Consider the following 49340-nt stretch of genomic DNA (forward strand, 5'->3'; position numbering starts at 1 on the left):
ACCTACGGTGGTATGGCGCGGCACGGTGGTGGCGCGTTCTCGGGTAAGGACCCGTCGAAGGTGGACCGGTCGGCGGCTTATGCGACTCGGTGGGTGGCCAAGAACGCGGTGGCCGCGGGCTTGGCGAACCGGATCGAGGTGCAGACGGCGTACGCGATCGGTAAGGCGGCTCCGGTGGGGCTGTTCGTGGAGACGTTCGGCACCGAGAACGTGGATCCGGTCAAGATTCAGGCCGCGATCAACGAGGTGTTCGATCTGCGTCCGGCGGCGATCATCCGGGATCTGGATCTGCTGCGGCCGATCTACGCGCCGACGGCGGCCTACGGGCACTTCGGGCGTACGGATGTGGACCTGCCCTGGGAACGCACCGAGCGGGCCGAAGCGCTCCGCTCGTTGGCTGATCGGTGAGCGCTCGGCCCGGAACGGTGCTCTCCTCACCGACCCCGGCCGGGAGGAATTCCCGCTTGACTCGCTCCGGTCACCGGTTCAGCCGGTGAAGATCCGCGAGCAGCGCGACTTCCGAACCGCTGGGAGAAGCGGTGCTCGCGGTCCCACTCGCACCGCAGACGGCGTTGACCTGCAGCGTGCCGAGCCGTCGGTCGATCGCGTGGATCAGCGGCAGGCCGTTCTCGTCGAGCCGCTGGTACTTGGTCAGGTTCAGTCCGTAGCTGAGCTGCCGCTTCCCGTCCGCACTGTGCAGCGACAGTGTGGACATGCCCGGCACCGTGCCCTCGTGGCCCCACATCGCTCCGCACGCGGGCGTTTCGAACCGCATCAGCCCCAGGCCGTACCGCAGGGTCGGACTGTTCGGAACCGCCACTGTCTCACGCATCTCCGCGAGTAGTGACTCGTCCAGCAGTTCACCACCCAGCAGCGCGTCGTAGAACCGGTTCAGATCGGTGGGCGTCGAGATCAGTGCTCCGGCCGCACGCAGCGCCGTGGGACTGTAGACGCTGTACTCGCCACGCCGCTCCGGCTGGTGGTACAGCGCTTCGTACGCCTTGCTGTTCGGTCCCGGGATGAACGGGTTGAGGCGGGGAAAGTAGGTGTCCCGCAGCCCGAGGGGGCGAATGATTTCGCGGGTGATGTAGCGCTCCGGCGATTGTCCGGTCACCTCGCGCAGCAGTTCACCGGCGATGATGTAGTTCGTGTTGGAGTAGGCCCAGCCCTGCCCCGGCTCGTTGGTGGCGGGTTGCTCCAGTCCGGCCGTGATCAGTTCTTCCGGGCTGTGGTAGCGGAACCTGTTCCGCTCCAGATCGGCCAGCGACCCTCGGGTGAGTGAGCTGAAGACCACCGGAAAGTAGTCCGTGATACCGCTGGTGTGGTTCAGCAGCATTCGAACCGTGATCCGTTCACCCCGCTCTCCCGGGACGAGTTCGGGCAGATACCGCCCGATCGGGGCGTCCAGCTCCACTCGCCCCACCGAGACCTGCCGCAGTACTGCGGTGGCGGTGAACGTTTTCGTGACGCTGCCGACCCGATGGCCGAAACCGGCTTCCAAGGGGCGATCGGTGTGGGTGTCGGCCACTCCCGCCGCACCGGTCCAGCTCCGCCCCTTCCTACTAACCGCCGCCTGGATACCGGGCATACCGGCCTCGTGCACGGCTTCGAGGTTTTCCCCGAGTCTCGCCGAACCCGCCTCGGCGGCCTTGTGCTGCGAGCTGATCGGGGCCGTGGCCGCCACCGCGGTGACACTGCCCGGCAGTGCCACCATAGCGGCCAGCCCCACCGCGGTCAGTCCGCGTCGGAGTCCGCTTGTTCCGTTCATAACGCTCCTCATCCGTGGGAGATCGTTCCCGATTGAAACCGATCTCCCACCAGTTCCGCAGCGTTATCGCCGAATCACGTCGCGGGAATCAGGGGTTCTTGGCTTGGGGCTGCTGTGGCGGAACCTCGCGCACGACTCTCGCTGCGGGTGCCCCGACATCGGGTAGCGACCTACACAACGTCGGGGCCGTCCTCACGAGAGTCGCACGCGAGAACCCGCGGCGGTGCCGATTGCGTAAGTGGTCGGGGTTCGCCCCGCGGGGGTGGTGAGGTTCGCCACCGAGCCGAAGTGTCCCGGCGATTTCGTGGGAAATTGCTGGCAATTTCGTGGGAAATTGACAGAGCTGCGGCCACGCAGCCGTCGTGGACCGTCAATTTCTCGCGAAATCGCCGCCGCCGAGACCGCCGTCGGGAAGCGACTTTGAGCGAGGCGCCGACTCACGGGCCGGCTCCGCGACCATGCTGTACACGCGACCAGTAACCCGATCGAGAGGTTTCGCCACCCGCGCCCGCGTCGGGCGTCCCGACGGAGTCCTGCTTTCCTAGGCGAAGCCCTGCTGCCGCCATGCTTCGTACACCGCCACGGCCGCCGAGTTGGCCAGGTTCATCGAGCGGATTCCCGGCACCATCGGGATGCGTACCCGGCTCGTCTCGGGTTCGGACGGCAGCACCCCCTCGGGCAGACCGACCGATTCGGGGCCGAACAGCAGCACGTCGTCGGGACGGTAGTCGATCGTCTCGTACGATCGCTCGGCCTGGACGGTGAACGCGATGATCCTCCTCGGCCGGATCGCCCGCCACGCGGATTCCAGGTCAGGATGCACTCGCAGCACCGCCTTGTCGTGATAGTCCAACCCGGCGCGTTTCAGATCCGCGTCGGTGACCCGGAACCCCAGCGGTTCGATCAGGTGCAGTGCGCTGCCCGTGCCCGCGACCATTCGGATCGCGTTCCCGGTGTTTCCGGGAATCTCGGGGTGGTAGAAGACGACGTGGAACACTCGGCTTCCTTTCGGCCCGTCAGCGGGGTGAACCGTGGGAGGTGGCGCACGGACGTCGACCGAAACGTCCGAACCGGCGCGACCGTTCGCCCGTCAATACTAGAAGTGCTCCGGTGGCGGGATTCGTTCGGTGCTCGAGGTTCGGGTGTGCCGGCCCGAAACATCGCCGTGTGTGCCGAACAGCACGTGCCGAAAACCGATAGAGTGGCTTGTCGGTCGGTAGCGGCGCCCCGCGACGGGCGCGTGTCGGGAGGTGGACGTGTCGGCAACCGGGGGTGAACGCGCCCGATCCAAGGGCGGTTCCGGTTCCGGGGCCCGTGATCGGTCCACCGAGCCCGCCGTCGAACTTCCGGTCGCCCGGGTGCTCGTCGACGTGTCGCCGCATCATCTCGATCGGCCGTTCGACTACCTCGTGCCGAGTCGTTTCGACGCCGACGCCGTGCCGGGTTGCCGGGTACGCGTGCGGTTCAACGGCCGGTTGCTGGACGGTTTCCTGTTGGAACGGGTCGCCGAGTCGGACTACGCGGGCAGGTTGGCCTGGCTGCAGCGGGTCGTCTCGTCCGAGCCGGTGCTGGTCGGGGAGCTGCTCGAACTGGTCCGCGCGGTCGCCCGGCGCTATGCGGGCACCCTGAACGACGTGGCGCGGTTGGCCGTACCACCGCGACACGCCAGGGTGGAGAACGAAGCCGTCGCGGCCAGGCCGAGTGAGTCACCGCCGCCGCCCGACTGTGCCGCCTGGTCCCGGTACGGTCACGGCGCTGCGTTCCTTCGGGCGGTACGGGAGGGAAAACCAGCTCGTGCCGTGTGGCAATCACTGCCCGATGAGGACTGGTCGAACAGACTGGCGGAACTCGCCGCCGCGGCGGCTTCCGAACGGCGCTCGGCGATCCTGGTGGTGCCCGACCACCGCGATCTGGCTCGGCTGACGAAGTCCTGTGCCGCGTTGCTGGGTGACCGGCGCGTGGTCTCGCTGTCCTCCGGACTGGGGCAGGCCGAGCGCTACCGCCGCTGGCTGGCCGTGCGGCGCGGTGACGTGCGGATCGTGGTGGGCACCCGCGCGGCGATGTTCGCACCGGTGGTGCCCCCGTTGGGTCTGGTGGTCGTCTGGGACGACGGCGACGACCAGCATCTCTACCCGACCGCGCCCTATCCGCACGTCCGGGACGTGTTGACCCATCGCGCCCACTCGGCAGGGGCCGCGCTGCTGATCGGCGGCTTAGCGCGCACGGCGGAGGCGGAGATGCTGGTCGAGTCGGGCTGGGCGGGCGAGATAGTAGCGGGGCGGACCGAGGTGCGTTCCGCCGCGCCCCGGGTGACCGCCATCGGCGAGGACGACGCGCAACTCGCCAGGGACCCCACCATCCGCTCCGCGCGGCTTCCCTCGATCGCCTTCCAGGCCGCCAGGCAGGCGTTGCGGGACGGCACCCCGGTGCTGGTGCAGGTCCCGCGGCGGGGATACATGCCCGCGCTGGGCTGTGCCAGGTGCGGTGAACGAGCCACGTGCCGGAAGTGCGCCGGCCCGCTGGCGGTTCCCGTCGGGACGGGCGATACCGCGCGACCGCCCTCCTGCCGTTGGTGCGGCGCGATCGAGCACGCTTTTCGGTGTGTGAACTGCGGAACCGACCGGATGCGCGCCATCGTGATCGGTGCGGCCCGTACCGCGGAGGAGCTGGGGAAGGCTTTCGGTGGGGTGACCGTGCGGACCTCGGGTGGTAACGAGGTGCTGGATCGTGTTCCCGAGGCTCCCGCGTTGGTGGTCGCCACCCCCGGAGTCGAGCCGGTGGCGGCGGGTGGCTACGGCGCGGCGTTGCTGCTGGACGCGCGAGCCATGCTGTCCCGTCCCGAGCTGCGAGCGGGTGAACAGGCACTTCGCCGTTGGTTCGCCGCCGCGACCCTGGTACGTCCCTCGGACAGCGGCGGACGTGTGGTGGTACTGGCCGAATCCGAGCTCCCGCCGGTGCAGGCCCTGGTGCGCTGGGACCCTTCCTGGTACGCGGCACGGGAACTCGCCGGGCGCGCCGAACTCGGTTATCCGCCCGCCAAGCGGGTGGCCTCCGTGGACGGTTCTCCGGAAGCGGTCAACGAGCTGCTCGACGGTGTCGAGCTGCCCGGCAGCGGCGAGATCCTGGGACCGGTTCCGTTGGGTGAGGTCGACGCGGAGGGGGAGTCCGAACGCGAGCGGGCCCTGCTGCGGGTCGATCGGGCGCACGGCAGGCTGCTGGCCGACGCGCTGTACGAGGCGCAGGTGAGACGAGGACGCGGGGGCAGTGGCCCCGTACGTGTGCAGTTGGATCCGCTCGAACCGATCTGACGTGGGGTTTCGGTGGTCTGGTGGTGGGCTGGATCGTGATCGCTTCACTCGCGTGGTTGGTAGCTCTCGGCGCGCTCGGCGTACCGCTTCGACGGTTTCCGGGAGCTGTCCGAGGGGTAGGAGATCACGTCGGGATCACCGTCGGAGGTGTAGCGTGCGGAGGGGTTGGCCGCGAGTTTGTCCAACCACACCGTCGAGCCGAACTTCGCGGAGTCACCGCTGCCGCCCTGCGAGCGGATCCGGGGAACGTTGAGCGGGTCGAAACGCCGCGTGAACGGTGCCGGGGCGGGCCTGGCGCCGACCAGCAGCACCGCGTCGTGCTCGTACCGGACGCCTTCGGACTCACCGGAGCGGGCCAGTTCTTCCCGGTCGGGATGTACCCCGTGCGGTAACGCGATGGTGCTGACCTCCGCGTCGGGCGTCGCCTCGGTGATTCGCCGCCGCAGTCCGGCGATCTGGTGCCGCACCTCGGACGGTGACTCCGAGGAGAGCGTGGGGTGATCCAGCGTGTGGTTGCCCAACTCGAAACCGTGTTCGTGCAACCAGCGCAGGCTCTGGGCGACGTCGTTGCCGCCGAAGGGCGGAGTGGTGATGTAGAACGAGGCGGTGGCTCGGAAACCCGGGTGCTGTGCGGCCACTTCGCGCATGATGGCCACGGCGGTGTTCGCCGCGGGTTCTCCCGAGGAGTCGAGCCGGAACTGGCTGGTCGAGGCGTCGTCGAAGGTCAGCACGACCGGATGGGTGCCCGCCGGTGTGTCGATCCGGCCCGTGGCGTAGTCGGCCGTGGTGATCGGAACGTAGTTCTCCTCGGCCAGCCGCCGTAGCTCGGCCCGGAACGCTTCGGGGGTGCGGTCGTAGACGCTCTTCGGGTCGGGCGTGATCCGGTGATACATCAGGATGGGGATCTTCCCCAGCTCGTTGGCTCCCACCTCGGCGGGCGGGGGCGGCTTCGAGCTGGGCGCCGCACTCGACGACGCGGCCGGTGTGGACGCGGTGGTTTCGCCGTCCGTGCCGGACGAAGCTTGCGAGGAGTCACCGGAGGCGCAGCCGCTCGCGGCCAGCAGTCCGAGCGCGACGGTCGAGACGAGCAGCGCACGCAGTCGGTTGGACACCAGATGTCTGGATGACAAGCCCATGCCGTTTAATTCCCTCGTAAGTGCCATAGATTTCACACTGTAGAGAAAGGCAGGCCGGTTTTGGTTACTCCATGCCGGTCATTGCTCGAACCGGTATTACCTGCCACCGTGAATCACGACGTTTTGCCGCGATCTGCGAGCGGCACCGCGTCGGCCTACCGTGGTGGATCAGATGAGGTGACACGATGGTTGATCCGACGCCAGAAGACAGCGAAGAGACCGAGAACTCCGACGCCGGGAACCACGACGAGGATCCGCGATCCGACTCCGCCAAGGGTCGTGGCAGGCGGGCGTCCTGGATGAAGATCGCACTGAGCGTGGGCGGGCTGCTGCTCGTGGTCGGCGGTATCTGGATGGCGAACCTGCTCACCATGCAACGGCCCGAAGTGCGTGGACTGCCCGACCATCCGCTCACCCCGGCGGCGGTCGCCGACGGTGCGATCCGGGTGGAAACCGAGTCCCCGGACGAGATCAAGGCCGATGTGGACGGAAAATCCGTCTCAGTCCGAGCGCGGGACGGTGCGGCTGTGCTGCGGCCGGGTGAGTTGACCGAGGGGCCCCACCGGTTACGGGTGGAAGTCCCTTCCGGAGCGCTGCCCTGGAGCAGGACGCTGCGCGAGAACTTCGAAGTGGACGCCACTCCTCCCGAGATCCTGGTGCCGGAGAAGTTCAGCAGTGAGTCCTTTTCGGATCCGGTTGCCGTTTCCGGTAAGGCGATTGATGCCTCTCGGGTCACTGTTGCCGGGGAACGGGTCTCACTCGACGGTTCCGGAAAATTCAGTCGCGAACTCGGCGACGCCGCGTCGAGCGTGACCGTGAAAGCGACCGACCGGGCGGGCAACACCTCCTCGACAGAGGTCAGGATCGAGGTGGACCACCCCGGTATGCGTGCGGTGCACATGACCGGTCTGGCCTGGTCCAGCGACCAACTCCGCGAGCCGGTGCTGCGCATGGCCCGCCAGGGGCTCATCGACACCGTGGAGCTGGACATAAAGGACGAGAGCGGGGAGATCCAGTACGACTCCGAGGTGCCGCTGGCCGAGCGGATCGGCGCCGACAAGGGGTACTTCGACGCCCGCGAGGCCATAGATCGGCTGCACGGCATGGGCGTGCGAGTGGTCGGCAGGCTGGTGGCCTTCAAAGACCCCGTCCTCGCCGAGTCCGCCTGGAAGTCCGGCAATCGCGACCGGGTGGTCCGCACCGCGGCGGGCGGCCCCTACAACGGTGGCTACGGTGATTACTCGTTCACCAATTTCGCGAATCCCGCGGTGCGCGACTACAATATCGACATCGCCGTCGAAGCGGCACGGCTCGGATTCGACGACATTCTTTACGATTACGTGCGCAGGCCGGACGGCGATCGTGGTGGAATGCGTTTCGCCGGGTTGGAGAAAACGCCCTCGGAAAGCATCGCCGGATTCCTGCGAGAGTCCCGCCAACGGCTGCGCGAACACGATGCCTACCTCGGTGCCTCGGTGTTCGGCATTACCGTGACCAGGCCGGAGTCGGTGGGACAGAACATTCCGAAGATCGCGGAACACGTCGATTACGTGTCCCCGATGATCTATCCATCGCACTGGGGTCCGGGTGAGTACGATGTCGCCGATCCCAACAACGAACCCTACAAAATCGTGAACCGCTCGCTGCGGGACTGGCTCGGCACCACGGAGGGAACCGGATCCCAGGTGATTCCCTGGTTGCAGGACTTCAGCCTCGGGGTGCACTACGGTCCCGGCAAGGTGTCGGCCCAGATCGATGCCACCAAGAACAACGACATCGATTCCTTCCTGCTGTGGTCGCCGACCTGTGACTACACCGCGGCGGCCCTTTCGGCCGGTCCCTGAATCGGGTTTCCGCTCGGGCTGTCCACGGCCGTCGCCGTGGCGAGGTCGTGCCCGTCCGGGCGTGCCGAGGGCCGAGCACGGCTCCGGAAGCGCCCGGACGGTTCGGTCCCGTCGAACTCGACGGGTGGTCGTTAGACTGAACCCGGCACCCCACGACCCTGGAGAGCACGTGTGAGCGTCCGGCCGATCCGGCTGTTCGGGGACCCCGTGCTGCGCGGTGGCTCCGCCGAGGTCGTCGACTTCGACAGCGGGCTGCGTGCGCTCGTGCGCGATCTCTGGGACACGATGGAGAGCCACGGTGGTGCCGGGCTGGCCGCCCCGCAACTGGGCGAACCGGTTCGGGTGTTCGCCTATCACTGCGCCGGTTACGCCGGGCATCTGGTGAACCCCTCGCTGCGTCCGCTCGACGAGCAGCCGCGAGTGGGGCCCGAGGGGTGTCTGTCCGTCCCGGAGGTCGATCGGTTGTGCCCGCGGTACCGCACCGTGCTCGTTCGGGGGTGGAACATGCACGGCGAACCCGTCGAAGTCATCGGTTCGGACCTGCTGGCGCGTTGTCTGCAGCACGAGATCGATCATCTCGACGGGTTGGTCTTCCTCGATCGGCTCGACGAAAGTTCCGGCGGTCCGGCCCGACACGAACCGGCCCAGCACGATCAGGCTCGGAACGAGCGGGGAGACCGTTCGTCCGATCGCGTCCGGCCTGCGACGGAGCAGGACCCCTACTCGTCCTTCGGAGGAGCACACTAGACATGCGCGTGGTATTCGCGGGCACTCCAGAACCAGCCGTGCCCGCACTTCGTCGACTGCTCGACTCGCGGCACGAGGTCGTGGCGGTGGTAACCAGGCCCGACGCTCCCGCCGGACGCGGGCGCAGGCTGGTCCCCTCACCGGTGCGCGAGTGCGCCGAGCAGCACGGTATCGAGGTGCTGACACCCTCGCGGGCCTCGGATCCGGATTTCCTGCGGCGGTTGTCCGAACTGGAGCCCGACTGCTGCCCGGTGGTGGCCTACGGAGCGCTGCTGCGGCAGGAGGCACTCGACATCCCTCGGCACGGCTGGATCAACCTGCACTTCTCGCTGCTGCCCGCCTGGCGCGGCGCGGCGCCGGTGCCCGCCTCGATCAGGTACGGCGACGACGTCACCGGTGCCAGCACGTTCCGGATCGTGCCCGAGCTCGATGCCGGACCGGTGTTCGGCGTGGTCACCGAGGGGGTCGGTTCCGACGACACCGCCGGTTCGCTGCTCGACAGGTTGGCCGTGTCCGGCGCCGAGCTGCTCGTGGCGACCCTCGACGCCGTCGAGGACGGGAACGCGCACGCCGAGCCGCAACCGACCGACGGGATCACCTACGCCCCCAAGATCACCTCAGAACAGGCCAAGGTCGATTTCGGGATGCCCGCCCAGGCCGTGGAGCGGGTGATCCGCTCGGTTACCCCCGAACCGGGTGCCTGGGCATGGCTGGCGGAGCACCGGCTCAAACTGGGACCGGTTACCGTGGTCGGGGCCGACTCCCCGGAACTGCGTGCGCTGCGACCGGGCGAGCTCCTCGTAGAGCGCAAGCGAGTGCTGGTGGGCACAGCCACCGATCCCGTCCGGCTCGGTGAGGTGCAGGCCATCGGCAAGAAGCGCATGCCCGCCACCGACTGGGCACGCGGTGTGCATATCGAACAAGGAACCGTGCTGAAGTGAACCGCAAGCGTCCTGGCGCCAACTCCCGTCCGAAGAACTCCCGGCCGCCGAACCGGCGCGCCGAGCGTGCGAAACCGCCGACCGACGATCCCGCCCGCACGGCGGCGCTGGAGACACTGCGTGCCGTGCGGGAACGCGACGCCTACGCCAACCTCGTGCTGCCCGGGCTGTTGCGGCAGTACCGGGTCAGCGGCAGGGACGCGGGACTGGCCACCGAACTCGCCTACGGCTCGGCCAGGGCGCGGGGACTGCTGGACGCGGTCATCGCCGAGTGCAGCGATCGTGCGCTGGACGAAGTGGACCCGCTGTTGCTGGACGCCCTTCGGCTCGGCACCTACCAGATGCTGCGTACCCGTATCCCCGGTCACGCGGCCGTCGCGTCGACGGTCGACCTGGTGCGCGGCAATCGTGGTTCCAGACTGGCCGGTTTCGCCAACGCGGTGCTGCGCCGGGTCGGGGAGCGCACGGAGTCGGAGTGGGTCGAACTGCTGGCTCCGGACGTGGAGTCCGATCCCGTGGGCCACACGGCGTTCCGCAACGCCCATCCCCGCTGGATCGCGCAGGCATTCGCCGAGGTGCTGGACGACACCGGTGCGGAACTCGACGCCGCGTTGGCCGCCGACGACGCCCGACCGGCCGTGCACCTGACGGCGCGCCCCGGTGAGATCAGCGCGGACGAGCTGGCCGCGATCACCGGCGGTGATCCCGCGCCCTACTCGCCCTACGGTGTCCATCTCGAAGCCGGTGCGGGCGACCCCGGGGAACTGGAGCCCGTCCAGGAGGGCTTCGCCGCGGTGCAGGACGAGGGCAGCCAGCTCGCGACGTTGGCGTTGACCGGTGTCGAACTGGACGGCCGGGACACCCGGTGGCTGGATCTGTGTGCCGGTCCCGGTGGCAAGGCGAACTTGCTCGGGGCGCTGGTCACCCTGGACGGTGGATCGCTCGACGCCGTCGAGCAGGCCGAGCACCGTGCCGAACTCGTCAGATCGGCCACGCGGGGGCTGTCGGTGAACGTGCGCGTCGCTGATGGGCGTGATCCCGGCCTGTCCGGGACCTACGACCGGGTTCTGGTGGACGCGCCCTGCACCGGGCTGGGGGCGCTGCGGCGCAGGCCCGAGGCACGTTGGCGCAGACAGCCCGAGGACGTCGCCGATCTCGTGCGGTTGCAGCGCGAACTGCTGTCCTCCGCTGTGCGCCTTACCAGGTCCGGTGGGGTGGTGGCCTACGTCGTCTGCTCCCCGCATCCGGCGGAGACGACCGGTGTTGTCTCCGAGGTGGTCGCCGAAACCGGTGTGCGACAACTGGACGCCAGACCGTTCTTTCCCGAGGTCCCCTCGTTGGGCGACGGGCCGTCCGTGCAGCTGTGGCCGCACCGGCACGGCACGGACGCGATGTTCTGCGCGCTGTTGCGGGTCTGACCGCGTCTCGTTCTCGCAGCCGAGCAACCGCTACGGAAGGTGGTTATGTCCTCCAGTCCCGTCGAAGTCACCCGAACAGGTGCGTCCACGTTCACCGCGAGCAACGGTCGCGGCGGCACGGTCGAGATCGCGGCCGGGGGTATGCCGGACGCGTTCACGCCGGGGGAGCTGTTGTTGGCCGCCATCGCCGGGTGCGCCCAACTCACCGGGCAGAACCTGCTGGTGCGGCGACTCGGTGACGACGCGCCGATCACCGCCCGGGCGGAGCGCACGGTCGACGAACAGGATCCCGAGACCTTCGAGTCGGTGGGGGTTTCCTTCGAGGTGGATCTGTCGGCGATCACCGACGAGGCCGAGCGGACGAAACTGGTCGAAGCCGTGCGACGCGCCATCGGACGTCACTGCACGGTCAGCCGCAGTGTCGAGCGCGGTACTCCGATAACCTTCACGTTGCCGAGCTGACCAGTCGCTTGCCTGACCAGTCGCCGGGCTGATCCGCCGGCGTCCGGCCGTCGATCGCTCCACCGGCCGGATACGGTTGGTGCGCCGGTGTGGTCCCGGCGGGACGACGTTCTTACCCGGGTGCGGAGCGGAAGACGGGCGATGGAGTCAGTGACGAGGTTGGAAGAGTACCGGAGCTGGTTGGCCGCCGCCGTGGAGCAGGCCCGTGCGGGCGAGGCGGCGGGTGGCGTACCGATCGGTGCGGTGTTGGTCGGCGAGCGAGGCGACATCCTGGGGCGCGGCCACAACCGGCGGGTGCAGGACGGTGACCCTACCGCCCACGCGGAGACCACGGCTTTTCGAGCGGCGGGCAGGCACCGGGGGTACGGCGCGACGACTATGGTGACGACCCTCTCGCCGTGCTGGTTCTGCAGTGGGCTGGTGCGGCAGTTCGGGATCGGCCGGGTCGTCATCGGCGAGGCACGCAACTTCTACGGCGGGCACGAGTGGTTGGCCGAGTGCGGCGTCGAGGTCATCCTGCTCGACGACGGCGAGTGCGTGCGCATGATGGCCGATTTCATCGAACGGTCCCCTCGGCTGTGGTACGAGGACGTGGGCAGCTGAGGTCCCACCGAACCCCTCCCGGCCCGGCGATTTCGCGAGAAATTGACGGCCCCTCGAGGTGTACGTGGCTCCGGCCCCGCCTCCGGCGCGGCGATTTCGCGAGAAATTGACGCTCGGACGCCGCGACGCCGAACCCGAACAAGGCAATCCGCATCCACCCGGCGGAACCGTTCGTGGGCTCCCTGCCTTAGATTGTGGGCCGTTTGTTCCGCGGTTTCCGGACGATACGGGAGGAAAACGGGGTGCGGCAGCGAGCCGACGAGACCGAGACCGGGTTACGCAGGGATCTCAGCAGCCGACAGGTCGGGATGATCGCCGTTGGGGGAGCGATCGGTACCGGACTGTTCCTCGGCTCCGGGCTGGCGATCTCCATCGCCGGTCCTGCCGTACTGCTCGCCTACGTGGTGGCCGCGCTGGCCGCGCTGGCGCTGGCCTACGCGCTGGCCGAGATGATGGTGGTACATCCCGAGGCCGGTGGTTTCGGAGCCATCGCGCACCGCTACCTCGGCGGAATGGCCGGATTCGTGCAGCGGTGGATCTACTGGGCCGCGCAGGTGGTCAACATCGGCAGCGAGGTCGTCGCTGCCGGGATCTACTTCCGGTTCTGGTACCCGGAAGTGCCGCTGTGGCTGCCGGTCGTCGCCTTCTCCGTGATCATGCTCGTGGTCAACGCGGCGGCCGTGCGCTACTTCGGCGAGTTCGAGTACTGGTTCGCCATGATCAAGGTGGTCACGATCGTGGTGTTCATCCTGCTCGGCGCCGTCTACATCGTTTTCGGCCTGCCGGGCGAGCCCGCGACCGGTGTGGGCGCGCTCACCGCGCACGGTGGTTTCCTGCCCAACGGCATCGGTGCGGTGTGGCTGGCATTGACCGTGGTCACCTTCTCCTACCTGGGGACCGAGGCCGTCTCGGTGACCGCCTCCGAATCGCGCGATCCCACCCGCGACGTCCCCCGCGCCGCCCGGGGCATGGTGCTGCGGCTCGCGCTGTTCTACGTGCTCGGCATGCTCGTGATCGTGTCCATCCTGCCGTGGAACAGCGCCTCCGGCGGTGACGAGCTGACGCAGAGCCCGTTCGTGCGACTGTTCGAGATAGCCGGGGTTCCCGCCGCGGCGGGCGTGATGAACTTCGTCATCCTCACGGCCGCGCTGTCGGCGATGAACACGAATCTCTACGTCACCGCCCGCATGACCTACTCGCTGGCCCGCGACGGCTACGCGCCCCGCTGGTTCGCCGGGCTCAGTAGCCAGGGCACACCCCGTCGGGCGCTGCTGCTCTCGGCGGTCGGGCTGGCGCTGGCCGCCGCGGTGTCGGCGTTCGCGCCGAGTTCGGCGTTTCCGGTGCTGCTGGGAATCGCACTGTTCGGCGCGCTGCTGACCTGGCTGATCATCTTCGCCAGCCAGCTCGCCTTCCGTCGTAAACGTGCCGCGGCAGGCCTGCCGAGTTCCCCGGTGCGACTGCCCGGAGCCCCGCTCACCACCGTGCTCGCCATGCTCTTCGTGCTCGCGGTGCTGCTGACGACACCGTTCACCGCCCAGTTCGGCATGGCCTGGAAGGCCGGACTGCCCTTCGTGGCGTCGCTGCTGCTGGCCTATTGGTTGATCAGGCGCCGGGAGAGTCGCCGAACCACCGAACAACGCGTGGACGTCTGAATCCCGCCCGGGGACTCGCTCGGCTCGCTCGGGCCGAGCGCCCCGGCCCGGAACACCGGATCGCGAACGGACTTCGTGACCCCGGTGGTGTGACGCGGTGGTTCAGACCGAGCCGCTGTGGTCGCGCGGGGTGAACGAGATCGCGGGCAGTGTCCGCGCCAGTTCCGCGCGGCCCTCCTCGCTCAGCAGCGGCCAACCGGTCACCCTCGCCAGCACCCGCGCCACGTGGGGATGTCTGCGCACGTAACCGGCCAGCAGGTCGGCGGTTTCGGACTCGTCGAGCACGCGCTGCCGCGGGTACCGGTAGTGCTGTCTGCCGACCCGGATCTCCACGGCGGGTGAGCTGGTGATGTTGCGGTACCACTGGGACTTGTCACCCCAGCCGGAGACCACCACCACCTCACCGGAGTCCGGTTGGTGCCGCACCACTTCGAGCACGGTCTCCCGCAGTACGCCGGTGTCGCGACCGCGGTGGACCAGGTACAGGAACCGGTGGCCGAGCAGCCAGCCTAGATCCCTGCGGTACAACCGGACGGGGGCGCGCAGCACCCCGCGCAGCAGCCCTCCGGGGCAGTGTTTCGTGATCGGCACTTCCCGCCTCCGTCCGTTCGGTTTCGCTCGTCGGGAGCGCTCCGCGGTGACTCGGAGAACAGCGCGGTCACCCGGACACTACGTGACTTTCCGGTTCGCGGCCGGTGTCTTCCACCGGGGAGCACCGCCCTCGCCTCACCCGAGGGCTATCATCCGATTGTGTCGAACCAGCCCATGATCGCGCCGTCTATCCTGTCCGCGGATTTCGCAAGGCTCTCCGAGGAGATGGCCGCTGTCGGCGGCCCCGGTCGTGGGGCCGACTGGCTGCACGTCGACGTTATGGACGCACACTTCGTTCCCAACCTCACACTCGGCCTGCCGGTTGTCGAGTCGCTGTTGCGCAGTACTGACACCCCGCTCGACTGCCACCTCATGATCGACGCCCCCGATCGTTGGGCACCCGGTTACGCCGAGGCCGGTGCGCACAACGTCACCGTGCACGCCGAAGCCGCCGAGGACCCGGTGGCGCTGGCCAAGAACCTTCGTGCCGCCGGTGCCAACGCCGGGCTGTCCGTCAAACCCGACACCCCGCTGGAGTCCTACACCGACGTGCTCAAACACTACGACACCTTGCTGGTGATGTCGGTGGAACCGGGATTCGGCGGCCAGAAGTTCATCGAGCGGGTACTCGAGAAGGTCCGCGCGGCGCGCCGCATGGTCGACACCGGCCACCTCAATCTGCTCGTCGAGATAGACGGCGGCATCAACAGCGACACGATCGAACAGGCGGCCGAGGCGGGCGTGGACTGCTTCGTGGCCGGTTCGGCCGTATACGGGGCCGAGGATCCCGTCCGCGCGGTCGAGGGACTGCGTGCCCGGGCGCTGGACGCATCCGCGCACGGTTCCGCATGAACGGTTCGGACTGGTCCCGTGACCCGGTGGTCCTCGACGCCATGCGTCGGGCCGCCGAACTCGGGCAACGCGTACTCGGCAGCACCAGCCCCAACCCCGCGGTGGGCTGCGTGGTGCTGGACCGCCACGGGCACGTCGCCGGCACCGGGGCGACTCGCCCCGCTGGTCGGGAGCACGCCGAGGCCCTGGCGCTGCGAGAGGCCGGTGAGGCCGCCGTGGGTGGCACGGCCGTGGTCACGCTGGAGCCGTGTGCCCACACCGGCAGGACCGGGGCCTGCGCGGTGGCGCTGCGGGAAGCGGGCGTAGCCAGGGTGGCCTACGCGGTGGCCGACCCCAACCCGGCCGCTTCCGGTGGTGCCGCCCTGCTCCGCGAGGCCGGAGTGGACGTCGTCGGCGGCATCGACGAGCAGGAGGTCGCCACCGGGGCGCTGCGCCCCTGGCTGCACGCCACGCGAACCGGCCTTCCCCACGTGACCTGGAAGTACGCCGCGAGCCTCGACGGTCGTTCGGCCGCTTCCGACGGCACGAGCCAGTGGATAAGCTCCGAGCCCTCACGCGCCGAGGTGCACCGCATCCGGGCACACCGCGACGCCGTGCTCGTCGGTACCGGCACCGTGTTGGCCGATGATCCCCGGCTGACCGCCAGGGACGAGCGTGGTGCCCCGCTGCCGGAACAACCGCTGCGGGTGGTCGTGGGTGATCGCGATCTCCCGGAGTCGGCCAAGGTGTTCGACGACTCCGCTCCCACGATCCGGCTCGCCGGTGGCGATCCGGATCGCGTGCTGCGTTCGCTGGCCGAGCGGGGAGTGACCGCGGTACTGCTGGAGGGAGGTCCGACCCTGGCGGGGGCGTTCCTGGAGGCCGGACGGATCGACCTCGTGGAGGCCTTCGTGGCGCCGGCCCTGCTCGGTTCGGGCAGCGCCGCGCTCGGCGACGCGGGAGTGGCGAGTATCTCGCAGGCGTGGCGCTTTCACTTCGAACGGGTCAGGATGTGCGGGCGGGACGTGTGGATCAGCGCTGTTCCGTCCGAGGGCTAAAGTGGGGGCAGCGACCGCGGTTCGCTACGTCGTACGGGTAATGACTTCTCGCTCGGAACACGTTGGGTACGGTTACCTCGCGGGAAAACTCCCGACCGACGTCCCCCGAACGGCCGATTGGAACGCCCAAAGGAGGGTGCCACGTGTTCACCGGGATCGTGGAGGAACTCGGGGAGCTCGTCGCGGTCGAGCGATCCTCCGACGGCGCCCGACTCTCGCTGGCAGCCTCGGTGGTTACCGGTGACTCCTCGCCGGGCGATTCCATCGCCGTCAACGGAGTCTGCCTGACCGTGGTTCGGCTGACCGAGGACGGATTCGACGTCGACGTCGTCGACGAGACCCTGCGCTGTTCCACCCTGGGGGAGCTCGTCGCGGGCGACCGCGTGAACCTGGAACGTGCCATGGCGCTCGGCGACCGGCTCGGCGGGCACATCGTGCAGGGGCACGTCGACGACACCGCGACCCTCCTCGCGGCCGACGCCGACGGTCGCACCGAGTTCTCACTCCCGCCCCACCTGGCGCACTACCTGGTGGAGAAGGGCTCCATCACCGTGGACGGGATCTCGTTGACGGTGGCCGGTCTCACCGAGGACGGTTTCAGCGTGGCCCTGATCCCCACCACCCGGGAAGTGACCACACTGGGGCTGCGCTCACCCGGCGATCGGGTCAACATCGAAGTCGACGCGCTCGCCAAACACGTGGAGCGGCTGATGGCCCCACAACTCGACCGGCTCACCCGCACGGGAACACCGCGTGCGGCGGACAATGGTGACAGTAGGGAGCAGGCGCGGTGAGTTCGAAGGATTCCGTCCCGGACGGCCCCCCGGACAGCAGGGACGCCGAGCAGGTCGGCAACACGACTTTCGCCGATATCGAGCGGGCACTGGCCGACATCGCCGCGGGCAGGCCGGTGGTCGTGGTCGACGACGAGGACCGGGAGAACGAGGGTGACCTGATCTTCGCCGCGGAGCTGGCCAGCCCGGAGCTGCTCGCGTTCATGGTCCGCTACACCTCGGGATACGTCTGCGCCGCGCTGACCGGCGAGGACTGCGACCGCCTCAACCTGCCCCCGATGTACCACGCCAACCAGGACCTGCACGGTACCGCCTACACCGTCACCGTGGACGCCGCCTCCGGCGTGGGCACCGGCATATCGGCCTCCGACCGCGCCCACACCATCAACGTGCTGGCCGCGCCCGACTCCACGGCTGAGGACCTCAACCGGCCGGGGCACGTGGTGCCGCTGCGTGCTCGTGAGGGCGGGGTGCTGCGCCGCTCCGGCCACACCGAGGCCGCCGTCGACCTCGCACGACTGGCCGGGCTGCGGCCCGCCGGAGTGCTCTGCGAGATCGTCAGCGAAAAAGCCGAGGGGGAGATGGCCCAACGCGACGAGCTGGAGGTCTTCGCCGCCGATCACGAACTCGCGCTGATCACCATCGCCGACCTCATCGCCTACCGCAGGCGGTTCGAGAAGCAGGTGCAGCTGGTCGCCGAGGCACGCATCCCCACCGCGCACGGCACTTTCCGGACCTTCGGCTACGACAGCCTGCTGGACGGGATCGAGCACCTGGCGCTGGTGTACGGCGACATCGGCGACGGCGAGGACCTGCTGGTGCGCGTGCACTCCGAGTGCCTGACCGGTGACGTGCTCGGTTCGCTGCGCTGCGACTGCGGCCCGCAGCTCGACGCCGCGCTGGCCAGGGTGGCCGAGGCGGGCCGGGGCGTGGTGCTCTACATGCGCGGCCACGAGGGCAGGGGCATCGGCCTGATGCACAAGCTGCAGGCGTACCAGCTGCAGGACGCGGGAGCCGACACCGTCGACGCGAACCTGGCGCTGGGCATGGCCGTGGACGGCCGTGACTACGGGCAGGGGGCCCAGATCCTGGCCGATCTCGGTGTCCGATCGATGCGGCTGCTGACCAACAATCCTGACAAGCGGGTCGGGCTGGAAAGCTACGGACTGCGTATCGTTGGCCGCGAGCCGCTTCCCATCCGCCCCAACGCTGAGAACTTGCGCTACCTGCGCACCAAGCGGGACAGGATGGGACACGAACTGCAGTACCTGGACGACGGGGAGGACTCCTCGATCGGTGGCGGCTCGGAGGTGACGGCATGAGCGGGGAAGGACGCCCGCAGGTCTCGGTGCCGCACGCGCCCGACCTGCGAGTGGCGATCGTGGCCATTCGCTGGCACGCGGACATCGCCGAGCAGATGTTGCGACGTGCCCTGCAGGCGGCCGAACAGGCCGGCACCGCGGAGCCGAGAGTGGTTCGGGTGCCGGGCTCGATGGAACTTCCGGTGGTCTGCCAGCAGCTCACCCACGCCTACGACGCCGTGGTGGCGCTCGGAGTGGTGATTCGCGGTGGAACTCCGCACTTCGACTACGTTTGTGAGTCGGTGACCTCGGGGCTGACCCGGGTCACCCTGGACGAGTCCACCGCCGTCGGAAACGGTGTGCTGACAGTGGACAGTCGTGAGCAGGCGACGCTGCGCGCCGGGTTCGACGATTCGATCGAGGACAAGGGGTTCGAGGCCACCGCGGCCGCGCTGGAGACCGCGCTGGTGCTGCGTGGTCTCCGCGGCGACTACAGCAGCGAGCGAGGCTTCCTGTGAGCGCCTCGACCGGTACCGACGGTTTCGTGCAGGTGCGCCCCAAGCGGGTGCGCAACGTGGCCGTGCCCGCGGCTGTCGTGGTGTTCGTGGTCTGCGGGGTGGCCGCGGTGATGCTGCGCAGAACCTCGAACGGGTTGCTGCTGACGGTCTCCGACCAGGTGGCCATGGTCGGCATCGGCGCGGTGCTGGCCGGGCTCGTCCTGCTGTCGATCCGGCCGCGGCTGCGTGCCGACGAGAACGGCGTGGAAGTGCGCAACTCGATCCTGACCCGCCGTTACTCCTGGTCCGATGTGCGGGGAGTGAGCTTTCCCGAAGGGGCCAACTGCGCGCGGCTGGAACTGCCCGACGACGAGTACGAGCCCATCTCGGCCATCCAGTCCTTCGACGGTGAGCACGCGGTCCGCGCGATGCGAGACCTCCGTGCCCTGCGGCGCGAGATCGGCCACATCGATGGGTGATTACTCCCCGTCCGGCCCGTAGGGGGTCGGGTGGCGGAACCTCTGGCACGGCTCTCGCTGTGGGTGCCCCGACATCGGGTAGTCACTACACAACGTCGGGGGCGTCCTCGCGAGAGCCGCACGGGAGAACCCGCGGCGGTGCCGATTGCGAGGGTGGTATCGGCGCTGTCGCGCCGAGGAACGGTGCGCGGCTCGGCATTGTCGGAGCCGCGGCACACCGACAACATGAGCGGGAAATCCCTGTGCACCCACCGCGTGTGCCGCCGCTCGCCGATGCGCGAGAATGAGCACGGTGACATCGAATCGGTCATCGCGCACACGGTGAGGGGAGAGATCGTGAGCTTGGCTCAGGAGCGCAACCTGCGGTTGGTCCGTGCCGACGAGACGGCGGGGCCGCACGTCCGGCTCGGGGACATCCGACTCCGCAACCGGTTGGTGACCTCTTCGAGCATACTCGGCTACGGCGTGGCCAATTCCAAGCTCATCCCCTACGGCATGAGCCCCGTCTCGCAGTTCGTGCCGCTGGACCGGTTCGGCGCCATAACCACCCGCACGGTCACCGTCGAGCCCCGCGAGGGCCACTTCACCACCCGCGACGTCTGGCCGCTGCGGGAACTGCCCGGCCTGCTGAAGCGCTACGGCAGGGCGCTGCAGCGGGTCGACGGCGGTTGGCTCAACGCCTTCGGCTGGTGCAACGTGGGCATCGACTCCTACTTGCGGGACTACTACCCGCGCACTCGCGGGCAGAACACGATCATCTCGGTCGGGGGATTCTCCACCGAGGAGTTCACCACGTTGGTGGACAAGATCAACGATGCCGTCCCGGCGGGCGACATCGCGGCGGTGGAGTTCAACGTCTCCTGCCACAACGTCAACTTCGACTTCAACGCGATCATCGAATCCGTGCTCGCCGAGGCGGTGCCACGCAGCAACCACCCCGTGATCCTCAAGCTCTCACCGGACTACGACTACCTGCAGCACGCCCGGCTGGCCGCGCGGCACGGCGTGTCGGCGTTGACCGCCATCAACACCGTCAAGGGGCTGCGGCTGGATCCGGAGACCGGGAATCCGCTGCTGGCCAACGGTTTCGGCGGGCTCTCCGGGCGGGCGATCAAACCGGTCGGACTTCGGGTGGTCTCGGAGCTGCGCGATGCCGGTGTGACCCTGCCGATCATCGCCACCGGCGGCATCCGCAGCTTCGACGACTGCCGGGAGTACTTCTGGGCCGGTGCCGACGCGGTGAGCCTCGGCAGTGCCGGCTGGTTCGCCAGCTACCCGGGCTACGCGCTGTCCCCGCTGTACGCGCTGCGCATCAGGGCGCTGCTGCGGCGGATCGAGAACTACCGGCCCCCGAGGCGGTGAGTTCCGGGAACCGAGGAGCTCGGGGTGGGGCGTGCGCCACGGCGCGAAGTGCCCCGCCGTCCCTTCAGCACTTGATGTCGGTTCCCGACCACCGCTCGTCGTAGACGATGTGTATCTCCTGGTCGTACCGGCCGATTTCCGGCCACCGGATCTCGTTGCAGTAGTGCTTCCTCGGGTTCCACGAGTGCGATCCGGGGCCGTTCTCGGCGATGTCGAGGAAGTACGTGCTCAGCTCCCGGAAAAGCGGGGCGTTCCCGGTCAGCAGTAGCGTTTCCGCGTGCACGTGCTGCCGCAGTGAGTATCGCTTTATCCAGTGGAATTCGAAGGGCTCACTCCCGAATTCCGGAGCATCGCCCGCCGGGAGCTCGGCCGTCTCCGGTCTGCCGTCGTCCAGCCGGGAACGTACCTCCTTCCAGCGCGAAGGGCGGAACCGCAGGCTGTGATGCAGCAACAGCAGGTCCAGCGGCCTTTCCGCTGTGCTGTGCGGACACTCCTCCCGCCGGAAGCATTCCGGCTCGCACCTCGCCGAGGCCGGTGATCGGCTGTTTCGCAGCGGGATGTGCACCAGAGATCGCGGTGATCGCGCGGCCAGCAGCCACGCCACCCCGATCCGGTGGGCGGCGCGGGCGTCGAGCCGGATGTCGTACTCCGATGCCGCGGTACTGCACTGACTCAGCACCACGTTCGGCGGCGTGGGTCTGGGTCGGATCACCCGGTAGGAGTGCTTGCCGAGCCGCGCTCGGTGCACCGTGATCGGAAGTCGCATCCCGCGAATTCTTCCCTCGATCACGCGCCGTTGTCGCCCCGATTTTGGTGGGCACTCCCTCGGCGGAACCTCTCGCGGCCTTCGAACGCCCCGGCGATTTCGTGAGAAATCGCCGCGCCCTGTCGACGCGGGCCGAACTCCAACCACTCCCGCAGTCGGCACCGCCGCGGGTTCTCTCGTGGTGCTCTCGCGAGGAAGACCCGACGTGGCGTAGTACCTACTCGATGTCGGGTCTCCCCGCAGCGAGAGCCCGCGAGAGGTTCCGCCACCCAAACCACCTACGCAAACAGAGTTCGCGCCTCCCAACAACGACCGGCTTGGTCAAGAGGGTGGTGAGCGCACGTAGGCTGGGGGAGTGGCCGATCCGTCCACCTACCGACCAGCTCCCGGAACCATCCCGGACTCCCCGGGTGTGTACCGCTTCCACGACGGCGATGGCCGTGTGATCTACGTCGGCAAGGCGAAGAGCCTGCGCAGCAGGCTCTCCTCCTACTTCGCCGATCTCTCCGCGCTGCATCCGCGCACCCGCCAGATGGTGACCACCGCCACCGGGGTGCACTGGACCGTGGTCAACACCGAGGTGGAGGCGCTGCAGCTGGAGTACTCCTGGATCAAGGAGTTCGACCCCCGCTTCAACGTCCGCTACCGCGACGACAAGTCCTACCCGGTGTTGGCGGTCACGCTGCACGAGGAGTTCCCCCGGCTGCACGTCTACCGCGGCCCTCGGCGCAAGGGTGTGCGTTACTTCGGGCCCTACGCGCACGCCTGGGCGATCCGCGACACCCTCGACACGCTGCTGCGGGTGTTTCCCGCCCGCACCTGCTCCAACAACGTGTTCAAGCGCCACGCCCAGATGGGCAGGCCCTGCCTGCTCGGCTACATCGACAAGTGCTCGGCCCCCTGCGTGGGCAGGGTGGAGGCCGACGAGCACCGCCGCATCGTGGAAGAGTTCTGCGACTTCCTGACCGGCCGCACCGACGCGATCACGCGCAGGCTGCGGGAGCGGATGGAGCAGGCCTCCGAACAGCTGGACTTCGAGCGTGCCGCGAGGCTGCGCGACGACCTGGAGGCGTTGCGCCGCGCGATGGAGAAGCAGGCCGTGGTGCTCGGTGACGGCACCGACGCCGACGTGGCGGCCTTCGCCGAGGACGAGCTCGCCGCCGCGGTGCAGGTGTTCCACGTGCGTGGCGGTCGGGTGCGCGGCCAGCGCGGCTGGGTCATCGACAAGGCGGAGCGCACCGAGACTCCCGAGTTGGTCGAACAGTTCCTCACTCAGTTCTACGGCGAGCAGGCCGCGCTGGCCGATCAGGCGGACGCGGGCGGCACCCCGGTGCCCCGCGAGGTGCTGGTCCCCGAGCTGCCGGAGGATTCCGAGGCGGTGGCGCAGTGGCTCGGGAGGTTGCGGGGCAGCAAGGTCGGACTGCGTGTCCCGCAGCGGGGTGACAAGCGAACGTTGCTGGAGACGGTGCGCGCCAACGCGCAGGAGGCGTTCAAGCAGTACAAGTTGCGCAGGGCTGGTGACATCAACGCCCGATCGGCCGCGTTGCAGGAGTTGCAGGAGTCGCTCGGGCTGGACAGCGCGCCGCTGCGGATCGAGTGCGTGGACGTCAGCCACGTGCAGGGCAGCGATGTGGTCGCCTCACTGGTCGTCTTCGAGGACGGGGTGGCGCGCAAGTCCGAGTACCGTCGGTTCTCCGTGCGGGGTGGCGGAGACGGCGGGGACACCGCCGCCATGGCCGAGGTGGTTCGACGCAGGTTCAACCGGTACCTGCGCGAGACCGGCGCCGAACAGTCCGAGCGGGTACCTGCCTCTTCGGGGGAGGCAGGCGATGCGGGCGCTGTCGCCGCGGCGGGCACCGTCGTGGACGCGGGCACCGTCGCGGGTGGGGTGAGCGACGGTGCCGAGGTCGGTGACGGCACCGGTGGGAGCGACGGCACGGGGGCGAGCGTGGTGCTCGATTCCGCCGGGAGCGAGCAGCCCCCGGGAGTGGATCCCGAGACCGGCAGGCCCCGCAAGTTCGCCTACCCGCCCAACCTGCTGGTGGTCGACGGTGGGGCGCCGCAGGTCAACGCCGCCGCCGATGAGCTGGCCGAGCTCGGTATCACCGATGTCGCCGTCATCGGACTGGCCAAACGCCTGGAGGAGGTCTGGCTGCCCGCCGAACCGGAACCGCTGGTCCTCTCCCGCACCAGCGAGGCGCTCTACCTGCTGCAGCGGGTCCGGGACGAGGCGCACCGGTTCGCGGTCGCCTACCACCGCAAGCAGCGCTCCAAGCGGATGACCGACTCCGAGCTGGACGCCGTGCCGGGGTTGGGGCAGGTCAAGAAGAAGGCGTTGCTCAAGCACTTCGGCTCGCTGCGCAAGATCCGGGCTGCCACGATCGAGGAGATCAGCGCCGTACCGGGTTTCGGCAGGCGAACGGCCGAGGCGGTGCACGGCGCGTTGTCCGGTGCGGCGGGGACCGGAGCCGCGTCGGACGCGGCGGGGTCGGATGCGGCGGAGTCGAACACGGCGGGAGCGGATGTAGCGGGATCGGATGTATCGGGGGCCGAAACCGCGGCGAACGAAGCCACCGGAACCGGGTCCACGGGGAAGGTGGACGAGCCGTCGGATCTCGACGGCTCACAGGGAAGGAACATTTCCAGCACCGTCGCGGAACCGACGGACGGCGTCCGGAGATCCGAATCGGACGCCACGAGGGACGGCGACGGTACCGCAGGGGGTTGAACAGTGACCGAAGAACACGGCGGCATCGAGGTGGCGGTCGTCAGCGGCTTGTCCGGGGCGGGCCGCAGCACCGCCGCGAAGTGCCTGGAGGATCTGGGCTGGTTCGTGGTGGACAACCTGCCACCCGAACTGATCTCGACCATGGTCGAACTCGGTGCGCGTTCCAGCGACGCCATAACCCGGGTGGCCGTGGTCATGGATGTCCGCAGCCGGGCGTTCACCGAGGATCTCGGTTCGGTGATCAAGGATCTCGACGCGCGGGGCTACAAGCCGAAAGTGCTGTTCCTCGAAGCCACCGACGAGGTGCTGGTCCGCCGGTTCGAACAGGTCCGGCGTGGTCATCCGCTGCAGGGGCAGGGCAGACTCGCCGACGGCATCGCCGCCGAGCGTTCGCTGCTGTCCAAGCTCCGTGCCGAGGCCGATCTCGTGCTGGACACCACGGGGTTGTCGGTGCACCAGCTGCGGACCAAGATCGAGGACGCGTTCGGCACCGAGGCGGGGACCAGAACGCAGGTGACCGTGCTGTCCTTCGGTTACAAGTACGGCCTGCCGATGGACGCCGATCTGGTCATGGACTGCCGGTTCCTGCCCAACCCGTTCTGGATACCCGAGTTGCGCGAGTTCAACGGCAACGACGACGAGGTGCGCAACTACGTGCTGGGGCAGGAAGGGGCTGAGGAGTTCCTCGACAACTACCAGCGGTTGTTGCGGCTGGTGGGGACCGGCTACCAGCGCGAGGGCAAGCGTTACCTGACCCTGGCGATGGGCTGCACCGGTGGCAAGCACCGCAGCGTGGTGCTCACCGAGGAGCTGGCCCGACGACTTTCCGAGGACGACGGGATGACCGTCAAGACGGTACATCGTGATCTGGGACGCGAGTGAGCGTCTCACCGCGGTCGCCTCCCGGTTGCCCGACCCGGTCGGGGTCGGGGACGTTTCGGGGATCACGTCCCGGGCGATGAGCACGCCACACCTTGCCGTTTCGGGTGTAGTTGTCTCGTGTGTCGCTCTCTCGTATATCACCCGATCGTGATCCGCAGTGAAGCGCTCGGCGTGGCCCGCGAACCCGGTCCACCACCGGGTTCCCGATCGGATTCGTCCGACGGTGTGAAGGGAGCAGCGTGGAGACCATTGATACGACCACGTGGCCGGACCGGCCGCGAGCCGTCGCCCTCGGGGGCGGACGGGGGCTGCAGGTGAGCCTCGCCGCGTTGCGGCGGATAACCACCGACATCACGGCCGTGGTGACCGTCGCCGACGACGGTGGTTCCTCGGGCAGGTTGCGTCGCGAGCTCGGCATGCTGCCACCGGGTGATCTCCGCAAGGCGCTCTCGGCGCTGGCGGCCGACTCCGGGACGGGTCACACCTGGGCGCGGCTGTTCGAGCACCGCTTCGGTGGCAACGGCGCGCTGGCGGGGCACGCGGTCGGCAATCTGCTGTTCGCGGGGTTGTTGGATGTGCTGGGCGATCCGATAGCCGTGCTGGACGAGGCGTGCCGATTGCTGGATGTCCAGGGGCGCGTGCTGCCGATGTCCGCGGAGCCGCTGGACATGGAGGCGGATGTCACCGGGCTGGACGAGGATCCCGCCGCGGTGCGCACGATCCGGGGGCAGGTGGCCATCGCCAGTACTCCGGGCCGAGTTCGCCGGGTTCGGCTCAACGCGGTCAACGGGCAGCCGTACGAACCGCGTGCCGCTCCCGAGGCGGTTCGTGCGGTGCTGGACGCCGACGTGGTGCTGCTGGGACCCGGTTCCTGGTTCACCAGCGTGCTGCCGCACCTGCTGGTTCCCGAGCTGCGCGACGCCTTGGTCAACACTTCTGCTCAGCGGATCGTGGTACTCAATCTTGTCCCGCAACCGGGTGAAACAGCGGACTTCTCACCGGAACAACATCTGGACGTGATCTCCGAACACGAGCCAAAACTGCGGGTAGACGCGGTATTGGCCGATTCGGAAGCGGTACCGACGCCCGATCGGCTTCGTGCTGCGGCAACCGGACTTGGTGCGCAGACTTTGCTTGATCGAGTCGCTGCCGCACCCGGTTCGGCGAAACACGAACCGGATGCTCTCGCGGCGAGTCTGAAAGCCGCACTGGAGAGGAGGACGGACCGGTGGCTATGACCGCGGCGGTCAAAGACGAACTGAGCAGGTTGCCGACGACCAAGGCGTGCTGCCGCAGAGCCGAGGTGTCCTCGCTGCTGCGTTTCGCGGGCGGGCTGCACCTCGTCGGCGGGCGTGTGGTGGTGGAGGCCGAACTCGACTCCGGCTCCACCGCGCGCAGGTTGCGGCGCGAGCTGCACGAGCTCTACGGCTATCACTCCGATGTGCACGTGATCACCTCCGGTGGACTCCGCAAGGGAACCCGCTACGTGGTGCGTGTCGTACGCGACGGTGAAGGACTGGCCCGGCAGACCGGGTTGCTCGACCCGCGTGGCCGCCCGGTGCGGGGACTGCCCTCGCACGTGGTCTCGGGCGGCGTGTGCGACGCGGAGTCCGCCTGGCGGGGTGCGTTCCTGGCGCACGGCTCGCTGACCGAACCCGGCCGCTCCTCGGCGATGGAGGTCACCTGCCCCGGTCCGGAGGCCGCGTTGGCACTGGTCGGGGCGGCCCGTCGACTCGAGGTCCAGGCGCGCTCCCGCGAGGTGCGCGGCACCGACCGGGTCGTGGTCCGCGACGGCGACGCCATCGGGGCGCTGCTCACCCGGCTCGGCGCGCACAACAGCGTGATGACCTGGGAGGAGCGGCGAGTGCGCCGCGAGGTGCGCGCCACGGCCAACCGACTGGCCAATTTCGACGACGCCAACCTGCGGCGTTCCGCGCGTGCCGCCGTGGCCTCGGCCGCGCGGGTGGAACGCGGCCTGGAGCTGCTCGGCAGCTCCGTTCCGGAACACCTGCTGGTGGCGGGCAGGCTCCGGCTCGCGCACCGGCAGGCGTCGTTGGAGGAGCTCGGTCAGCTCGCCGATCCGCCGATGACCAAGGACGCCGTGGCCGGTCGGATCCGGCGACTGCTGGCGATGGCCGACAAACGGGCCAGGGAGCTGAACCTGCCCGACACCGAGTCGGCGGTGACCACCGAACTTTTGGAGTCCGGTGTGGATGGAATGCTCCGCGAGGAACAGCACGACTGACCGCAGTCGTTCGAATCCGTCCGCTCCGAGAGTGCCGAGCACGGTGCTAACTCGGCCGAGGCGGCAAGTGGGGTAGGGGTGCTGCGAGACCGGAGAGCTACCGACAAGAGAGCTACCGACAGGAGAGCGGCACCGAAGAGCTCGTCGATCGACTCCCGCGGCCGGTGGATCCTCTATTCGCCGGCCGCGATTCGCCGGACTTCGGTTTCGCCCGCGCGAAGTCACGTCGTATGATGCTTTCGGGTGAGTATCGGTGGTGCGGGTGCTTTCCGGTACGGCTTTTCGTCACCCGTGGAAGTGATTTTCCACCGATGTTTGTGAATCGTTACAGTCGTGTTTCCCATCGGTTCCGTCCGGATCGGCCCGTCCCGCGGAGTGGGAAATTCGATGTCGGGCGGCCGTTCGTCCCGGGGTGACTTCGCGGCCCGTCGGCCCGCGAGTCGATGAGTGGCGCGGCGACGCCGTGGTGTGGCGTCTCCCGAGTTCGTAACCGGGGCGAGTCGGGCGATAGGGTCGATGACGAGTCCATATGACCGCCACCTGCCGACGACTCGGCAGGGTAAGTCGCGAGGAGAGATCGGCGTGACCGTTCGCGTAGGTATCAATGGCTTCGGCCGGATCGGACGCAACTTCTGGCGTGCGGCAGTTGCCAGCAAGCACGATATCGAGGTCGTGGCCGCCAATGACCTGGGCGACGTCGCAACCATGGCGCACCTGCTCAAGTACGACAGCGTGCTCGGCCAGGTCCCCGAAGAGGTCACCGTGACCGACGAGGGGATCAAGGTCGGCAACAAGAGCATCAAGATCCTCGCCGAGAAGGATCCGGGCAAGCTGCCGTGGGGAGACCTCGGTGTCGACGTCGTGGTCGAGTCCACCGGACTGTTCACCCAGGCCGAGCAGGCCCGCAAGCACGTGGACGAGGGCGGCGCGAAGAAGGTCATCGTCTCGGCCCCGGCCAAGGGCGAGGACCTCACCGTCGTGCTCGGTGTGAACGACGACTCCTACGACGGCACCCAGACCGTGCTGTCCAACGCCTCGTGCACCACCAACTGCCTGGCCCCGATGGCGAAGGTCCTCAACGACAGCTTCGGCATCGAGCAGGGCATGATGACCACGGTGCACGCCTACACCGCCGACCAGAACCTGCAGGACGGTCCGCACAAGGACCTGCGCAGGGCGCGTGCGGCGGCCGTCAACGTGATCCCCACCAGCACCGGTGCGGCCAAGGCGATCGGCCTGGTGCTGCCCGAGCTCAACGGCAAGCTCGACGGTTACGCCATGCGCGTGCCGGTCCCGACCGGTTCGGTCACCGACCTGACCGCCAGCCTCAAGACCAACCCCACCGAGGAGCAGGTCAACGAGGCGTTCAAGGCGGCGGCCGCCGACGGCCAGCTCAAGGGCATCCTCCGGTACAGCGAGGACCCGATCGTGTCCAGCGACATCGAGGGCGACCCCGCCTCGACGATCTTCGACGCCCCGCTGACCAAGGTCATCGGCAACGAGGTCAAGATCGTCGGCTGGTACGACAACGAGTGGGGCTACTCCAACCGTCTGGTCGATCTGGCCGACCTCGTGGGTTCCAAGCTCTCCTGATCTCCATCGGCCCCCGGGCGACGCCGCCCGGGGGCCGAATTGTCCCATCACCCCTTGTGACCCCTCACATCTTGTGATTCCCGGCGAGGAGCAACAGGCTTGAAGAATCTCGACGACTTGCTCGGCGAGGGGGTTCGGGGCAGGTACGTCCTGGTGCGTGCCGACCTGAACGTCCCGCTGGACGGCGAAACCATCACCGACGACGGCCGGGTTCGGGCCGCCCTGCCGACGATCGAGAAGTTGACCGGCGCGGGCGCCCGCGTGGTGCTCACCGCGCATCTCGGCAGGCCGGACGGCGCTCCGGATTCCCGCTACACGCTCGCCCCGGTGGCGCGCAGGCTCGGTGAGCTGCTGGGCTCCGAGGTCGCCCTGGCCGAGGACGTGGTCGGTACCTCGGCGCACCAGGTGGTCGGCGGACTGGCCGACGGCGGCGTCGCGGTACTGCAGAACGTGCGCTTCGACCCGCGTGAGACCAGCAAGGACGACGCCGAGCGCGGTCAACTCGCCGACGCGCTGGTCGAGCTGGTCGGAACCGGCGCCGCCTTCGTCTCGGACGGTTTCGGAGTGGTGCACCGCAAGCAGGCCTCGGTCTACGACCTCGCCACCAGGCTGCCCGCCTACGCCGGTGGGCTGGTGCTCAGCGAGGTCGAGGTGCTGCGCACCCTGACCGGCGACCCGCGCAGGCCCTACGTGGTGGTGCTCGGCGGCTCCAAGGTCTCCGACAAACTCGGCGTCATCAACGCACTGCTGCCCAAGGTGGACCAGCTGGTCATCGGCGGCGGCATGGCCTACACCTTCCTCGCCGCCATGGGCAACTCGGTGGGTGACTCGCTGCTGCAGCAGGACCAGATCGCCACGACGAAGCAGCTGCTCGACGAGCACGGTGACAAGCTGGTGCTGCCGCTCGACATCGTGGCCGCCGACCGGTTCGCAGCCGACGCGAACACGCAGGTCGTGCCGTCCGACGCCATCCCGCAGGGCTGGCAGGGCCTGGACATCGGCCCGCGCACCGTGGAGCGCTATGCCGAGATCCTCGGCTCGGCCGCGACGGTGTTCTGGAACGGTCCCGCCGGTGTGTTCGAGTTCCCCGCCTTCGCCGAGGGAACCAGGGGCGTCGCGCGCGCCATCGCCGACTCCGACGCGTTCAGCGTCGTGGGTGGCGGCGACTCCGCCGCCGCGGTTCGCACGCTCGGGCTGGACGAGCAGCGGTTTTCGCACATCTCCACCGGTGGTGGGGCTTCGCTGGAGTTCCTGGAGGGCAAGGACCTGCCGGGAGTGGCCGTACTGGAGGACAGGGCATGAGCAAGTCCAGGCAGCCGCTGCTGGCGGGCAACTGGAAGATGAACCTCAACCACCTCGAAGCGATCGCGCTGGTGCAGAAGATCGCCTTCGCCCTGCCGGAGAAGTACTTCGACAAGGTCGAGGTGGCCGTGATCCCGCCGTTCACCGATCTGCGCAGCGTGCAGACCCTGATCGACGGTGACAAGCTGCTGCTGCGGCACGGTGCGCAGGACGTTTCGCAGCACGACTCCGGTGCCTACACCGGTGACGTGTCGGCCCCCATGCTGGCCAAGCTCGGCTGCGACTACGTCGTCGTCGGCCACTCGGAGCGCCGCGAGCACCACGGCGAGACCGACGAGCTGATCAACCGCAAGGTCCGCGCCGTCCTCAAGCACGAGATGTCGCCCATCCTGTGCGTCGGTGAGGGCTCCGAGGTGCGCGAGGCGGGCGACCACGTCTCGTACTGCACGAACCAGCTCATCGAGGGGCTCAAGGGGCTCAAGCAGGAGCAGGTGCGGCGCGCGGTGATCGCCTACGAGCCGGTCTGGGCGATCGGCACCGGCAAGGTGGCCACCGCCGAGGACGCCCAGGAGGTCTGCGGGGCGCTGCGGGCCGCGCTGACCGACAAGTACGGCGCCGAGATCGCCGAGGAGGTGCGCGTGCTCTACGGCGGTTCGGTCAAGTCCAGCAACATCGCCGATCTGGTCGGCCGGGACGACGTGGACGGCGCGCTGGTCGGCGGTGCCAGCCTCAACGGTGACGAGTTCGCGAAGATGAGCGCGTTGGCCGCCGGTGGGCCGCTACCCTGAACCCGTTCCCGTGGAAATTCGTCCGGTCGGTTTTCGTGCGGGCTCGCTTGGCGGAACCTCCCGCTGGCTCTCGCTCCGGGAGGCCCGACATCGGGTAGTAACTACACAACGTCGGGCCTTCCTCGCGAGAGCGCGACGCGGGAGAACCCGCGGCGGTGCTGGTTGCGAGAGCGGTTGTTCGACAGCTGGAATGCCGAGGAACCGGTGGAATGCCGAGCCGGCGGATGTAAATCGAGAGCCTACGATGCCAACGGTGGTCCACGACGGCGAGTCGGTTCGGTAGGCTTGTCACGAACCGTGGTGCGAACGAGGACGTTATGACACTTTTGTTGCAGATCATGGTCCTGCTGACCAGCATCCTGCTGGTGCTGCTCGTGCTGCTGCACCGGGCCAAGGGCGGCGGGCTCTCCTCGCTGTTCGGCGGCGGGATGCAGTCGAGTCTGGCCGGGTCCAGCGTCGCGGAGAAGAACCTGGACAGGATGACGTTGTTCGTCATCGCGCTGTGGGTGATCTCCATAATCGGCACCGGCTTGCTGATCAAGATGGGTGCCTCCTGACGAGCACGCGCGGTCGGGGTGTGGCCCCGGCCGCGTACTCGTGCGGTCTCGGTCCACACGATGTCTGCCCGAACGACGGTGAGACGGTGGTTGGAAGCGGATGACTGGTGGTAACGCGATACGCGGCATGCGCATCGGGTCGAGCCCGAGCGGTGCCGAGATCGAGCGCGGTGAGTCGGCTCCCCGGCAGCGGGTCGCCTACTGGTGTGACAAGGAGCACCTGACCGAGCCCTCGTTCGCGATGGACGCGCGGGTGCCGGACACGTGGGAGTGCTCGCACTGCGGGCTGCCGGCCGGGCGGGACCGGGAGAACCCACCGCCGCCGAAGCGCAATGAGCCGTACAAGAGCCATCTCGCCTACGTCAAGGAACGGCGCAGCGACGAGGACGGCATGGAACTGCTCGACGAGGCGCTGCGCAAGCTGCGGCAGCAACGCGGTCGCCCCGAGGAGTGAGCCGACGGCGTCCCGCCGTCACCACTTCCTGTTGATTCTTTCCGCCGCGGTTCAGGTGTCGCCACGGGGCCGCTTCCGGGGCCCGGCTCCCTTGGTGATGCCGTCGATGAGCCAACGACCTTCGTGTCGGGACGGGTTCAGCCGGTAGGTTCGCGCTCGCGCAGCGTCTCGCGCGCTTCGACGAGCGCGAAGCCGAGCAGGTTCAGTCCCGGCCACCTTTCCGGATCGCCCGCCGCCGGGTCGTCGGCGGCCAGGCCGATGCCCCACACCCTGTCGCGCGGGCTGGCCTCGACCAGCACCCGATCGCCGGTGTCGCGCAGGAAGCGGCGCGGTTCCTCGTGCTGGGCGAACTTCGCCACGTTGCCCGCCACCACGGCGGCGAACCGTTCCCGCTCCCACTCTTGTTGGTCGAAGCCGCGCACCTCGCGGCCCAGTGCTTTCGCACGGTGCGGGTGCTCGGCGGCCAGGATTCGCTCAGCCGTCTCTTCGTCGCCGAACAACCGCGCCTTGCGCCACATCATGTAGTGCTCGGCGGTGGCGAAGACGTGCTCGTGCGCGGCGAACGGCGCGGGCCACCACTGACTCAGGCACCCGCGTCCCGGACTGCCGTCCCGCTCCGGACGATGTCCCCAGAAGAACACGAACTTCGTCCGCACGCCCAGCCGCATCCGCTCGATCAGCTCGGCGACGTCGCGCGGGCGACGCGCCGAGTCGGTCGCTGCGTCGTTGTGCTCGTGCGTGGCGGGCTCGTTGATGGACACGTGGATGATGCTACTTTCCTTCGTCGTCTTCGGTAGAGCTCTTTTCGTCCGCCGAGCGCCCCCGGTTCGGTGGTTTTCGGGACGATGGCGGCTCTTCCGGGGCTTCACTGAACTCGTTTGCCTGGAAGAGCCGCTTGTTCCGCCGAACCTCGACCCCCGTGAATCGGGTGTTCGCAGACGTTCGTGTGCGGAACGCGTCGTGCTTGTCCGAAGTCACACCTTGCCCGTGAAGTAGACCGTGTCCGCGGCGAACATGTTCGGTTGCACGCTGACCTGCAGTTCGCCCGGTTCCTCGGAGATGGTGAAGACCATGGTGTAGGTGACGTCGCCGCCCGGTGGCAGTTGGGTGTTCGGGAGCTGGTCACCGGCGGCGTAGTTTTGCTGGGCGACCTTGCCGGCGTGCTGTGCGGTGATGCTCACCGAAGCGACGTTGTACTCGGCGTTGCCGTTGTTGACCACGTGGACGTCGAACTGGACGTATCGCTTGCCCGCATCCGGCTGCAGGAACTGGTTGCTCTCGGTGTAGGGGCTGGGTTTCGAGACGGAGATCGTTTCCCCACCGCTCCAGGTGTGCTTGTCGCCGAACCCGAGTTTCTCGGATGAGTCGGACGAGCCCGACTCCGTTGATTCGGCCTGGGGCGATCCGGACTGCCCGGCGGACGAACCGTTCGAGGTCGGGGCGGGCTGAATGGATATCTCTGTCTCGCTGTTGGCGGTGCCCGCGGCTTCCCCACCGCTTTCGATGGTGCTGACCAGCGCTGCCTGGATCACCACGGTGATCACGATCGCCAGTACGCCCAGCCCGGTGCCGATTCCGGCCATCACTTTCCTGGTGCCGAACAGGGCGATGGCGCCCAGAACCACACCTACGAAAGCGGCTACGGCGGTCAGGTTATTGATGATGGGAATTATCGAGCCGCATGCGCCGATGATTCCCAGTATCAGGCTCGCCAGTGCGAGTCCGCTGAATTTACCGTTTCGTTGTTGCGGTGGTACCGGTGTGTAAGTCATTTGGTTTTCCTTTCGTCCGTTGCGGATCGTCCGTCCGAGATGGCGGCGATTTCTCGCGAAATCGCCGCGCCCTTGGGGTGAGGTGGCCTTGTGCTCGTCGATTTCTCGCGAAATCGTCGTCGCACCGACACCGCCGTCGAGGCGGAACCATGCGACTGAGCAGCGTGGTATCCCAGGTGCGTGAGTCGGATGACGTTGCCGCTTGGTGGTCCTTCGGCGCGTCAGCGCCGAAACGACCACTCACGCAGCCCGCACCGCTGCGGGTTCTCTCGTGGTGCTCTCGCGAGGACGGCCCCGACGTTGTGTAGTAACTACCCGATGTCGGGGCACCCGCAGCGAGAGCCCGCGAGAGGTTCCGCCAAGTGAGTCCCGCGCCAACCGGAACCGAGAAACTCTGGTTATCGGCCGCGGATCCTTCGTCCGTACTGGCTCTCGGGGTGCACGATGGCGTCGGCCACGCGGCCCCCGGCGTCCTTGGCGCCGCCCGCGAAGTTCAGCGTGCCCTTGGCGTTGGCGCTGGCCGCCACCCCGTGCCAGTAACTGGCTTCGCGTTCCCAGCGCACCGTGGACAGCAGCTGGAGCAGCTCGTCCTCGGTGAGCGTGCCGCCGGTGGTGGCCCAGCCGGTCGCCTGGTGTGCCGCGATGCCGATGCCCGCCAGCACCGCCGGGGCGGACACGGCCGAGCGCGCGAGGAAGTGCTCCCGCAGCGTCGAGATGACCGTCGACAGCAGCGGCACGAGCCTGCGGGTGGCCTGTTCGGCGGTGACTCCCTCGGGTAGTTCCTCGTCCCGCAGGGTCGATCCCGAACGAGTGAGCCCCGCCCGGCCGAACAGCGTGCACACCACCAGCACGCGCAGCGCCGAGAGGGTGACGACCTCGGGCGAGGAAGCCTTGAGCTGCCTGCCACGGGTCTCGACGAACTTGCCGAACGGCACGGACTCGCCGTCGCGTTCGATCCGCACGGCGTCGATCACCAGGTGGGCCAGCCGGGTGCCGAAGTCGCGCTGGTCCATCGACATGGCCAGGTTCTTGGCGACCGTGATGCCCTCGACGTTGCGGTCGTAGAAGATCTGCCGCGCCTCTTTGACATCCAGGCCCCAGAACAGTTCGAAGGGCACCCGTATCCGGGTCAGCGCGTCGATGGTGAGTCCGTAGCGCTCGGGTGAGTCGTAGAGCTCGTGCCAGGCGGCGACCTGCGTCTCGCCGTCGATGGCCACCACGGGCGAGCCGGGGGCGATGGACACCGTTCGCATGCCGGTTCCCGCGACGAGTTCCTCGCCGATCGAGGCGAGCTGCGAACCCAGCCAGAGCGTGACCGGGGGTGTCGACCACGCGGCCCCCAGGTCGCCTTTCACCCCGGCTGCCATGTACCCGGCGTAGGAGGCGACGTTGCGGCCCTTGCTGGTGGACCGCAGCATCCGCTGCACCAGCCCGCGCACTTCGGCGTGCCTGCGCAGCGTGCCGGAGGCGTGTTTGAGCGCCTGCTGGTTCTCCTGCGATTTGGGGGAGGGGACCAGCTGCAGCAGGGTGGGCAGGCCGAGCGCGCCGATCACCGCTTCCGGGCGGAACGGCGTGACGTGCAGCCGGATGCCCTCCGTTTCGCTGGTGGGCATGGGGATGGACATGGTTTTCCTTTCTCGTGGAGCGGGTCTGGCCTCTCTCGTGGAACAGCTCTGGGTGGTGCGATCGCCTGACAACCGGCCGCGTTGAAAGCGTGATCATAAAAGCACAAGCTGAAAGCACTGTCAAACGTGTTTACAGATTTGATCGATGTTGTAGGCTGTTTACGGCTCGGATCCCGGAACAGGACAGGACCTCGCGATGCCCCAATCAGCCGCGCGGCTGACCGCTGCCGAGATCTCCCGCATCGCGGGGGTGACGCGGGCGACGGTCAGCAACTGGCGCCGACGCCACCCGGACTTTCCGGCGCCGGTTGGTGGGACCGACAGCAGCCCCGCCTATGACGCCGAACAGGTGCGGAGCTGGTTGTCGGAGCGGGGCCAGCTCCCGCAGCGAACGCCACGGGAGGAACTGCGCGCCACGCTGCGCACGGCCGGGGACGAGATCGGCGGCCCGGTCGTCCGATTGCTGCCGCTGCTGTCGGCGCTGGCCGGGCTCGATGACTCCGAACGCGCCCTGATCGCGGGTTCGCCCGAACCGCGACAACGGGAGCTGCTGGACCGGGCGATGACCGAAAACCTCACCGAGAGTTCGGGGGTGCGCGGGCCGCTTCCGAACGAGGTCCCGGCGACGGTGCTGCGCTCGCTGCTGGAGTGCGTGGCCGCCGACGGCGTGCTCGCCGCACTGGACGTGCTCACCGAGCTGATCACCGAGGAACCGGAGACCGGTACCACCCCGACCCCTCGACCGTTGGCCGAACTGATGGTCTCGTTATTGGCTCCCGGCGAGGAGCGGTTCCCGAAGTCCGTTTTCGACCCGGCCTGCGGCGGGGGCGGGTTGCTGCTGGCCGCTGCCGAAGCCGGTGCCGCCGAGGTGTCCGGCCAGGACGTACACGACCCGCAAGTGGCGTTGAGCTCGGTTCGGCTCGACCTGGCCACCTCGGCCGAACGGATGATCCGCGCGGGGGACAGCCTCCGCGCGGATGCCTTCCCTCGGCTGCGTGCCGGGGGAGTGGTCTGCGGTCCGCCGTACGGCGTGCGGGACTGGGGTCACGAGGACGTCGCCTACGACCCCCGCTGGGTCTACGGGCTGCCGCCGAAGTCGGAGTCCGAACTGGCCTGGGTGCAGCACTGCCTGGCCCATCTCGAACCGGGTGGCCGGGCGGTGCTGCTGCTGCCTCCCGGTGTGGCGGAGCGGGCCTCCGGGAGGCGGATCCGTTCCCAGCTGGTGCGTTCCGGCGCGCTGCGGGCGGTGATCGGGTTGCCGCCGGGCGCGGCGGTGCCCTCGCACCTCGGACTGCACCTTTGGCTGCTGGCCGCGCCCGACCCCGAGCACCGCGAGGTCGCCCCCGTGCTGTTCCTGCAGCCACCGGCCGAGGAAACGGCGTTGCCCCCGGACTCCTCGGGCGAGCAGCGCGCCTCGGGACGTGCCGCGTTGTCCTGGGAGGCGCTGCGGGAGCGGGTGTTGCCCGCGTGGCGCGACTTCCTGGCCGACCCGGAGGGTTTCGAGGCCGTACCGGGAGTCGCCTGCGCCCGCCCGGCCGTGGACGTGCTCGACGAGAACGTCGATCTCACGCCGCGACGCCAGGTGCACACCGGTGCCGGGGCGGTCGACCCGGCGCGCAGGCACGAGCGGGTGCTGCGGTCGTGGCAGCGGCTGCACCGCGCCGGTTCGGAACTGCTCGACTCGCTCGACGTTCCGGAGTGGTGTTCCGCCGGTTCGGAGCCGGTCGCCTGGCAGTCGGCCACTGTGGCCGATCTGCTGCGGGGCGGGGCGCTGGAGCTGCACCGGATCTCGACCTCCGGGGCGGCGGAGGAGACCGCCGGTGCCGAAGTGGTGTGGCGGGTGCTCACCTCCGCCGACGTCTGGGAGCACGCTGCGCCTTCCGGCTCGACCGGGCAGCCGCCCTCGGAGACGGTGGAGATCGCTGAGGGCGACGTGCTCCTGCCGGACACGCTCAAGGGGCTCCGGCGGGTACCGGTGCGCGTGGCAACGGCCGAGGACGCGGGTGCCCTGCTGGGGCGGCAGCTGTATCTGCTGCGGCCGGATCCGGAACGGCTCGACGCGTGGTTTTTGGCCGGTTTCCTCGGTTCCGAGGAGAACACGCACAGCGCCACCACCGGCAGTTCGATCCTGCGGCTGGATGCCAAGCGGCTGCGGGTGCCGCTGGTGCCGCCGGAGCGGCAACAAGGCTACGGCGACACCTTCCGGCGGCTGCACGCGATGCGGGAATCGGCCCGCGCGGTGGACCGGCTCGCAGCCGAGGCGCTCCGCGAGACCACCGCCGGCCTCACCGAGGGGGCGCTGCTGCCGCCGACCGACGACTCCGAAACGGAATCCGATGCGGAATCCCGATGACCACCGGCGCCCAAGCGACTCCGGGCGCGACACCGCCCCGGGTTCGTCGTTGCGAATCCGATACCCGCACACCTGTCAGTGAAAGATCATTCGTCAGTAGTATTTCCGCAGGTCACGTTCGTGCGACGACTGTGGGGAAACCGACCCGGCCGGGGGAAAGCCGATGACAACGACCAGTGAGGGACTGGAGACCGGTGCGCTGGTCTCGGTCCGTGGGCAGAAGTGGGTCGTCAGCGAGGTCGACCAGGGCGAGACCAGCACCCTGGTGGGGCTGCAGAGCGTGGAGGACGGCCGCTACGGCGAGATGCTGGAGGTGCTCTGGGAACTCGAACCGGGCAGGCAGGTGCTGCCCGCCGGTTCGCTGCCGGAGCTGCCCGAACAGGACTTCGACCCGCCGGAACGCCTGGCCGCGTTCCTGGACGCGGTGCGCTGGTCGGCGGTGACCTCGGCCGACGTGAAGACGCTGCAGGCGCCGTTCCGCTCGGGCGTGGCGATCGAGGACTACCAGCTCGAACCGGTCGCCCGCGCCATGGACTCCCCGCGCGTGAACCTGCTGCTGGCCGACGACGTGGGCCTGGGCAAGACCGTCGAGGCCGGGCTGGTGGCCCAGGAGCTGCTGCTGCGCCAGCGCGGCAAGCGCATCATGATCGTCTGCCCGGCCGGGTTGACCGCCAAGTGGCGCGACGAGATGGCCGAGAAGTTCGGTCTGGACTTCACGATCATCGACTCCGAGTGCTGCGCGCGGGTGCGCCGCGAGTACGGCAGCGCGGCCAACCCGTTCAACATCTTCCCCAAGGCCATCGTCAGCCTGCCCTGGCTGCGCGGCGCCAAGGCGCAGCGACTGCTCAACGAGGTGCTGCCCGCCGGAGGCCCGACCTACCCGCGCACCTTCGACCTGCTCATCCTGGACGAGGCCCACCACGCTGCCCCGGCCGCGCCGAAGCAGGTCTACGCCGTGGACTCGCAGCAGACCAAGCTGATCCGCACGCTGGCCCCGCACTTCACGCACCGGCTGTTCCTCTCGGCCACCCCGCACAACGGCTACCAGGCGTCGTTCACTGCGCTGCTGGAGATCCTCGACGACCAGCGGTTCGCCCGGGGCGTGGAGCCGGATCGGGCGGCGGTGGACGAGACCGTGGTGCGGCGGCTCAAGACCGAGATCACCGACGCCGAGGGCAATCCGCGCTTCGCCCGCCGCCACGCGATGGCGATCCCGGTGGAGTACCCGGACAGCGAGCGCGAGATCCACGGCCTGCTGACCCGGTTCGCCGCCGCTCGCCGCGACAAGCTCGCCTCCCGCCGGGGCCGCAAGGCCACCGATCTGGTGACGCTGCTGCTGAAGAAGCGGCTGTTCTCCAGCCCCGCCGCGTTCGAGCACACCGTGGGGGTGTATCTGGACACGCTGCGCTCGCGGTCCGGCTCGGCTCAGCTCGACGACGACGTTCCGGAGTGGATGGACGAGTTCTTCGACGAGCTCGCCACCTACGACGACGAGCACATGGCCGACGCCGAGGACGACGCGCTGGACCGCACCCGCCCGATGCAGCCGGACCCGGCCGAGGACGAGATCGGGCTGCTGGAGCGGATGCGGGAGTGGGCGCGCTCGCACGAGGCCCAGCCCGACGCCAAGGCCCGCGAGCTGATCAAGCACCTCCAGCAGGTGTGCAAACCGGACCGGGACTGGACCGACGAGCGCGTCGTGGTGTTCACCGAGTACCGCGACACCCAGCAGTGGCTGGCCAACCTGCTGCGCCAGGAGGGCCTCGGCGGTGACAAGCTGGCCGAGTTGCACGGCGGCATGAGCACCGAGGAGCGCGAGCGGCTGCGGCTGGCCTTCCAGAAGCACCCGAGCGAGCACCCGCTGCGCATCCTGCTCGCCACCGACGCGGCCAGCGAGGGCATCGACCTGCAGAAGCACTGCCACCGGCTGGTCAACTACGACATCCCGTTCAACCCGAACAAGCTGGAACAGCGCATCGGCCGCATCGACCGCTACGGCCAGAGCCAGGTCCCCGAGGTCCGGCACTTCGTCGGCACGGGCTGGGACGGCGCGGTGGACTCCTACGAGGCCGACCTGGAGTTCCTCGCCCGGGTGGCCGACAAGGTCGCCCGTATGGCCGAGGACCTGGGTTCGGTCAACGCGGTGCTCTCGGACAAGGTGCAGCGCCGGATGCTCGGCCAGACCGTCCGCGACGACGAGGTGGACAGCGCGGGCAGCACGAAGGACCGGCTCGTGGTGGAGTCGAACGTGCGCGAGCAGGTCCGCAAGCTGCGGCAGAACCTCGACCGCACGGTCAGCGAACTGGGGACCACCCCGCGCCGCGTCAAACGGGTGGTCGACACCGCGCTGGAACTGGCCGGGCAGCAGCCGCTGCGCGAGCACGTCGACGACCGCCGGGCCCCCGTGCCCGGCACGCTGTACGACGTGCCCGCGCTGACCGGCTCCTGGACCCGCGCCACCGAGGGACTGACCGAGAAACCGGTCGAGACAGATCACTCGAACCGTGCCGAGCAGCCGCGCCAGCTGCCGGTGGCCTTCGACCCGGCCGTGGCCGAGGGCCGCGACGACGTGGTGCTGGCCCACCTCAACCACCCGCTGGTGTCGATGTCGACCGGCCTGCTGCGCTCGGCGGTGTCCAACGAGAACTCGGAGCTGCACCGGGTGACCGCGGTGGTCAGCGACGACCCCGAGCTGGAGGACGTGCTGGTCGGCGCGTACTCGCGGTTCGTGTTGGTCGGCGCCGACGGGGTGCGGCTGCACGAGGAGGTGATCCACGCGGGAGGCTGGGCCCCGGCCAACGGGCGGTTCCGCAGGCTGGAGAACCTCGGCACGCTCGGCGGCATCCTGGACCGCGCGCTGACCGACGGCACCCCCGCGCCCCCGCCGGTGTGGAACCGGATCGTGGGCCGCTGGCCCAAGGTCCGGGACGGGCTGCTCTCGGCCATCGACTGGCGCACCAACACCCGGCGGGACTCGCTGCGGCGCACGTTGGCCCAGCGCGAGGAGGCCGAGCGGGAGCGCATCGACACCGTCATCGACCAGTTCGCGAGCACGCTGCGCGCCAAGCTGGCCGAGGACGAGGACCAGGCGGAGGAGGCGCTGTTCAGCCGCGCCGACGTCAGCCGCAGCCGGGAGGAGCGCGCCCAGTACCGCCGCGACCGGCAGAAGTGGCAGCAGCGGCTGGATCAGCTCGCCACCGAGCGGGACCGCGAGCTCGGCGTGATCGCCGAGCGCTACCGCGAGCAGGAGCCGCACCGTTTCCCCGTAGCCGTGATCGTTGTCGTGCCGAAGCGAGAGGCGACCCGATGAGCCCGAAACCGTTCCACCGCAAGGCACCGGACGCAGCCGAGCAGCACCGCGAGTGGCTGGATCTGGTCGAGGTCAGCGGCCCGTTCCTCTCGCTGCCGGTGCTCAAGCGGCACTGGCCGAGCGGGCCGGACGCGCTGGACAAACCCACCAGGCAGCGGCTGCGCCGCGCGCACTCGGCCTGGCAGGCCGACGTGGCCGCGGGGCAGCGGGACTGGATCGACTACGTGCTCGGTGAGCTGCTCGGCTGGGGCGAGCGGCTGCGCCGCGAGGGTCTGGAGGGGCTCTCACTCGACGTGGCCGAGCACGACACCCGGCTGGCGCCCTCCTTCGCGCTGGTCGAACCCGAGGAGCACGTCGAGCAGCGGGGGCAGGCCGATCCGGGCGAGCGGTCCGAATCGGACGAGCAGGCCCAGTCAGCCGAGCAGGTCAAGCCGGACGCGGTGCGGCTGCTCGGCATGGTCTGCGAACCGGGCCAGCAGCCCACCGCCCGCCTCGCCGGTTCCAATTGGGCCGCCACCCCCGCCGACCGGCTGGCCCAGCTGTGCCGCCACCACGGCGTCGAGCTCGGCCTGGTCACCGACGGCCGCTGGTGGGCGCTGGTGCGCGCCCCGCGCACCGGGGTGACCACCACGGCCGTGTTCGACGCGGTGCCGTGGCCGGAGGCCGCCGAGCGCGACGTGGTGCGCGCCTTCGTCTCGCTGCTGGGGCGCAAGCGGTTCTTCGCGGTGCCGGAGGGCGAGCGGCTGCCCGAACTGCTCCAGGCCAGCGAGGACTCGCAGGAGGAGATCACCGAGGCCCTGGGTGTGCAGGTGCGCGAGGCGGTGGAGCTGCTGGTGGCCGCGTTCGGCCGCGCCAGCACCGAGCAGCGCCGCCGTGGCGAGTCCGAACTGGACTCGGTGGCCGCGCACGAGGTCTACCGCGGCGCGGTGTCGGTGATGATGCGCGTGGTGTTCCTGCTGTTCGCCGAGGAGCGCAGGCTGCTACCCTCGGACAACGAGCTGTATGCCACCACCTACTCGGCGGGGCGGCTCTACGACGAGCTGGAGCGGCGCGAGCTGGAGTCCAGCGAGGAGGACCTGCAGCAGACCTACACCGGCTGGTACCGGCTGCTGGCGCTGTTCGAGGCGGTCTACCGGGGTGTGAGCCATCCCAGGCTGACGATGCACCCGCACGACGGTTCGCTGTTCGACCCGGACGCGTTCCCGTGGCTGCCGCTGAACATCGACGACCGCACCGTGCTGCACATGCTGCGCTCGGTGCAGCACGTCTGGGTGGGCAGCGGCAAATCGCGCGAGCGGCGCACCCTGTCGTTCCGCACGCTGGACGTGGAGCAGATCGGCTACGTCTACGAGGGCCTGCTCTCCTACGACGGGTTCCGCGCCGAGGACACCACCGTGGGGTTGGTCGGCAAGCAGGGCAGGGAGGCCGAGGTGCCGCTGCGGCGGCTGGAGGAGCTCGCCGCCGACAGCGCCGATACCACCGAGCTGGCCGGGACGCTGGCGGCCGAGTTCAAGGACTCCGGCATCGGCACGGCCAAGCAGCTGGCCAAGCGGCTCGCCCCGCCGGACGCGGTGGAGCGGGAGGAGCGGCGCAAGAAGCTGCTCGGTGTCACCAGGGGCGATGCCGCGCTGACCGAGCGGCTGCTGCCGTTCCGGGGCGTGATCCGCGACGATCTGCGCGAGCTGCCGGTGGTGGTGCTGGGCGGGGAGCTGTTCGTCACCGAGTCGCCGCTGCGCGCCAACACCGGCACGCACTACACGCCGCGGTTCCTGGCCGAGGACGTGGTGCGCCACGCGCTGGAACCGCTGGTCTACGAGCCGGGGCCGTTGACCACGGCCGAGCAGCGCGAGTGGCGGCTCAAGCCCAGCGAGCAGATCCTGAAGCTGCGGGTGGCCGACATCGCGATGGGCTCGGCCGCGTTCCTGGTGGCCGCGGCGCGGTATCTGGGCGGCAGGTTGCTGGAGGCCTGGATCGCCGAGGACGACGAGCGGGTGCGCGAGTACCAGCCGCAGGAGCACGCCGGGGACAGCGAGGAGGACCCGGCGGTGGTGGAGGCGCGCAGGCAGGTGATCGAGCACTGCCTGTACGGCGCGGACATCAACCCGATGGCGGTGGAGATGGCCAAGCTCTCGCTGTGGCTGGTGTCCATGGATTCCCAGCGGCCGTTCACCTTCCTCGACGACCGGTTGGTGGCGGGGGACTCGTTGTTGGGGATCACCTCGCTGGAGCAGCTGGAGTACATGCACCTGGACGCCAGGAAGGGGCGGGCGATCCACGAGCGGTCCCCTGTGGACTTCACCGCCGACGTTCGTTCGCTGGTGTCCGAGGTGGCCGAGCAGCGCCGCGAGCTGCGCGAGATCGACGGCACCACCCTGGAAGGTCTGAACAGCAAGCGCGCGCTGCTGGCCGAGGCCAACCTCAAGGGCAGGCGGGCCGAGCTGGCCGCGGATCTCACCGTCGGCGCCGCTCTCGCACATGCGGGGCGCGGTGAGAAGGGCCTGCGCGACGGTTCCATCGCCGCCGCCGACCACGCGCGGCGGATGGAGGCCGACGAGGCCCGCGCCCGCGAGCAGGCCCGCGAGTGGCTGGACACCGACCTGCCCGAGGGCAACTTCGGCCGTGACACGCTGCACTGGCCGCTGGTCTTCCCCGAGGTCTTCGAGGACGGCGGCTTCGATGCGGTGGTGGGGAACCCGCCGTTTTTGGGTGGGCTGAAGCTACAGACCGCATTGGGAGACAGCTACCGGGATTATCTGGTTAATCACCTGGGGCGCGGCGTACGAGGAATTCGTGGCACCGGTGATCTAGTTGCTTACTTCACCCTCCGACTTCACCAGCTGCTCAACCAGTGCGGACAATCCGGAATTATCGCCACAAACACGCTGGCCCAAGGTGACAGTAGACGTGTCGGGCTGGACCAGATCGTTGGTGACGGAAACACAATCAGGCGTTCTGTGAAGTCTAAGCCGTGGCCATCGAGGTCGGCGATGCTGGAGTACTGTGCCGTTTGGATAACTAGTGCCGTTGTTTCTGATTCGGTGAGTGTTGTTGCGGATGGTGTACCGGTTTCTGGGATAGAGGTTTCGCTTGATCCTCAATCTAGAGCTCAAGGTGTCCCTGAAAGGCTTTTTTTTAATAAAAATACCGCCTTTCAAGGAAGTAACGTACTTGGTTCTGGTTTTACGATGAAACCGGACGACGCGCATAGGATAATCGAAAAAGATTCAAGGAATAACGATGTTCTCTATCCGTACCTCAATGGTCAAGATATTAACTCAAATTCTGATTGTGCGGCTAGCAGATGGGTAATAAATTTTCACGATTGGACCGAAGAAAAAGCTAAAAGCTATCCTGAATGCTACGATCAGGTTCTGCGTTTAGTTAAGCCTGAGCGCTCCAAGAACAAAATGAAGTCCCGTAGGGAACTCTGGTGGCAGTTCACGGGAAGATCTCCTTACTTGCTTCAAGCCATCGATGGTATGGAGCGGGTAGTGGTGCTCACGCGTCATACCAATACCGTTATGCCGGTTATGGTGTCGACCGGACAGGTCTATTCGGATGCGACGGTAGTATTTGCTACCGAAGACACGGCGATGCTGGCGTTGTTGTCGAGCGGGCAGCACTACTGGTGGGCTAAGACGCGAGGTTCTACGTTGGGGGCTGGGATTCGCTACACCCCGTCCGACGTCTTCGAGACCTTCCCGCTGCCGGAACTCACCCAGGAACTTCGGGAGCTCGGCGACGAGCTGGATCGCTACCGCCGGGACGTGATGCTCACGCGGGATTCGGGGCTGACCAAGACCTACAACCTGGTGTTCGATCCGGAGTGCACGGATTCGGACATCGCGGAGTTGCGGCGGATCCACCGCGAGATCGACGAGGCCACGGTGCGCGCCTACGGCTGGCAGGAGCGCATCGACGCGGTCGGCGGCCTGGACCACGGTTTCCACCCGGTCGGCCGCGAGACCCGCTACACCATCGGCCCCGCGGCCCAGCGCGAGATCCTGGACAGCCTGCTCGAACTCAACCACGAGCGCTACCAACAGGAAGTCGCCCAGGGCCTGCACGACAAGAAGAAGGGCACCGCCAAAAAAGCCACGGCTAAAAAAACCACCAACCAGGATGACGAGCCGAAGCTGTTCGAGTGACCCGAATCCCCTTGCCGAACCGGAACGGAGGCCCGGTTGTGTTCGCTTTCGCTTATACCAAACTCACCCGCAAGCAGGGGGTGGACCCGCGTGGTCTGACTTTCGCGGTGCTCGATTTCGAAACCACCGGGCTCCATCCGAACAAGGGATCTCGGGTCTGCGAGGTCGGCGTCGTCCGAATGCGTGGCGACGGCACGGTGCTGGACGAGTACTCGACCCTGGTGAATCCGGGTGTGCGGATCAACAACGAGGAACACCACGGCATCACCAACACCGAGGTGAAAACCGCGCCCACGTTCGAGCAGATAGCCGGAGATCTGCTGGCTTTTCTCAGCGACGCGGTGGTGGTCAGCCACAACCTGCCGTACGAGGAAAAGTTCCTTTCCGCCGAGTTCGGCCGCCTCGGTATGGACATTCGGAAAGTGCCGGGACTGTGCAGTCTTGTTCTGGCGCGGTCTCAGCTCGACCGCTACGGTTACCGACTGGAGAACGTCGTCAACCTCGTGACCGGCGAGTGGCCCAGTGCCTGGCATTCCGCGCTGGGGGATGCTCGTTCGCTCGCCGCCACCCTGGCGCGTCTCATCAACGAAGCCCCGCAGCAACTTTCGTGGGCCGGGAAATCGCCGGTCACGTTACCGGAGCATCCCCGGACCGGAAGTATCGCTCCGCGCGCTGCCGGACTGCGCAAAGGCACCGAAGGATGGCTTGCCACATTGACAGCGCGCCTGCCGTACATGACCAACCCACCCGCACCCAGAGCCGAACAACTGGCCGATTACCGCTCGATGCTCGGCCACGCACTCAGTGACGGTCGTGTGGTGGGGGAGGAAGCCACTCAGCTCGCCGTGTTCGCTGCTCGTGCGGGGCTCACCCAGAGTACGGCTCGGCAGGTACACGAGGATTTTTTGACAGAAGCCCGTGCCCAGGCGGAAGCGGACGGAAAAGTTACCGCCGCGGAGCTCAAGGAACTCACTCGCGCGGGCAAGGAACTCGCTGCCAGTCATCTGATCAGCGATCTTGAGGAGGCGGCGGCCGCTGACAAGGCCAGACGCAACGGTCCGCTCAAAGGGTGGCGAATCCTCCCGGTTGGCGAGTCTGAGCGGATCAGCGCCGTCATGGACATGGCGGCATCCCAAGGGGCCGCTGTCGCGGTCAATCCCACCAAGACTGTCCGGATGGTCATCGCCGACGAGGTATCAGGTGATGATTCCCGCCTGGCCAAAGCGCGCGAGCAGGATATCGAGGTACTTTCTCCTGATGAGGGGGAACGGAAGCTGCGGGATGTGATCGAACAATCCGCGGGTTCCCTGTTCAGCGATTCCGATGGTCAGCAGGCAGCCGAACGGTTGAACGCCGAACAAGCGGCCGAAACGCAACAGGGCCCTCCAGAGTGGCACCAGTTCTGGCGTCGCCGGGAGCTCGACGGAGGGCAGTACTACAGCATGTTCCTCCAGCCCTACGAGCGGCGTGGCGGTACAAGCGATTCCGAGAAAGCAGCCGCCGGTGGCGGCGGATGCGCAAGCGCGGCCGTGCTCGCCGGGGCTGTCACCCTCGCCGTGGCTGAGGCTATTCGCCAGATCGTCGCATGAGAGTGCGGTCACGCTTGGGTTCGCTGCTTGCGGGCCAACGTGGAGGCTCGGTCGGCTAGGGTGATCGTGAGCAAGCGGGATCGTGCACGGTGAGCGTGCCTGTGATGTGAAGGGAGCCGTGATGGCGGAGCAGAACGCCGATGCGTCTGGTTTCGTGGGTGCTGGGGCGGCGTTGCAGTCGATCCGGGACGAGAACTCCTGGATCCAGCAGCAGATCTCGGGCGGCGGGCTGAGCATGGAACCCCAAGCCGCCGACCACGCGGCCGAGGTGTACAGGCGTGAAGCCGACGTGGTCGAGGAATTGATTTTGTCCGCAACGCGCTTGCAGCAGGTTCCTGGGCTGGGTGCCTATCGCTCTGGGCAGCAGTTGGCGGCTAAATTTGGGCAAAAAGCAAGCAATGGATCGACTGGTGCTGCTGATCTGCTGAGGCAGTTCCGTGATGAGCTGCGGCGCAAGGCGAATCTGTTCGAGCAGGCCAAGAAGAACTATCAGGCTACCGATGAACAGGCTGCCGATGATCTTCGGAGGGGTTCTCAGTGAAATTGTGGACGCGCTCGTTGTTGGCGGCTGCTGCCGGTGCAGCGTTGATCGGCTCTGCTGGGTGTTCACCTGACAGTGATGCTGGTGATGGTTCGTCCGGGCCTACGGGGACTTCCTCATCTGAAGAGGTTCTGGCGGAAGTGAAACCGTGCGAGGTATTGTCTTCGAAGGCTCTTGAATCCTTCGGGCTGGAGGTGCCAGGAAAGCCCAAGAGTACGCTGCCGTGGGCCCCAGGATGCCATTACGATGGTAATCCTGTTGCCTTGAGGTTGGAATTGAATAAGCGCGAAAACGTCGCTGCCGCTGAAAAGAAGTCAACTTGGGCAGAGTTCGAACGGGTCGAAGTCAACGGTCGTTCGGGGGCACGAGCAATTTCCCAGGGTGCGACTCAGGCCCGTGTTTGTGACGTGATGTTCAACACTGGGAAGGGCATGATTCAGGTTCGTGCTAGTGAGCCTCGTTTGCCTGACGATGTGGACGAGTGCCAGAAGGCGTTGGAGATCGCGAAGAAGGTGGAGCCGAACGTTCCTGAACCCGCGTGAGCGGCTATCACAGCACTCTGCCTTGGCAGGTGAGTTTCGGCCCGGTGAGAGTGGGGCGCGGGGTAGCGCCTCCGGTGTTGTCGGAGGCGCTGTGTCGCCGGGCTGGTCTCAGTTGAACCGGTCGGTCTTGACCGCGTGCAGGAACGTCTGCCACTGCGCGCTCGTGGTGGTGAAGTAGCCGAGCGAGCGGTCCTTGGTGTCGCGTACCGCCGCGCCGTCGTCGACCCGGCCCACCTCCACACAGCTGCTGTTCGGTCCAGACCGGCTCGACTTCCGCCATCCGCTTGGTATGGCCCTCACTGGGAACTCCCTTCGAACTGGTCAGCTATGGAGACCATGAGTTCGGCCGACTCCTCCTGGCTCATGGCCGCTTTCATGAGCGTATCCGTCTCTTCGCGATAGGCTTTCACGTCCTGTACGTCATACAGGAAAGCTGGCCCACGAAAGTGCTCCAGATGCACGATCGGATCAGCTTTGGCGAATTCGTAGAACACAAACGCACCGTCATGTGCCAGAGTCCAGCGCCGTAGCTTGCTCGGTAGGACGCGTACCTTGATGTTCTCCTGTCGCGATAGATCGAGCACATGACGTACCTGCTCTGCCATCAGCGGATCACTGCCGAACGGCTCGCGTAGCGCTCGTTCGGCCAAGATCACCTCTACCTGGCACGGCGTATTCAGGGCGGCTGCTCGTGCCATTCGCAGTTCGACACGGACGTCCTGCTCATCGGGCGGAAGGCTGATCATCATCTCGCGGGCATAAGACCGGGTCTGCATCGGACCGGGAATCAGCATCGGAGCCACGTGCAGGACCCGCTCGGCCGTCCTGTCGAACTCCGACAGCTCGATCAGATGTCGATGAAGCCCTTTGGATCCATCCACGATCATGTTTGGCGTGGTGGCCGTGGTTGCGAACTCCACCAGTTCGTCATACCTGGATCCAGTGACTCCGAGAGTTCCGGCAACACGAGCCACGTATTCCGGTTTCGGCGAGCGTTCGCCCCGTTCGTAGCGAGACACGGTTCCCTGCGAGACCTCAAGCAGTTTCGCGAGGTCACGAACCGTCATATCAGCTTGTTCGCGCAGCTCACGTAGCTCAGCGCCGAGCAGTCTCGCTTTGGGAGTGTGTCCGTCTCTGACTCCGGCCATGAGCCAAATCCTAGGTGATCACAGCTTCGCACAACTACACACGAACGAGGCATTGTCTCTTTGGATCCGGTGTCAGATCCTGGATCCGGCAACAACATGGGTCATCATCGGGAGGCAACGCCATGTTCACGAGAGACAGATCCCCGTACGTTCCGCCGCAGGAAGGGCCCGTTGTGGCGGGTGTGAGCCGCGCGTCTACTGGTGC

General features: G+C 68.0%; 41 protein-coding genes. 31 read left to right on the forward strand and 10 right to left on the reverse strand.

The window, feature by feature from the left end; translation table 11 throughout:
* Positions 1 to 408: methionine adenosyltransferase domain-containing protein (locus BM394_RS21660; RefSeq protein WP_175530208.1), on the forward strand; the 408-nt coding region annotated here is incomplete at its 5' end.
* Positions 409 to 478: 70 nt separating this feature from the next.
* Here BM394_RS21660 and BM394_RS21665 read toward each other — a convergent pair.
* Together BM394_RS21665 and BM394_RS21670 are read right to left on the reverse strand one after the other, a co-directional pair.
* Complete coding sequence (locus BM394_RS21665) at positions 479 to 1768, reverse strand: serine hydrolase domain-containing protein (protein ID WP_092981567.1); 1290 nt, start codon at positions 1766 to 1768, stop codon at positions 479 to 481.
* Between the two features lie 541 nt (positions 1769 to 2309).
* On the reverse strand, positions 2310 to 2765 hold the full coding sequence (locus BM394_RS21670; RefSeq protein WP_092981569.1) for a tRNA (cytidine(34)-2'-O)-methyltransferase: 456 nt from the start codon (positions 2763 to 2765) through the stop codon (positions 2310 to 2312).
* Between the two features lie 259 nt (positions 2766 to 3024).
* On the opposite strand from BM394_RS21670, the gene BM394_RS21675 reads away from it, so the two are divergent.
* On the forward strand, positions 3025 to 5076 hold the full coding sequence (locus BM394_RS21675; protein ID WP_092981641.1) for a primosomal protein N': 2052 nt from the start codon (positions 3025 to 3027) through the stop codon (positions 5074 to 5076).
* A 44-nt stretch (positions 5077 to 5120) separates the two neighbouring features.
* Here BM394_RS21675 and BM394_RS21680 read toward each other — a convergent pair whose 3' ends face one another.
* Positions 5121 to 6212 (reverse strand): polysaccharide deacetylase family protein, encoded by a 1092-nt coding sequence (locus tag BM394_RS21680; RefSeq protein WP_092981571.1) that lies wholly within the window; start codon positions 6210 to 6212, stop codon positions 5121 to 5123.
* A 185-nt stretch (positions 6213 to 6397) separates the two neighbouring features.
* On the opposite strand from BM394_RS21680, the gene BM394_RS21685 reads away from it, so the two are divergent.
* The 7 genes from BM394_RS21685 (at position 6398) to BM394_RS21715 (ending at position 13879) form a co-directional block, all read left to right on the forward strand.
* Positions 6398 to 8056, forward strand: a complete 1659-nt coding sequence (locus tag BM394_RS21685; RefSeq protein WP_092981573.1) for a putative glycoside hydrolase — start codon at positions 6398 to 6400, stop codon at positions 8054 to 8056.
* 171 nt (positions 8057 to 8227) lie between these two features.
* Positions 8228 to 8803 (forward strand): peptide deformylase, encoded by a 576-nt coding sequence (gene def, locus BM394_RS21690; protein ID WP_092981575.1) that lies wholly within the window; start codon positions 8228 to 8230, stop codon positions 8801 to 8803.
* A 2-nt stretch (positions 8804 to 8805) separates the two neighbouring features.
* Positions 8806 to 9744, forward strand: a complete 939-nt coding sequence (fmt, locus tag BM394_RS21695) for a methionyl-tRNA formyltransferase (protein WP_092981577.1) — start codon at positions 8806 to 8808, stop codon at positions 9742 to 9744.
* Positions 9741 to 11162, forward strand: a complete 1422-nt coding sequence (locus BM394_RS21700; RefSeq protein ID WP_092981579.1) for an RsmB/NOP family class I SAM-dependent RNA methyltransferase — start codon at positions 9741 to 9743, stop codon at positions 11160 to 11162. Before fmt ends, BM394_RS21700 begins: the two co-directional genes overlap by 4 nt.
* 45 nt (positions 11163 to 11207) lie before the next feature.
* On the forward strand, positions 11208 to 11624 hold the full coding sequence (locus BM394_RS21705; RefSeq protein ID WP_092981581.1) for an OsmC family protein: 417 nt from the start codon (positions 11208 to 11210) through the stop codon (positions 11622 to 11624).
* Positions 11625 to 11774: 150 nt separating this feature from the next.
* Positions 11775 to 12227, forward strand: a complete 453-nt coding sequence (locus tag BM394_RS21710; protein ID WP_425427681.1) for a nucleoside deaminase — start codon at positions 11775 to 11777, stop codon at positions 12225 to 12227.
* Positions 12228 to 12469: 242 nt separating this feature from the next.
* Entirely contained in the window at positions 12470 to 13879 is a 1410-nt protein-coding gene (locus BM394_RS21715; protein WP_092981643.1) for an amino acid permease, read from the forward strand.
* A 102-nt stretch (positions 13880 to 13981) separates the two neighbouring features.
* Here BM394_RS21715 and BM394_RS21720 read toward each other — a convergent pair whose 3' ends face one another.
* The gene (locus BM394_RS21720; RefSeq protein WP_092981587.1) at positions 13982 to 14470 is read right to left on the reverse strand and encodes a nitroreductase family deazaflavin-dependent oxidoreductase; all 489 of its coding nucleotides are present in this window, start codon (positions 14468 to 14470) and stop codon (positions 13982 to 13984) included.
* A 174-nt stretch (positions 14471 to 14644) separates the two neighbouring features.
* Between BM394_RS21720 and rpe the strand changes: the two genes are divergently transcribed.
* The 7 genes from rpe (at position 14645) to BM394_RS21755 (ending at position 20792) form a co-directional block, all read left to right on the forward strand.
* Positions 14645 to 15322 (forward strand): ribulose-phosphate 3-epimerase, encoded by a 678-nt coding sequence (rpe, locus tag BM394_RS21725; protein ID WP_092981592.1) that lies wholly within the window; start codon positions 14645 to 14647, stop codon positions 15320 to 15322.
* A complete protein-coding gene (gene ribD, locus BM394_RS21730; RefSeq protein ID WP_092981595.1) occupies positions 15319 to 16359 on the forward strand; it encodes a bifunctional diaminohydroxyphosphoribosylaminopyrimidine deaminase/5-amino-6-(5-phosphoribosylamino)uracil reductase RibD in 1041 nt (346 codons plus the stop codon). The genes rpe and ribD overlap by 4 nt, the downstream gene beginning before the upstream one ends.
* Before the next feature lie 143 nt (positions 16360 to 16502).
* Positions 16503 to 17153, forward strand: coding sequence for a riboflavin synthase (locus BM394_RS21735; RefSeq protein WP_092981599.1), 651 nt, complete (start codon positions 16503 to 16505; stop codon positions 17151 to 17153).
* Positions 17150 to 18475 carry a bifunctional 3,4-dihydroxy-2-butanone-4-phosphate synthase/GTP cyclohydrolase II gene (locus tag BM394_RS21740; RefSeq protein ID WP_092981601.1) on the forward strand — a complete coding sequence of 442 codons (1326 nt, stop codon included), beginning with the start codon at positions 17150 to 17152 and terminating at the stop codon, positions 18473 to 18475. Before BM394_RS21735 ends, BM394_RS21740 begins: the two co-directional genes overlap by 4 nt.
* Positions 18472 to 18972 carry a 6,7-dimethyl-8-ribityllumazine synthase gene (ribH, locus tag BM394_RS21745; protein WP_092981603.1) on the forward strand — a complete coding sequence of 167 codons (501 nt, stop codon included), beginning with the start codon at positions 18472 to 18474 and terminating at the stop codon, positions 18970 to 18972. Before BM394_RS21740 ends, ribH begins: the two co-directional genes overlap by 4 nt.
* On the forward strand, positions 18969 to 19430 hold the full coding sequence (locus BM394_RS21750; protein ID WP_092981605.1) for a PH domain-containing protein: 462 nt from the start codon (positions 18969 to 18971) through the stop codon (positions 19428 to 19430). The genes ribH and BM394_RS21750 overlap by 4 nt, the downstream gene beginning before the upstream one ends.
* 336 nt (positions 19431 to 19766) lie before the next feature.
* Positions 19767 to 20792 carry a beta/alpha barrel domain-containing protein gene (locus tag BM394_RS21755; protein WP_245780375.1) on the forward strand — a complete coding sequence of 342 codons (1026 nt, stop codon included), beginning with the start codon at positions 19767 to 19769 and terminating at the stop codon, positions 20790 to 20792.
* Positions 20793 to 20856: 64 nt separating this feature from the next.
* On the opposite strand, the gene BM394_RS21760 is transcribed toward BM394_RS21755, so the two are convergent.
* Positions 20857 to 21558 (reverse strand): hypothetical protein, encoded by a 702-nt coding sequence (locus tag BM394_RS21760; RefSeq protein WP_092981607.1) that lies wholly within the window; start codon positions 21556 to 21558, stop codon positions 20857 to 20859.
* A 355-nt stretch (positions 21559 to 21913) separates the two neighbouring features.
* Between BM394_RS21760 and uvrC the strand changes: the two genes are divergently transcribed.
* From uvrC to BM394_RS21805, 9 genes are all read left to right on the forward strand, one after another.
* The gene (gene uvrC / locus BM394_RS21765; RefSeq protein WP_245780376.1) at positions 21914 to 24286 is read left to right on the forward strand and encodes an excinuclease ABC subunit UvrC; all 2373 of its coding nucleotides are present in this window, start codon (positions 21914 to 21916) and stop codon (positions 24284 to 24286) included.
* Positions 24287 to 24289: 3 nt separating this feature from the next.
* Positions 24290 to 25168, forward strand: coding sequence for an RNase adapter RapZ (gene rapZ / locus BM394_RS21770; protein WP_092981609.1), 879 nt, complete (start codon positions 24290 to 24292; stop codon positions 25166 to 25168).
* A 239-nt stretch (positions 25169 to 25407) separates the two neighbouring features.
* On the forward strand, positions 25408 to 26406 hold the full coding sequence (locus BM394_RS21775; RefSeq protein WP_217643657.1) for a gluconeogenesis factor YvcK family protein: 999 nt from the start codon (positions 25408 to 25410) through the stop codon (positions 26404 to 26406).
* Entirely contained in the window at positions 26397 to 27413 is a 1017-nt protein-coding gene (gene whiA / locus BM394_RS21780; protein WP_092981612.1) for a DNA-binding protein WhiA, read from the forward strand. The genes BM394_RS21775 and whiA overlap by 10 nt, the downstream gene beginning before the upstream one ends.
* Before the next feature lie 582 nt (positions 27414 to 27995).
* A complete protein-coding gene (gene gap / locus BM394_RS21785; protein WP_092981614.1) occupies positions 27996 to 29006 on the forward strand; it encodes a type I glyceraldehyde-3-phosphate dehydrogenase in 1011 nt (336 codons plus the stop codon).
* Positions 29007 to 29105: 99 nt separating this feature from the next.
* Positions 29106 to 30308: a phosphoglycerate kinase gene (locus tag BM394_RS21790; protein ID WP_092981615.1), complete on the forward strand. Its 1203-nt coding sequence runs from the start codon at positions 29106 to 29108 to the stop codon at positions 30306 to 30308.
* Positions 30305 to 31096: a triose-phosphate isomerase gene (gene tpiA, locus BM394_RS21795; protein ID WP_092927833.1), complete on the forward strand. Its 792-nt coding sequence runs from the start codon at positions 30305 to 30307 to the stop codon at positions 31094 to 31096. The genes BM394_RS21790 and tpiA overlap by 4 nt, the downstream gene beginning before the upstream one ends.
* A 317-nt stretch (positions 31097 to 31413) precedes the next feature.
* Positions 31414 to 31653, forward strand: coding sequence for a preprotein translocase subunit SecG (secG, locus tag BM394_RS21800; protein ID WP_092627637.1), 240 nt, complete (start codon positions 31414 to 31416; stop codon positions 31651 to 31653).
* Positions 31654 to 31753: 100 nt separating this feature from the next.
* On the forward strand, positions 31754 to 32107 hold the full coding sequence (locus tag BM394_RS21805) for an RNA polymerase-binding protein RbpA (protein ID WP_092981617.1): 354 nt from the start codon (positions 31754 to 31756) through the stop codon (positions 32105 to 32107).
* A 137-nt stretch (positions 32108 to 32244) separates the two neighbouring features.
* Here the strand turns inward: BM394_RS21805 and BM394_RS21810 are convergent, their stop codons facing one another.
* From BM394_RS21810 to BM394_RS21820, 3 genes are all read right to left on the reverse strand, one after another.
* Complete coding sequence (locus tag BM394_RS21810; protein WP_092981649.1) at positions 32245 to 32775, reverse strand: riboflavin biosynthesis intermediates N-glycosidase; 531 nt, start codon at positions 32773 to 32775, stop codon at positions 32245 to 32247.
* 306 nt (positions 32776 to 33081) lie between these two features.
* Complete coding sequence (locus BM394_RS21815) at positions 33082 to 33879, reverse strand: DUF4352 domain-containing protein (protein ID WP_092981618.1); 798 nt, start codon at positions 33877 to 33879, stop codon at positions 33082 to 33084.
* A 398-nt stretch (positions 33880 to 34277) separates the two neighbouring features.
* On the reverse strand, positions 34278 to 35504 hold the full coding sequence (locus BM394_RS21820; RefSeq protein WP_175530209.1) for a DNA sulfur modification protein DndB: 1227 nt from the start codon (positions 35502 to 35504) through the stop codon (positions 34278 to 34280).
* 196 nt (positions 35505 to 35700) lie between these two features.
* On the opposite strand from BM394_RS21820, the gene BM394_RS21825 reads away from it, so the two are divergent.
* The 6 genes from BM394_RS21825 (at position 35701) to BM394_RS21850 (ending at position 47987) form a co-directional block, all read left to right on the forward strand.
* Positions 35701 to 37857 (forward strand): N-6 DNA methylase, encoded by a 2157-nt coding sequence (locus tag BM394_RS21825; RefSeq protein WP_092981620.1) that lies wholly within the window; start codon positions 35701 to 35703, stop codon positions 37855 to 37857.
* 163 nt (positions 37858 to 38020) lie between these two features.
* Positions 38021 to 41167 carry a DISARM system SNF2-like helicase DrmD gene (drmD, locus tag BM394_RS21830; RefSeq protein WP_092981623.1) on the forward strand — a complete coding sequence of 1049 codons (3147 nt, stop codon included), beginning with the start codon at positions 38021 to 38023 and terminating at the stop codon, positions 41165 to 41167.
* Positions 41164 to 45315 carry an Eco57I restriction-modification methylase domain-containing protein gene (locus BM394_RS21835; protein WP_092981625.1) on the forward strand — a complete coding sequence of 1384 codons (4152 nt, stop codon included), beginning with the start codon at positions 41164 to 41166 and terminating at the stop codon, positions 45313 to 45315. The genes drmD and BM394_RS21835 overlap by 4 nt, the downstream gene beginning before the upstream one ends.
* A gap of 38 nt (positions 45316 to 45353) precedes the next feature.
* Entirely contained in the window at positions 45354 to 46904 is a 1551-nt protein-coding gene (locus tag BM394_RS21840; protein ID WP_092981628.1) for a 3'-5' exonuclease, read from the forward strand.
* 121 nt (positions 46905 to 47025) lie between these two features.
* Positions 47026 to 47445, forward strand: coding sequence for a hypothetical protein (locus BM394_RS21845; RefSeq protein ID WP_092981634.1), 420 nt, complete (start codon positions 47026 to 47028; stop codon positions 47443 to 47445).
* Positions 47442 to 47987, forward strand: coding sequence for a DUF3558 family protein (locus tag BM394_RS21850; protein WP_245780377.1), 546 nt, complete (start codon positions 47442 to 47444; stop codon positions 47985 to 47987). Before BM394_RS21845 ends, BM394_RS21850 begins: the two co-directional genes overlap by 4 nt.
* Positions 47988 to 48095: 108 nt before the next feature.
* Here BM394_RS21850 and BM394_RS21855 read toward each other — a convergent pair whose 3' ends face one another.
* Together BM394_RS21855 and BM394_RS21860 are read right to left on the reverse strand one after the other, a co-directional pair.
* Positions 48096 to 48287, reverse strand: coding sequence for a DUF397 domain-containing protein (locus BM394_RS21855; protein ID WP_092981637.1), 192 nt, complete (start codon positions 48285 to 48287; stop codon positions 48096 to 48098).
* Positions 48284 to 49135 carry a helix-turn-helix domain-containing protein gene (locus BM394_RS21860; protein WP_092981639.1) on the reverse strand — a complete coding sequence of 284 codons (852 nt, stop codon included), beginning with the start codon at positions 49133 to 49135 and terminating at the stop codon, positions 48284 to 48286. The genes BM394_RS21855 and BM394_RS21860 overlap by 4 nt, the downstream gene beginning before the upstream one ends.
* Positions 49136 to 49340 lie beyond the last annotated feature (205 nt).

It is taken from the genome of Actinopolyspora lacussalsi subsp. righensis, from assembly GCF_900116555.1.
Lineage (GTDB): Bacteria > Actinomycetota > Actinomycetes > Mycobacteriales > Pseudonocardiaceae > Actinopolyspora > Actinopolyspora lacussalsi.

What these genes read in the sequence shown, in the direction of transcription:
- fmt (WP_092981577.1), top strand. Translation starts at nt 8,806, where the DNA reads ATGCGCGTGGTATTCGCGGGCACTCCAGAACCAGCCGTGCCCGCACTT.
- BM394_RS21825 (WP_092981620.1), top strand. Translation starts at nt 35,701, where the DNA reads ATGCCCCAATCAGCCGCGCGGCTGACCGCTGCCGAGATCTCCCGCATC.
- BM394_RS21815 (WP_092981618.1), bottom strand. Translation starts at nt 33,879, where the DNA reads ATGACTTACACACCGGTACCACCGCAACAACGAAACGGTAAATTCAGC.
- BM394_RS21705 (WP_092981581.1), top strand. Translation starts at nt 11,208, where the DNA reads ATGTCCTCCAGTCCCGTCGAAGTCACCCGAACAGGTGCGTCCACGTTC.
- rpe (WP_092981592.1), top strand. Translation starts at nt 14,645, where the DNA reads ATGATCGCGCCGTCTATCCTGTCCGCGGATTTCGCAAGGCTCTCCGAG.
- tpiA (WP_092927833.1), top strand. Translation starts at nt 30,305, where the DNA reads ATGAGCAAGTCCAGGCAGCCGCTGCTGGCGGGCAACTGGAAGATGAAC.
- secG (WP_092627637.1), top strand. Translation starts at nt 31,414, where the DNA reads ATGACACTTTTGTTGCAGATCATGGTCCTGCTGACCAGCATCCTGCTG.
- BM394_RS21680 (WP_092981571.1), bottom strand. Translation starts at nt 6,212, where the DNA reads ATGGGCTTGTCATCCAGACATCTGGTGTCCAACCGACTGCGTGCGCTG.
- BM394_RS21810 (WP_092981649.1), bottom strand. Translation starts at nt 32,775, where the DNA reads ATGCGGCTGGGCGTGCGGACGAAGTTCGTGTTCTTCTGGGGACATCGT.
- BM394_RS21820 (WP_175530209.1), bottom strand. Translation starts at nt 35,504, where the DNA reads ATGTCCATCCCCATGCCCACCAGCGAAACGGAGGGCATCCGGCTGCAC.
- ribH (WP_092981603.1), top strand. Translation starts at nt 18,472, where the DNA reads ATGAGCGGGGAAGGACGCCCGCAGGTCTCGGTGCCGCACGCGCCCGAC.
- BM394_RS21835 (WP_092981625.1), top strand. Translation starts at nt 41,164, where the DNA reads ATGAGCCCGAAACCGTTCCACCGCAAGGCACCGGACGCAGCCGAGCAG.
- drmD (WP_092981623.1), top strand. Translation starts at nt 38,021, where the DNA reads ATGACAACGACCAGTGAGGGACTGGAGACCGGTGCGCTGGTCTCGGTC.
- BM394_RS21665 (WP_092981567.1), bottom strand. Translation starts at nt 1,768, where the DNA reads ATGAACGGAACAAGCGGACTCCGACGCGGACTGACCGCGGTGGGGCTG.
- BM394_RS21760 (WP_092981607.1), bottom strand. Translation starts at nt 21,558, where the DNA reads ATGCGACTTCCGATCACGGTGCACCGAGCGCGGCTCGGCAAGCACTCC.
- BM394_RS21805 (WP_092981617.1), top strand. Translation starts at nt 31,754, where the DNA reads ATGACTGGTGGTAACGCGATACGCGGCATGCGCATCGGGTCGAGCCCG.
- ribD (WP_092981595.1), top strand. Translation starts at nt 15,319, where the DNA reads ATGAACGGTTCGGACTGGTCCCGTGACCCGGTGGTCCTCGACGCCATG.
- BM394_RS21845 (WP_092981634.1), top strand. Translation starts at nt 47,026, where the DNA reads ATGGCGGAGCAGAACGCCGATGCGTCTGGTTTCGTGGGTGCTGGGGCG.
- BM394_RS21685 (WP_092981573.1), top strand. Translation starts at nt 6,398, where the DNA reads ATGGTTGATCCGACGCCAGAAGACAGCGAAGAGACCGAGAACTCCGAC.
- BM394_RS21860 (WP_092981639.1), bottom strand. Translation starts at nt 49,135, where the DNA reads ATGGCCGGAGTCAGAGACGGACACACTCCCAAAGCGAGACTGCTCGGC.